The following is a 57,671-nucleotide window of genomic DNA, read 5'->3' as shown; positions in this document are numbered from 1 at the left end:
TCATGTCCATTCATTTTAGTTGGATAAATGCCCCGCTGGTTGCTCTTTTTGTGCCCCTGGAAAAAGGGGTGCAAAAAAGGCACTGAAAAAGCTAAAATGAACATCAATATGTTTTGATTATCAGTTAATTAATATAGTATTTGTAGCCCAATTTAAAAATTGAAAAAGGACACCAAATAAAGCACATTTATATTGATATTATACGGATAAAACAGAATGAAGTAAATTTGGATAGCAACAAAAAAAACTTTAATCATACAATTAAAGGAGTTTTACCGACTTTTAATAGTCTAACTGTCGGGATGGCGGGATTCGAACCCACGACCTCCAGCACCCCATGCTGGCGCGATACCGGGCTACGCTACATCCCGAATATTCATTATTGAATATTGTAATTGCAATTATATAAAATTTAATTTAAAAGCACTAGGGAATTTCTTTTAAGACTTCAATGTATATAATTTTATATACATTAATTACAGAATTGTGTCTTTGCCCGATTTTTATGGTCTTTTCGGCCCAATAATGTCACCCATGTTGAGCGAAAGGGTTTTTCCTTGCAGCTTACCAGTTATGGGCCTAACCCTTATTATTTTAACATGGATAAATAAAGCTATCGGTTTTGTTGCTTTAGTTATGCAGATGCTTGCCACAGTGCGAACAGAACCTGTCTTTTGAACTGTGGATTAAAAAATGGCAGCTAGGACACTTGTGTTTTGCTTCTTCGGTGGCTCTGGCCATTTCCACTGATACGATTCCGGTGGGTACTGCTATAATGCCGTAGCCGATGATCATCAGAATGCTGGCCAGGAATTGACCAAGAGGACTTTGAGGTGATATGTCTCCATACCCAACGGTGGTAATGGTAACGATTGCCCAGTAAATGGACATGGGGATGCTGGTGAAACCACTGCTGTCGCCTTCTATAATATACATTAGGGTGCCAATGATTGTCACCAGGGTAATGACGCTCGCTAAAAAGACAACGATCTTATACATGCTGGACTTTAACGCACTTTTCAAGATGTTTCCTTCATACATGAAACGGGTTAACTTCATGATTCTGAAGACACGCAATAGGCGGAATGCTCTAATGACTACAAGATACTGAGTCCCCATAAAAAGCAGGCTCAGGTAGGTCGGAAGAAAGGCAATGAGGTCAATAAAACCGTAAAAGCTGAAGATGTATTTTAGGGGTTTGTGACTACTGTAAACTCTCAGGGCATACTCAATGGTGAACAGGATAGTGAAAAGCCACTCCAGGGAGTAAATTAAAGTCCCATACTCATTTCTGAAGCTGGCCACGCTTTCCAGGAAAACTGACAGGATGCTAAGTAGGATGACTACCAGTAAAGCCATATCGAATAATTTTCCGGCAGGTGTGTCTGACCTGAAAATGATGATATAGATTTTTTTTCTTAAAATGTCATGGATTCTTTCCGGCATATTCTCTTGCTTTAAATTTTGGTGTTGGAGGAACGTAAATTACCACATTCACTAAGAAATAACCAAGTCTATAGCCCCAATTATCGTATTTTAGTGAGGTGAAGGTCGGATGTGAATGCTACTAAAGGGAGAATCTATTCTTCAATATTGTGTTTTACAAACAGTAAACACGCATCGCTTTGCAAATGAAGGATTTCATTGGCTACACTTCCCATAAATAGTGTGGTGAGTGAGGTTACTCCCTGGACCCCCAAAATCAGCAGGTCTGCTTTTTGTTGTTTAATATAATACATCAGGGCAGAAGCAATATTTTTATCTTCTGCCGGAACTATCTTTAATGGAATAGAGCCCGGATAGAGTTTTAACCATTTTTCTGACTTTCTTTTGATATCAGCTTTGGTGTGTTCTTTAATCTCGGAAGTAGAAAGCCCCGGGAAAAATTGCCAGGATAATTTTGAAATATGTAATGGTTGGAAAGATAGCTGCTGCAATTTGCTGTGTTTTTGAATGAGTTTTCCCCACTGCATCACTACGCTGGTATACTTGGAAAAATCTATGGCGCCAATAATTTCTTTGGGTGCCGGGTTGTAGGTTTCCGGAACAAGAAGCGTTTCGAAAGAAAGCATGCGGATTAGTTTGTGCGCCAAGCCTCCATTGCCTTCCAGGTTTTGCTTATTGCCTAAGATCGCAAGATTAATGTGCTTTCTTTTGGCTGTTTTAATAAAAGGCAATTCCGAGTAATCTTCAAATGTGACTTCAATCTCATGAGGTAATTGATCACCAATAAATGAAGGGATGGTGGTTGCAAGCTTTTTTTTAATCGTATTGGCGATGGTGTTTAACTTTTCCTGATTTTTAAATGATTCAGGGAGTTCAGTTTGTTTGATGTTGTGAAAAAAGGTGACCTGGTTTAATGGTAATAATTGTGATAAAAGTTTGATGTATTGAATCAAAACCTTGTCCATTTCTGAGAGGTCAAGACCTACGAGTATGTTTAGTTTAGGTGTTAAAGACATGTTTTTTCGTTATTGATGAGTTATTTTTGCTCGGCTAAAAGATCTGCTATGGTTTCTTTATAGCTCTTTTCCTGTTTAGAGCGTAGTTTCTTTTTGTTTTTATTGAGCTCTTCCTGTAATCCCTGTTTCAAACTATGGCACATTAATAGTATGATGACTGCAAAAGGAAGTCCGGCGATAATCACTGCAGTTTGTAATGCTTCAAGTCCCCCTCCCCAAAGTAAAACAATGGCAACTATAGCTTGCAGAAATGCCCAAAAAACCCTTTGCAGTGGTGGTGTATAGGCCGCATTCCCTGAGGTAATATTGTCGATCACTAATGAACCTGAATCTGAAGAGGTAATGAAGAAAAAGGCCACAAGAAGTACTGCAAGTGCAGATAGAATGGAGGTAAAAGGAATCTTTTGTAAGAAAACAAATAAAGCGGTAGAAATATTAGAATCTACTGCTTTTATTAGACTTTGGTCTCCTTCTAGTATAAAATGAAGAGCCGTTCCGCCGAAGATGGTCATCCATAGTAAAGTGATAATGGCCGGTACGATTAACACACCAAGAATGAACTCTTTAATGGTCCTTCCTTTTGATATCCGGGCAATGAAGCTTCCCACGAATGGAGACCAGGCGATCCACCATGCCCAGTAAAAAACAGTCCAGGAGTTCTGCCATCCGGATTGCCGGTAACTGTCATTCCAGGTACTTATTTCAATGAAACTTGCAAGATAGGCTCCTGTATTTTGAATGAATCCTTTTAGTAAGTATATGGAAGGACCGAATGCAAATATGAGTAACATCAGCATAAAAGCCATGATCATATTGCCTTGGCTAAGGAGTTTAACTCCTTTATCCAAGCCAGAAACAACGGAGACTGTTGCTATAGAGGTGACGATAATGATGATTAAGGATTGTAATGTGGTTGATATATCCCAGCCAAATAGAAAGTTCAGACCGGCATTCATTTGTTGTACCCCCAGCCCTAAGGAGGTGGATAGGCCAAACAGGGTAGCGATTACGGAAAGTATATCTATGGAATGTCCCCACCAGCCATGTATACGTTCTCCCAGAAAGGGGTAAAACAGCGATCTGAAGGTAAGTGGTAATTTCTTGTTGAAAGAGAAAAAAGCAAGAGCAAGCCCTACTACTGCATAAATGGCCCAGGCATGTAGTCCCCAATGTAAGGCGGTAAACTGCATCGCCTGAATGGCTAACTCGGGATCAGAGCCCACTGGACGTGGAGGTTGTGTAAAGTGCGAAACTGGCTCTGCAATGCTGAAGAACATAATGCCAATGCCCATTCCTGCACTGAATAACATGGCAAACCAGGATAAGTTGCTGAATTCTGGTTCGGCGTCTTCACCCCCAAGCCGAATCTTGCCGAACTTTCCGAAAGCCAGATACAGGCAGAACCCTAGGATAAAGTTTACCGTAAGGATTAAGAACCAACCTAAATTTGCAGTAATTAAAAATTTTGTGTTATTGAACCAGGTTTCCAAAGAGCGTTGAAAGATCACACATAGTACAAGACTGCATAAAATCAATATTATTGAAGTATAGAAGACCGGTTTGTTAATGGTGAATTTATATTTATTGTTATAATGGTTAATCATATTGGTGGTTTATGAAAGCTAAACGAGAAATTGATACCAATTGGTAAGCACTAAGGTCTATGTTGGGTTAAAATTAATCAAAATATTTTGGAATGGCAGATTCATTCCAGAAGCTTAACCTATTCATTTTATAACACCTGTATGTTTTATTTTGGCCTGGTGGTTGGTCAATCGTTATGCACCATATGCTAAAGGGAGTGGTATACCTCAGGTAATGGCGGCAATTAATATTTCAAGTCCGGTGACTGATGCAAAGGTGAATCAATTGTTGAGTTTGAGGGTTGCACTGGTAAAAGGTTTAAATCAAAATTTATTTAATAGCCCAAAAGACGGGCTATTATTAGCGGGATAGGTTTGGTTTAGGCAGCCATTTTTTCGCATGCTCTGGCGCAGGTTTTACACGCTTTTGCATATTCCTGGCAATGTTTGTTCTTATGTTTTTCGCATTCCTTTGCCCAAGAGGTGCATATTTGGGTGCAAATCACACAGAGGCTTTTTGCATATTCGCTATCAAGGCTCATCAACTGGGCTGAGGTATAACAAGATTATCTCCAGTTTATAATGATAACAGATAAATTTGTCTTTTGATTGTTTCGGGAAATTGGACTATCTTTTGCTGTTGTTTTGCATATTTATAACCCGAATTTATTTTGACAGAACCTCAGCAAAAAAAAACAGGAAGACTTTTTCGGATCATTAAATTATCTATTGCCAGGCGATTTGATCTGCATTTGGATAAGGCTGATGAAGATGATGTAGTGCTTTCGATCAAAAAGAATTCAGATTTTGTGGGGGCAAACCTGTGGACACTAATTTTTGCCATTTTGATTGCCTCCATCGGATTAAATGTGAACTCTACTGCTGTTATTATTGGTGCAATGCTGATTTCTCCGTTGATGGGACCAATTATGGGGATAGGACTTGGTGTGGGTACCAATGATTTTGAATTGGTAAAAAAAGGTCTCCGTAATTTGTTAATTGCTACGCTGATCAGTGTAGTTGTTTCTACCGTTTATTTTTGGTTAACCCCCTTACATGATGCCCAGAGCGAGCTGCTGGCAAGGACGACACCTTCTATCTGGGATGTGTTTATCGCTTTCTTTGGTGGCCTGGCAGGAATAGTGGCTGGAACCCGCAAGGAAAAGAGTAACGTGATCCCTGGGGTGGCGATCGCTACAGCTTTGATGCCGCCTTTATGTACGGCAGGATTCGGCCTGGCTTCAGGCAATTTTTATTATTTTCTTGGAGCCATTTATCTTTATTTTATCAATAGTGTATTTATTTGTATCAGTACCTATCTGATCGTTCGGTTTTTAAGATTTGGGAAGAAGCATTTTGAAGATCAGGAAACAGAAAAGAAAGTTAGCCGTTACATTATGATTATCGTTACTATAGCAGTTCTGCCCAGTATTTACCTGGCTTATGGTATCGTGGATAAAAGTATTTTTGAGAATAATGCCAAGCGGTTTATCAGCGAGCAGTTTCAATTTAAAAATACCCAGGTGGTCAACAGGTCAATTAAATACAACGGTTCTAAGGGAAATGAAATAGACTTGCTGCTAATCGGATATGAACTTTCAAATTCCAGGATGGATTCTATCAGGAATAGTTTAGAAGCTTATCGGCTTGAGCATACGAAATTAAATATACGCCAGGGACTGAATGCAAAACAGGAAATTGATTTTTCACAAATCAAAGCCAGCATCCTGGAAGATGTTTTTAAAAAGGACTCCTCTGCTAAGGTCTCCAATCCGCAGGTGTCTTTGTTGGAAAAACCACTGCCGGATATCCGGTCAGAACTCAAGGTCCTTTATCCGGAAATGCGAGATTATACTGCTGCCAATGTTGTGGTAGACAGGCTGGATAAGCCCGGTAAGGATACACTGACTATGGTGGTGGCAGGATTTTCTAAGCCTGTTAAACGAGCAGATCGTGTTAAACTCAATCAGTGGCTAAAAACAAGATTGAAGGTAGATTCGTTAAGGTTGTTGATTCCCTAGGTTATGAATATTAACGAAAGCCTCACCATTACCATTGTACTGGCTGCTGTTTTTTCTTACTTTAATCATCGTTTTATCAAATGGCCGCCTACTATAGGTATTATGGTCATTACACTGGTCTTATCAATTTTGCTGGCTACGCAAAAATTCCAGAATCACTTGAATTGAAGATTTCCGGAGAATCTTTATTTAAGATGGGGTTGCTGTAGTCATATTCATTAGTAGCCCGTACGGGAGATTTTTCTGCGCTGGCGATCGGGGAGTTGTTTTTACATGAGGCAATTGGCGGACTTGTTTTCGGGGCTTTGCTGGGATATGTTGGTTTCTGGGCTTTACGTTCTATTGATGACTATAAGGTAGAGGTTATGATTACCCTTGCAATTGTAATGGGAGGTTATTATCTGGCGGGTCACCTTCATGTTTCCGGTCCGCTGGTTATGGTAGTTGCGGGAATTATTACGGTAATAAATCAAAACAAGGGGGCATGTCCAGTCAGACAAGGGATTATCTGGGTAAATTCTGAGAACTCATTGACGAGATTCTGAATGTAGTACTTTTCTTGCTGATTGGTTTGGAAATGCTGATTATTAAGGTCGATACTGTTGTATTTTTTATAGGCTGCGTGGCTATTCTGTTGGCGCTGCTGGCCAGGTGGCTTTCTGTACTTTTTCCTGTTTTTTTGTTGAAAAGACACATTCGTTTTGAAAAACATGCAATTGCTATTTTAACCTGAGGTGGATTAAGAGGAGGGATTTCAGTTGTACTGGCTTTGTCACTTTCTCCGCAGATGCACAGGGATGAGTTTGTTTTTATAACTTATATTATTGTTGTTTTTTCTATACTGGTGCAAGGTCTGACTATCGGTAAAGTAGCCAAACGTTTGCTCCGCCAAGTGTAGCATGAAATTATATGTCCGGCTGAGCTGAAATTCTTGTTTATTTTATTTTTTGTACTTTTGTTTCAATCCGTCAGATCATTGCCTGGGGCCGTTTGAACATTTGTTCTTTCTAGCATGGCCTTGATGATCTTTTTTCTTACTGGGGTTTCCCCGATATATCAGCATAAAGGAGCTGTGTTTACCATGATGATATTTCCATTTTCCAGGGAATGTTGTCTTAACTTTATTATGAAAAATTCAAACTTCATTCAGCCAAATTCCATTTTTGATTATGTTTTCTGGGGTAATTCCGTTCGCTATTGGATTGTTGCTGCGGGAATATTGATTGGCCTTTTTCTGCTCATTAAATTGTTTAAGTTTTTTGTGGTGAAAAAAGTGAAAGCCTGGGCTTTGACGACCAATACGACCTGGGATAACTATTTAATTGCTATAGTTGAGAGCTCGGTCATTCCACTGCTATATATCAGTTCCTTTTATTTCGCGTTGTCTACACTTAATTTTTCTGATCAGCTCGATAAGGTTATTCATGTGGCTTATCTGGTGGCTATTACTTATTTCGTGCTTAGGATCATTAGTTCAGCTTTCCGAAAATTTGTTTATTCTTTTATACAGCGTGAGGAAAACAGTGAGAGTAAGGAGAAACAGGCCGGTGGACTGATTGTTATAGCCAATGTGATTATCTGGATACTGGGGATCATTTTTTTAATGGATAACCTGGGATACAATGTGACGACCCTGATTGCGGGTTTAGGAGTAGGCGGTATTGCTATTGCGCTTGCCGCTCAGGCAGTTTTAGGTGATTTGTTTAGTTATTTTGTGATCTTTTTTGACCGTCCGTTTGAGATTGGAGATTTTGTGGTGGTGGGTGATAAGAACGGTGTGATTGAATATATTGGGATTAAAACGACCAGAATCCGGACATTGAGTGGGGAACAGTTGATATGCTCAAATACAGATCTTACCAATTCCAGGTTGCATAATTTTAAACGGATGCAAAAGCGGAGGATTGTGTTTTCTTTGGGAGTAACCTACCAGACTACACATGCACAATTGTCTGAAATTCCCGGTTTAATAAAAGAATCCATTGATAAAAGAACAAAACTTCAGTTTGATCGTGCACATTTCTCTGGATATGGCGATTTTAGCCTAAACTTTGAGGTGGTTTATTATGTGCTTGATCCGGATTATACGATATATATGGACAATCAGCAGGCGGTATACCTGGATATTTTTAAAGCTTTTGAACGCGAAGGAATTGAATTTGCTTATCCAACACAAACATTGTTTGTAAGTCCTCAAACCACTTCAGATCCATAACGCATCCAGTCGGATTGGGTCAGATGATCAGTCTTATTGCTCCCGAAAATCTTATCCTCAGGAGATGTCTTAAAATCGTACTCTTTTTTAGGCATTAATTATCATAATGGATTTTGTGTGGGTTTTGTACCTGAAATTATGTTGAGAAATATGGGAACCAAGCATACAAACTAGGAGCCAATATGAATGAGCAAACCACGCATGAGTTATTAAATTCAATTCCCAAAGAGCATCGTCATGTTGCCATAAAACGTGCAAACCTTACAAATGGTGAAATTGGGATGGTTGACATCTAATTCATTATAACATATCTTCTTAATCTCATCTTTTTTATCACTAGTGGTGGTGAACTGAAAATTAAGCATCTCTACTAGAGATAAAACCAGACCTAAGTAAAATTATATTTTTTGAACCCACTTTCTGACAAATCTACGCTAAAGGCTTTTTTTATTATAATTAAATTTTACTTTTTTACACGCTTAAAAATCCTTTGCTCCGGGCGGTCATGACTTGAGATTACTCTATTTCCGTTTTTGTCCCATTGGGCTGGTTTACTTCTTAAGTACAGCTTTCCTTTGATGATCTCCATTTCTATAGAGTCGTTTTGGTTTCTGACTGCCGGTAAGATCAATAGGTTTCCTCTTAGTTGTACTTTAAATGTTTTAGAAGTGGCTATGCCAGTACCAATGTCGGTAAATAAGGCATAATCTTTCTCTGGTTCAAAATGTATCTTAACCGTATTGATATAATGTTTTTCTTTAATCTGCCAGGTTCCTTCAAAGGCTGATCTGATGTTTTTAGGAATTGGAACAGACTGCGCGACAGCTACACGGGCTGACAGCATCATCAAAACTAAAACTATCTGTCTCCTCGTTCTATATCCAATTTTAAAATTGATTTGACCTTTCTTCCTTCTAAGGTAAATTCAAAGAAATGCTTTTTACCATCTTTCAGTAAGCTAAAAAAATCTGCCTGAGATTGCATGGTATCCGTAAAATATTTGAAGTCATCGGATAACCCAACGCTATGTGCTGTTGAGGAAACGCAGCGGATGTCATAAATAGCCTTCTCACGTTCATTTTCGCTATTTTCATCGCTAATCGAAGCGATACCTGTTTCGATGGCTGCACAATGAAATAACAATACATTCCTGTCTTTTATGGTAACATTTGTAGCAAATAGGACACTGTCACTTTCTATCGTTCTTTCACAGACACACGGATCTTGCTGGTTGTTATGATCTGGTTGCGTTTTACTGCCGTTACAGGCGAAGAGCGTAGTCATCGTAATGAATGAAATGATTTTTTTCATGCTACTTGCTTTTAAATAATGTGATTATATTAAAATTTCTCGAACAATCCATCTTTCATATATCTTGGTAACAAAGTAAGTTTTTGTAACTTTTTTAAATTGTTCAGGGCATTCAGGTCTGGATTTTTCCCTTCAATAGCAAGGGTTAGCTGTAAATATTTTAGGAGATTTAATGTTTTTAACGGGTCAATGCTTTTAATTGCTTTTCCTGTGCCGCTCATTTTTCCGTGCTCAATAAATAGCTCTTCCAAGTTGGTTAAATCTGAAATAGGAGTCAGGTCGTAGAGGTTATTGATACCGTATATGTATAGCGTCTTCAAATTTTTCAGCCCTTTTATAAAATCAATATTTTCAACTTTTTTAAGATTAGCTAAAATCAAAACTTCTAATGATTTTAAACAAGAAAGGTTTGGGATTTCGCTCTGTTGGTTAACACTTATCTGCAAGTATTTTAAATTTGGTAATGTCGAAAATATCGAAAGACGTTCGTCATCAATATCATTTAGGCATATTGCTTCTATGTTGCTATTCCCATTTAAAGATGACAGGTTGCTGTATTGAAGTTTAAATTTTTTAAGTGGGGTACTTAGGCTTACAATTTTTGCGTCTGTCGGTAATACCGATAGGTCAAACGGTGCTGTCACCATTCCTTCCAAAACTCCCAAATGAGCATAACTTTCACTTGGTGCTTTATTTTCTAATAAATAGTTATTCCAGTTCATTGTAGCATTTGTTACTTTTTCCATATTTGGTGAAACTTAAATAGGTGTATGTTATAAGCTTATACTTCCATTTGCCATCAAGGTAATTTAAAATAGAAAATCAGCGCCATTAGCTTTAATTGCTTAGCTTGTGTTCAGCAGACAGATTTTTAAAGCCTTTCTGTAAGCTTTCCGTGTGATTTTTAATATGTTTTACGATGTCTATCATCTTTGTTTTTTTAAGAAGAATTAATTAATAGTTTCTAGCAGGGAAACCACCAGTGCATAAAGGATATTTTCCCATCCCTGAAAAATATTTTGATATGTCCGTCAGAAATCCCTTTATGATCCTCTCTTAACTTAATTACCCAAAGTTTTCCTTCTTTGTCCAAGCCAAGCCTTCCGTTTACAGCGGTTGGAAATAATTGTTTGAAATCATTCATCGTAGTATTGGCATCTATCCGGATACCTTTATAGGTGATGAAATTCCCGTTCAGAAACCAAAATTCATCTACAGCCACTTTGTTTTTGCTGGTTTCAAAACGCGAGCCATTTTTGTACAGGTATTTATCATCGGGGGCTTCGGTATCAAAAATGGTGACACAAGGTGTTTCATCTTTCAGCAATTGTATGCTGTCAGGCTTGCCAAATACTTTTTCAAACTCAGCCATGGTAAAAAACCGTTTAAGTTTGCCATTAAATCTTATATCCGCTTCCTGCATCACATCTCTTTGTTCATAACCGGTTCCAGGTTTGGCAATAGCTGATTCAGTGCCACACAATTTATAAAGATCATACCTCTGCAAAAGGGTGGTGTCATATTGTAAAACCAATGGTTTATCGGGGTCATTGGTAATGTCTGTCAACCGCTTTGTTTGCCTATGGAATTCTAACCAGCCTACGGCATTTTCTGTTAGCTTTTTATTAGCCGGATCTTCCGAAATATCATTGAGCACAAATAGTTTAATCCTTGCTTTTTCAGCTGTAAGGTATTCAAGGCGGACTTTTACAAGGGTGTCACTAAAATGTTTCAGCGCAACTGCATTGCTGGATTTTACAATGGCTGACAGGAATTGGTCGCAGGAAATTTCTTGAGCATCCCTGGTCATAGCTGTTTTTGTTGTGTTGGATGGAGTGGCTGATTGTGATTTATGACTAGAAGGGCTCTGGCATGAAAGCAACACCAATACCATAAAAAAGGCTGAAATTTTTGACATATAATAGGAGTTACGATCCTTAACTTCATAGGCTCCGGTAATTTTATCTTTTAGTTCTTTTACATAGTTCATAATAGATTATGTTTTAAATGCCGACTTATTTCCAATTTAATTGTAACAAATCACCAAATATCTCCCCTTCAGGAAGGGAATAAAATTTTCAGGTAAAAATTATCTTTTTTTTCAATTGATGCATGTGCAAATTTTGCCTCTATTTCTACTTTGTACATATTTTAATAAAGTTTTGGATGTGATTTCTCTTAATTGATTTTAAGTATTCCCAACTTCCCGTTATAGAAATAATTTCCATTTTCTGTAATTAAATAACATGAAGATGCAGACTTAAACTTTTTTCCATCAAGTTGGTAATAAAAGATTTCGTGCATCGTACCAAGCCTGCCGGTATTTGCCCATTTATGGATAATACTTTTGTCAAACTCATCCAGTTCGTTTAATTTTTCATCCACTTTTATATCTGAAGTTTTCTTTGCAAACGCTGTATCTGCTGGTTTTTTTGAGGTGTAATCAGGGGCTAAGAACATGACATCATTTATGATCACGTCATTTTTTTCGTTTATGAACACCGATGATTTTGAATCTAACTATCAAAATAGCCTATTGCTGTCTGCAGTTCCTGTTTTTACTGAGCTGGTCTTGATTATTTTGTTTGTCATTGGTTCCTGATTATTTTTCCATTGGGCAAAACCTCGTATGCTTTCGTTTTCTTGACCGGCCGGTTCTCCATCCAGCTGATCTCATCGACTATAATTTTATCCACTGTCAACAGGCTTTCTTTCCAAAATTGTGATTCTGCAATTTCATCATAGGCGATATCAACCTTACCAAGAATATTATAATCCCTATCATAATTAATAAGTGTAGTAATCAACTCATGTTCATTGGGATAATAGCTAATGACCACAGAATTAAATTTAGTGGAGAATGGAACGGTATATCTGGAATAAAATCCCATGGCTCCACGGTATAGGGTATTTAATTTTAAAATATCAACTTCCCGATTTGTCAATTTTCGGGATTCCTTAAAATTATCAAAATTTGTAGAGTCTTTGAAAGGCAGCCCGATGGAATTAATCGAATGGAACAGAGAGTTGGAAGGAACTATTGAGGCTTTAACTTTGGTCGCTTTTAACCTGACAATAGTTGTGTCTTTTTCAATAAAGTTGTATTCAATTGTTTCACCTGCCTGATGCCAGACACTTGGAATGGTGTCGGTTTGATAGCCTTCCTTGATAAATATTAACCTTCCCAGCCAATCGGGACTTCTATCCAATTTAAAATAGCCGTTTTTATCTGTTGAAGTCTGTTTCTCCTTCCTATCTTCTTCAGTTACAATTACACTTTCAAGAGGTTTATTGTTCAGGTCCATGACCCTTCCCTGATAAAAATTATTTACCCTTGGTTTACACGAAAAGAGCAAAAACAAGAAGAGGGTATAATGCAGTTTTTTCATTTAGTTTTTGTCCTTTTTATGGTTCATGAGTGATCTTGACTTACCAGGTCAGGATTGCCGGCATCATAGGTCTTTTGTCCGGTTTTCAGATCAAAGCTTACATCTGTAGTATGACCTCCTTCGAGGAGTAGTATGTCTTCGCTTGGAAAATAGGCTACAAATGTGCAGTCTTCTAATTGATCCTTATTTCCCGAAGACGTTCCGTTGCGGAAATTGATCTTACTGACCCTTAAACGACCGTCCATTTCTTTAAAATCAACTATTCCAGTTAGCTGACTTTGTACGGTTTTAAAATCTGTGATTTTCTCGATAGGCTTGCTCGCTTTTTCTTGTTGTGTGGCCGACTGAAACTGAGCTGCGTTTATTTTTTCTATTGCTATTGTGGCAGGATGGGGAATAGATTTAACAGAAGCTGTGTCCTGAGTGTTAACGGGTCCTTTTACAGATTTGTGATTACTTTGGCTTTTTGTCTTTACTTTCTGCTCACAGGAAATGATGATTACAGATAGTAAAACAATTGCGGGTATTTTTTTCAGAAACGTGATGTTCATTTTATTGAAATTTTATAAGGCTGCTCTTTTTTATATCCATCGTTTATACAATTTGTTACCCCCATTTTTATTTTTCATATCCATCCTTGATCTTTCATTTGCAGGTGATGATTTTTTGCACTGGAACCTGAATTCATCTACAGTTTCGCTGTTTTTGCTGCGATCAAAACGCGAGCCATTTTTTTGCACTGAAATCAATTTGTCTATTGATCATGTTAAAATTAATTGAAATTCATAAAGATTTTTGGGGTATGAGTTAAGCAAATCCAAGCACTGAGATCAAGAGTTAATCTAACACTGAGAGTGGTGATTCAAATTGCTTTTTTTACCTTTAAAAACTATAAAGATTGGGAGGACAAAAAATGATGTTAAATAAAATCCTAAAACTGGAAGAAGAGATTGTACGGGCTATCATAGAAAGTGATGTGATCTTGCTTGATAAACTGTTGCATGAGGATTTGGTGTTTGTCAATCATTTGGGAATGATGGTTTCTAAAAAGGAAGATCTTGCCCCGCACTACAAAGGTGATTTAAAAGTGGCATCGATACAATTATCCGATCGGGATGTCAGATTTTTCGGGGATACTGCGATTGTAACAGTCTCCAAAAATATTAGAGGCAGTTATAGTGGTCAGGAATTTGAAAGTCATGTCAAATTTACCCGTGTCTGGTGGCAGGTTGATGGGCAATGGAAAGTGATCGCTGCAAGTAGCGTACCTTTGCAAATATGAATTAGATTGAACCGTTTTTAAGTATTTCTACTTTTCCTGAATTCATGTCATAAACTGCACCAACGATCATTATTTCTCCTTTCCTTTCCATTTCTTTAAGTATGGGACTTTTACTGCGAATCTCCTTTATAGACAGTTTTACATTTTCGTCACAAACAACTTCTACAAAGGCTGGATTTGAGGAAATGGCATCGCCCTTAAAAGAAGCTTTCGCAGTGGTAACCGCTGGATTGATTTTTTGAAGTAATGTGGTGATGTTGCCGAGTTTAACATTATCAATGGCAGATTTCACTGCTCCACAATATTCGTGGCCCAATACCACTACTAATTTTGCACCAGAAACCTTGCATGCATATTCCAAACTTCCAAGAATATCATCGTTTATGATGTTTCCAGCAACCCTGGCTACAAAAAGATTACCTATCCCACTGTGAAACACATCTTCAACAGGTACTCTTGAGTCCAAGCAGGAAAGTACAACGGCTTTTGGGTATTGTCCAAGTGAAGATTTTCTAACCCTTTCAGCAGTATTACGGATAGTTAAATTGTCTTTAGTAAAATCTAAATTTCCTTTAATCATCCTGTTAAGGACATCTGTTGGAGTAAGTTTTGCTTGTTCCTCCTTTGTTAGAACATCAGCTACTAAGATGTCTTCCCTGGAAATTTGAAGGGTGTCTTTGTTATTTGTTAATTCAGATTTGATTTCTGTGTTTTTTTGTTTGCATGCAACAGAAATTGTTAGAAGGAATGTCAAATAGATGAAAAACCGTTTCATATCAGTTGAGATTAGTAATTAAATTTACATATAATTCATTGATAAGCAGTGAGTTTATTTTTTTAAAGTTGAGGCTGAAGGTGAGCACATTAAAAAGTGCCGAATCTTTAAAGACTCGACACTTTTTTTTCCTGATTTTTCTTTGTTTTATTGCTTAAGCCAAATATCAGATAATTCAAAGCCCAGTCCATCAACCAAGGTTGTCCAATCTTCTTCAAAAATCACATCAGCTTCTTTATTAGGTAAATAGAAGATACCAGATTTATAACCGAGTAGTGCTGATATCCGAGGGTATATGTATACATTTTGTCCTTCTGTCAATAAAGGATTTCCATCTTTATCCAGGACCGTAGCTCTATAAAATGTCGTAATTGGGAGCTCAATATAATTATCGGGAATTTTATCTGTAATTAAATCCGTTGTTACCAGGGGCTGTGCTTCAAACACCATTTCTTCCGAAAATGTTTCTTCATCATAGACCAGGTTTCCTTTATAAATAGCTAACCGTATGGGTTCACCATTTGGCGAAATAATCTTGTTATAGTTCAATATCTTGAACTGATAGGTCCCCTCAATGCGGTCTGTTTCTTCCAGAGGATTTTTGCCAACTACCAATGTGGGGTCAAGCGGACTTTTGGGATACACTCCAAAAACATTCGTTCCTATTCTCAACGCCAGGCGCTGTTGGATCAATATATTATCTTTATCATCATAGGCAATCACATCGGCACTATCTTTTTTGTCTAAAATGAATTGAAAGGTGCTCTTATCCATTGTTGTCGATTTGCCATCGATGGATACTTTCCTGATGTTCAGGTTTTCACCAGAGTAAGACCGAAAAGCTATACGCGCCAATAGCTCCTGTTCTACCACTATTTCTCCTTTCTTACATCCTATGAAACTAAAGCTCATCATAAGTGAGAAGAGGTAAATACAAATATTTTTATAACTTGTCATATCACTTTATTTAAAAATTATAACTTACAGAAAGACCAAAACGTCGCCCTTCTTTTTTACGGTAGGTGATGTTGTCACCCTCTTCTTTACTATATTGAATGGATTTGCCTTCTTTTAAGACATCAAGTTTCGTCTCATCTTGCTCATAATCATTCATATTCATATAATATCTGGTCCAATCATTCAGCAGGTTCGATATATTGAACTTAACCTCCATTTTTTTCTTTAAGAAACGGGCATAAAATTGTGCGTCTAATTGTTTTGGAGCCAATTCATATTCCACTAATGCCAATTTAACATTGGCCAGGTTGGTTCGATATCCACGGTGGTTGTAGCTTGCAGTAGCGCCAAAGCGATCTCCCCAATACCCTATTCCCAGGTTCAGCAACCAAGGGGACTGACCGATCAATGGTCTGTCTTGACGCGGATAGCGCTGCTGTACACGTTCGGCTACTTGAGTTTCCGAATTATTGACCCAATCCCAGGCACTTAATACATTAACTTTTGATTTTAGAAGCGTCCCATTTGCAGATATAAACAGGTCTTTTGCCCAATCCCGATCGGATATAAAACTAAAATTTTTCCGAATTTCCAGTTCCAGCCCCAAATTTCTAGCACTTTCCATATTGGCATAGGTAAACTGGTTGGTCCCATTTCCTGAATGAACCAATTCGATCGGTTTATCCAGGTATTTGTGGTATCCTGTCAATGAAATAATCTCGCCAGGGGAAGGGTACCATTCCAATCGTACATCGATGTTGTCGATCAAAGTAGATTGAACATGTTCTCCGTACACATAACCGTCTATTTCAAAATCATACATCCCGAACATACCCACCTCCCTAAAGTCGGGGCGTATGATTGTTCTCGAGTAACTTCCCCGGATATTAAACTCTGGAGTTAAGCTATAGGTAGCATTTATCGATGGGAGGAATCGCCAGTTATTTTCCTTGACACCAAATCGATGTCTTTGTGTATCGTCGGGATCAGGTTCGTCTTTATAGGATCGTCTATAAAGCTCTTCCTGCTTCGAATATAGACCAAAATACTCGGCCCGAACACCATATACCAGACGAAGATTAGTCCACAGTTTCTGATCGGCCATCAGAAAGAGGGCATGAGAACTCATATCTCCATCATAATATCGTCCTCCAAGTGCATCTGCGTAATAATAGGCCTGGCCATCTCCATTTCCTATATTTTCGGTCTTAAACAGCTGGTCGTAGGGAATCTCGTTCACCGGAGCTTGTTGATTGGTAGTTCCTTCAATCCAGGATCTTGTCCAGGGAACCATTTTATTTACATCCAGCGACCGCTTTTTTGTCCATGCCTGATAGCCAAATTTGAGCAGGGTAGATACCGTTTCTCCTTCTCCAAATTTGCGGGAAAATGCAGTACTCCAATTGTAATCGGTTTCATCGATACGGGTCCACATGCGCCAATCTTTGAAAGAGCCCCCTGTTGAAGCTGCAGAATGGGTCATTAAACCAGGTGTTTGAAAGTAAGGTTTGTCGTCAATGATCGTAGTTAATCTATAAGACAGTTTACGCTCATCGAGAATCTGTTGATTGATCTTATTAACGGTAAACATTCCTTCGGCTTTAATCTTCCAGGGTAATTGATATTCGCCAGTCAACTGGTGTTGTTGCAAAGACATAGCTTCAGGCAATTGATAGACTAGTTTAGTGGCGATTGGATTAGAATCTTCACGGGGTTTCTGGATAGACTCATTATAGTTATCACCGTAAGTTCGGGCATACATATTCTTTAAAGCCACTTTAAAACTTTGCCCCTGCAATCCCATGTTAGCGACTACTCCTGCACTACTGTTAAACCGATAAGATGTGCCCGCCCCATTATCACCAAGGCCTACACTGTCTATATAGTTGCCGTTAGGCGAACGCCTCACATTGTTAAAAGAAACAATATTTTGCTCATTTCTGAAGTTTGCCGATGTCACAAATCCAAAACGGTTTCCATTTTTGAGATCATATACCCTACCGAGTGAGAAACGCATATTTTGATTTGGTGAAGCTTTGTACTTGTATGGACGCATAGCATCGCTATTCAACCTTTTAGACTGGGCAATGGCATCCAGATCATTGTATTTTAGGGCATCTCCAAACTCTGTTGTGTTGAGGGGGGCAGCGTTTAATTCAGGGTCAGTCAGGATATAGCCCGGAGGCGCATCCAGTTGTGATGCCCGGTTTGCCCATTCCCAGGTTTTTATGCCTGCGGGTATTTTTGCGGATTTATCAAAGAAACCGAAATACTCACTCGTATGACGCTCGCCCAAACGATAGAAATCTTTGCCGGTAGTTTGTGAATTACCACCAGTGCCTAATTGGATACTGGTAAAATTCTGTTGTGGAATATCTATGGTATTCACTGATACCTGTCCACCTGAAAACTCGGCAGATACATCTGGTGTTGCCGTTTTATTGACAACGACAGAGCTTACCATTTCGGTAGGAATGATATCAAAGGAAAAATCACGTCTGTTTTGTGAGGTACTTGGAATGACTACTCCATCCAGCATGGCCTGATTGTAACGATCGGACATTCCTCTAACGATCACACTACGGTTGTTTACTGTCGTCAGTCCTGTAACACGTTTTAATACCTGCCCCATGTCGTTGTCAGGGGTACGTGCAATTTGCTCGGCGGAAATGCCATCAGTTACGGAAGCGGCATTTTTTTGTGTGGCATATAGTCCGGCAACGCTTTCTTTTTTGAAGCTTCCGGTTACGGTAACCTGATCGAGCTTATTAGTTGATGGCAGGAGAACAATATTGAGAGGGGTTAGCTGATCTGCTTTCACTTCTACCTGAGTGATCCGCTTCGTCTGAAAAGATATGTAGTTTACTTCGAGGGTGTAAGTGCCGGGTGTAATGTTAAAACTGTAACTGCCGTTAACACTACTTTGCATAGTTTTGTTGATCTGTATGATCTTTAAAGATGCTCCGGGAAGCGGCTCGCCGCGGTCATCCAGTACCTTGCCGCTTATACGGCCATTCTGTTGATAGGGGATGGGTTTAGCCTCGATAACTACAAAATCATTAAAGGGTTTATACCGGAGATTGGTATTACTTAATATGTTTTTCAACGCATCACTAACTGAAATGTCTGTTGAAAGAAATGTTATTTTCTTCGTTTCCTTATCTAACAGTTGCTCATAAAAAGAGAATTTAATCCCACTTTTTGCTTGCAGGATCAGCAGGCTTTCTGTAAGGCTGGCATTTTTCAGATCCAGCTTAACCTTTACTTTGCTTAGGTTCTGGCTGTTCGCTGTAGCTGCTAACAGAACTCCTGAAAGAGTAAGCTGCAAGCTCAGGATGATAAAAGATAGCTTCATCAGGAATAAGAGTTTATTTAGAAAGTCTTTATCGTAGCTTTTTACTACATTTTGCATAGTTTTGTATAATTATCGGGTTATTTCATTTATGAAAAAATCTGTGATTGTGGTGAGGCTTATAGCATCACCATTATTTTCGCTAAGCCGCCAGGCGTCCAAACCAAGGCTTAGTAAACTTTTAGACCGTTCCTGTTTTGGGAACGGTTTTTTTTTGTCAATTTGTTAGATCATATTCCTCCTGTTTAAATGGTGTCTGATTTACTGAATGATTATCGTTTTATCTTTTATGATGTAACCGGCTTTGGTGGTGGCCTTAAGTATTTCCAGTGATTGTGTTATCGGTCTGGTGCCATCCAGCTGAATGTTCATCGTGTACCTTCCAATCTGCTTGTTGCGGAGCTCTATTTTTACATTATACCAGCGTTCAAGGACTTTCAGCATTTCGCTAAGCGAGGTTCCTGCAAATGTGAGCTTACCTTTTTTCCATCCTGTGAGCTCAATGGCAGGAATGTTGGCATTAGTGGTTAGACCTGTAGCAGGATTAAATCCAATTGCCTCACCCGGAAGCAATACAGCAAGAGATTCCGATTTGTCCGAACCAGTAATTTTCCGGTTGACCTGAACTTTTCCGGTTGCTACAGCAACAGCAATTTGCTGTCCCTTAAAAGCCTCAATTTTAAAAGAAGTGCCCAGTACTTTAGTCTGCACATTCCCGGTCTGTACAATAAAAGGCTTTCCTGGATTTTTAGTAATTTCAAAAAAAGCTTCTCCTTGTAAGGAAATCTCCCGTGTACCTCCAGTGAAGCGTTCAGGATAGGAAATACTACTACCCGCACCGAGTGTTACTACCGAACCATCCGAGAGTGTGACGGTTGAACGCTGTCCATTGGGGTTATGACTAGATAGCATCAAAATTGTTTCCGGTCCGACTGCCGCCCTTTTAGCTTGCCAGATTCCATAAGTTGCAACCCCTAAGATCAATACCGTCCACACCGCTGCATACCTATAAAAATTGTTTCGTCTGATTACCGGGGATGGTTTTGAATTATTTTCATCAAGACGTTTGTTTAAACGCTGATAAAAGCTCAGGATATAATCGTCTGTGGCAGGAGTTTCTTTTTTAAACGTTCGCCAGTCCTCGTCCATCACCTGGTTAAACAGCTCCTCTGAGCCAGGCTGCTCCATGAATATTTTCATGCGCTCCTGCTCCTGTGATGTACTGTTCCCCGCTATAAATTTCCGGATGAGTATTTTATCTGTTTCTTGTGCCATTTATAAATGCCTCTCTTATATACACACGCAGAAAAAGAGTGGAAGGGCTAATGGCTATTGATATTTTTTTTAATAAAATATAATGTATTGATTTTCAGTAATGTGTAATTCATGAAAGAATTGACAAAAAAAGAATAAGTGTAGCCTCGGTATAGGTTTTGAGGTTTTCACGGAAGTAACTGAGGGAGGCTTTAAGATGGTTTTTTACTGTATTGACCGAGAGATTCGTTTGTTGTGCAATTTCTGTATTGGTCATTTCCTGCTCTCTACTCATGGTATATACCATACGGCGCTGGGGACTAAGTGCAGCCAATTTGTTCTGATATACTTTTTGTGCTTCTGTATCCATCATATTGTAATCAGCAGAAGAGGTCAGAGGTTCCCTGGATTCGGTCAGATTTTCCAATGGAACATATGAAAGTGCTTTTTTCCTCCAGTGGCTGATGATGGCATTTTTTATCGAACGATATAGATACTGATTTAACTGCTTTATGTTAATCATATCTGAATGCTGCCAAAGTTTCAGCATCATGTCCATAACAAGTTCTTCAGCCAGTTCAGGATCTTTGAGTTGCCTGATGGCAAACTGTAGAAGATCATCAAAATAACGATGGAACAATATATTGAAGGCATCCTGACTTCCTTCTCTGTATTGCATTAAGAGTATGTTGTCCGGTAAATCTTCTACTTTTTGAGCCATTACTTATGCAGTGTTTTACTTGAAACAAAATTATTGTAAATGGTCTACTGCATTATTAAGTAATCATTAAGGTATTATTAATTAAAGTTTATTGCATTCCAATGGGAATAGTATTTCAAAATTTATCTGTAAAAATTAGGTTATAAAGGCTCTTATGTAAATTATTATATTGGAAATAAAAAAGTCTTGGTTCCCAGTTACAATGATCTTAAAGATGCTGTTGAAAACGCAATTGATTCAGTTTTTAGGTGTTTAACTGTATGATAGTCAGGTATGTTGTGTAGTTGTGGGGTGTGGCTTATATGAGTCTCCTATGAGTCTTGTATGAGTATGCAATGACTCTGTATGGGTTTAATCCATTTAAAACCCCTTTTTTATGCATTTTAAACCCTATTTTGCGTTTTTCTTGCTACTATTGGGAAATCAGGAATTTCATGAAAAAAATTTAATCTTCTATTTGGGTCAATGCAACTCCCTCAAATAGAATACCAGCCCATCCATGGGCCATAAATTGCCTGATGTTTTGATGATCAGTAGCTTCGGGTGTATTCAGCACATCCTGATAATGTTCCGCAAATAAAAGTAAGGTGTCAGATGCTGTAAGTCTATTGAGCTGAGCAAAGGTAAATACTTTGGCACTACCCTGATTTTTTGTGGCTTCGTTGTAAGCCTCACCATTTTTAAATGCTGTAGGTATATGTGTGTAATGGCTTTCAATAAATGCCAGTACATCTGCAAATTTAATCTTTTGTTGTTTTAGGTCTTCTAGTAAGGTGCTGATCTGTTCTTGCATTTTATATTGATTGCTTGAACTACAAACTTATTATTATTTAAGAAATTAATACTACTGAAAACTCATAAACTAGCTAAAAGTTATTGTTATTATATTTGTCATGCATAAGCTAAGCGTTACATGTGATGTATGAGTAGTAAAATCAATACCGAAATAGAGCATGAAGGAAAGGAGTCTTTTCACAAAGACCATGAAAGCCTTTTGCGGTATTTTTTTGATTTACACCATAAATCTTTACGTTATTTTGCTAAAGGATTCGTAAGTAATGATGCTGAAGCAGAAGATATTGTAGCTTCCTGCTTTGTTAAATTATGGCAATTTAGGGAACAGTACTCAGACCCAATTAAAATTAAAGCCTTTCTTTATATCAGTTGCCGAAATGCTTGTTTGGATTACCTAAAGAAAAATAAGAGACGTAAAGGCTGGCAGGATGAATATTTAAGGCAGCTTGAAGGTGATGATGAAAGGATACTTCAAAGAGCGGCAGAATCTGCTTACCTGGATATCATTAATAGGGAAATAGAAGAACTACCCGAAAAATGTGCTGAGGTGTTTAAATTGCTTTATTTTGAACATAAAACAACAGATGAAATTGCAAATCAGTTAAATATTTCTGTTAAAACGGTTCGCAATCATAAAGCTAGAGCAGTTAAGCAGCTGCGGTACACATTTGTTGAGAAAGGATTATCTGATGCTATGATGCTTGCCGTTATCTTATTCCTTAATGGTAAATAAATTTTATTTTATTTCTCTGAAAATCAGATTTTTATTTCTGTTTTGTGTTTTTGTTGATCAAAAAAATGATTTTCGACTAGGCGTTTGGAAGAAATGTCGTTTTTATGTTTTATAAGAGCTTAAATAATTAGTATTTAAGTTCGAATCAGTAGAGGTGATTATAAAACATACTGGAATGTTTGAACATGAATTTGATATAGCTTTACTTTTCTCCGCTCATGTTAAAGGAGAACTGGATGCCCTAGGACAGAAACAACTTGACGCATGGCTTAATGCAAGCCAAGGTAATAGAGAATTGTTTGATAGTCTAATGCATCAAGAAGAATTGAAAAAGAAACTGATCAGTTTTAATGAAGGCGATTCAGAAATAATATGGGACAAAACATTGCAAGGCCTGGTAACTTTAAAAGTTCAAGAAGATTATCAAGATAATCGGAATGTATTTGCCGCAAAAAATCAGGCAGTCAAACTTTGGAAGAGAATAAGTATAGCAGTCTCCATTATAATTGCATTGAGTGCAGGAGGATATTTTTTCATTAACGACCTAAATTATTTTGGTTCAGATCAGCAGATTTTATTGACTATTAATGACAATGCTCCTGGACGTAATAAAGCAACATTAACCCTTGCAAATGGAAAGGCAATTACGCTTAGTGATACTAAAACAGGACTTGTAGTTGGAGCAACAGATTTAACCTATAATGATGGTAGTTATATAGATGTTAAAGAGGAAAACCAATTATTAACGGCTTCAACACCTCGTGGAGGTACTTACCAAATTACTTTATCTGATGGTACTCGTGTATGGTTAAATGCAGATAGTAAACTGATCTTTCCATCGAAGTTTAATACTTCAGAACGAAAGGTTCAGTTAATAGGAGAAGCTTATTTTGAAGTAGCTAAAGTAATGATTAAAGATAGCAGAATGCCATTTATAGTTGTTACTGATCAACAGGAAATTTCTGTTTTGGGTACTCATTTTAATCTGAATAGCTATAAGGATGAAGGTGTTGTGAAGACTACATTGCTTGAAGGTAGTGTGAAAGTATCATTACTTTCATCTTCCGGGAAAGCTAGAGAAATGGGCAGCGTTACCCTACGTCCGGGACAGGAGGCTATCTTAAACAAGAATTCTGAATTAAAAATAACAGAAGCTGATGTAGAACAGGCTACAGCATGGAAAAATGGTTTGTTCTATTTTAAAGATGCTGATTTAAAAACTATTTTACGCACATTTTCGCGTTGGTATAACATTGATGTAGTGTATACCGGCTCACTAAGTGATCAGAAATTTTCAGGAAAACTGTATAGAAATGTGAATGCTTATCAAGCATTGGAAGTCCTAAAGTTATTAGGATTGGAGTTCGTTCTGGAAAAAAAGAATCAACAAACACCACAAAAGATCATTATTAAACCTTAAACAAACCAACGAAGTATGATTAAAAATTAACCTGAAATTTTATTGAAGGGAAACGGAAAAATTACGGAGGTGTTACTAGCACCTCCGCATAAAATCTGGGCCGCCCAATTAAAGGGTATTAAAACAATTCAACTAAACCATTTCTTTATTCACCCAAACATTACAAAAGTAATGAAATTAAACTTTATAAGCGGAGCTATGCCTGATGCATGGTTCCTGGAAAAACTATTAAGAGTTATGAAACTTACCACCTTGATGTTAGTTATAGCATTAATGCAGGCGAGTGCTGCAGGGTATAGTCAGAAGGTTTCCTTATCGGAACGGAATGTGCCTATCGAAAATGTCTTTAAGGAAATTGAAAAGCAAACTGGTTATGTATTCCTTTACGAAAATGGGATATATAAGCAGCGTATGAGTATCAATGTGAAAAATGTGAGTATTGAAGAGGTGCTGAGCAGTCATTTTAAAGCACTCCCATTAACATTCAATATTGTCAACGGCAACAATATTGTTGTCAAAAAGAAATCAGAATCACTAACTGATAAGGTACTGCAACTGTTTAATCAGAAAAATCCAGTTAAAGGCAAGGTTACTGATGAAACAGGAAGGGCTGTTCCTGGAGTCACCATTTTAAATAAAACAACAGGTAAGGGGACAATCTCTGAGGGATCTGGGGCTTACAGTATAGATGCTGATAAGGGCGATTTGCTGGTATTTAGCTATATCGGATATCAACAGAAGAAAATCTATGTTGCAGAGCAAACAACGGTTAATGTTTCTCTGGAACCAGAAACCTCAAGTTTGGATCAGGTGGTAGTTGTGGGTTATGGTAGCACAAAGAAAAAGGATCTGACAGGGTCTGTGTCAGTTGTTAATGCTGCTGATTTAAAAGATGCTCCTTTTGCAACTATTGATAATGCGCTGGCTGGAAAAGCTACCGGAGTTCAGGTAACTAAAGCTGATGGTTCACCAGGTGGGGCTGTGCGCATCAGGATACGAGGTTCAAGTTCTTTACTTGGTGGAAATGACCCTCTGTACATTATTGATGGCGTACCGGTTCAGGTATCGAACAGCTTTATCAATCCCGGATTTGATGTTGGCAGTCCTATTGGTAATGAGATCAATGGGATGGGAAGTATGAATGCAGGTTTATCAACGGCATTTACTAATGGACTAAATAGTTTGGGTGGATTAAATGTCGAGGATATCGAATCGATCAGTATCCTTAAGGATGCATCTTCTACCGCAATCTATGGTTCAAAAGCTGCTAATGGTGTGGTTATGATTACCACAAAAAGAGGAAAAAAAGATATGAAACCTCAGATTTCGGCTAATTATTATTCCACAGTTACAACACCAAAATTACCTAAATTATTAAATGCTGATCAGTACAAAATGTTGCTTACAGAATCTGCGCAAAATTTAATGATTGAAGCAGATCCGAATGAAGACTATATCCCGGAAAATATTGACGTTATTTTAAATCATTCAAATACCTTCTTTGGTAATGCGAATACAGACTGGCTGAAGGAGGTTACACGCAATACTGTTTCTCACAATGCCGACCTTTCTGTACAGGGTGGTGGTGCGGCTTCCAAGTATTTCAGTTCTATTTCGTATAATCAAACACCTGGTGTAGTAAAATCAACAAACTATCAGCGTATTGCGGGTAAGTTGAATTTAGAGAATGAGATCGGTAGCAGGTTCCGGTTTATCACCAATTTGAATTTAGGCTATACCGACCAGAATATTGGTGATGGCGCTTATGGGCAAGCATTAAGGGCTCGTCCCGATTTGGCACCATATGATGAAAATGGGATGCCTACCAGTTTTGTTGGGCAGGGTGGTGAAGATTACCAGGGTTTTCAAAACCCTGTAGGATTGTTACAGGCAACGAACAATGCCAAGACTTTTAGTATGTTGGGCTCACTATCGGCACTATACGATATTACAAAAGACTTACAGTTTAAAAGTACGGTATCAATGAATATGCAGACTTATAACCAGCGTATTTATATGCCAAGTTTCATCCAGACAGGTAGCTATTTTGGTACACCTACAGAAAGATCAGGGATTGGAAGCAACTCAAATAGCAGAATGACCAACTGGTTTTTGGAAAATACACTTACCTATACTAAAAATATAGCAGACATTCACGATATCAATATTTTGGCAGGTACATCTTACGAAACCAGAAAAAATAGCTTCTTCAGTGCTACAGCCTCAGGATATCCTAATGATCATTCGCTAAACAACCTTTCTTCTGCTATAACACCTTTGTTTATTACTGGTGATGATCCTTCCGGGCCACAGAGTTATTTGTTGTCATTTTATTTGCGTGCAAATTATACCCTAATGGATAAGTATCTGTTTACTTTCACAGGTAGGACAGATGGTTCTTCAAAGTTTGGCCCAAATAATAAATTTGGATACTTCCCTTCGGCAGCTTTAGGATGGAGAATCTCTAAAGAGAACTTCCTGAAAGATGTAAAATGGATTGATGACCTTAAAATAAGGGGAAGCTATGGACTTACGGGAAGCCAGAATATTGGCGATCAGATGTATCGTACTTTGTATAGCCCTAAGGCATATGCCGGGGCAAATGCTTTAATCCCAACTCAGCTTGGTAATGAAAACATTAAGTGGGAAAGTACAAAGTCTACGGATCTGGGATTAGATGTTTCATTGTTTAACAATAGGCTACAAGTTACGGCTGATTATTACGATAAGAGAACCATTGGTGCATTACTATATTTACCGGTTCCATCAAGTAGTTCTTATGCTTTCTTACTAAGCAATGCTGCAGATCTTAAAAACCAAGGTTTTGAGTTTTCTTTGCAGGGTGACATTATAAGAAGTAAAGATTTTAAGTGGAATGCTTCATTTAACGTTACCTGGAATAAGACCATAGTTACCAGATTGGATCCAAAAGCTAATTTGGGGCAGTCGGGAAGTATGACTGGCCTGGAATGGCAGAATACGAGGATTGCAGAAGGAATGCCTCTAGGAATGATTCTTGGCTATACCCACACCGGGATCATTAAAACACAGGAACAACTGGATGCTTATAAAAAAGAACTAGGTCCGGGTAATACAGTATTTTATCCATTTTTAAATATTGGTGATCCAATGTACAAGTTGGACTATGAAACCTTCAAATCAAGTAAATCTGCAATTGCTGATGCAAAAACTATTATTGCAAATGCTGCACCTAAATATTATGGTGGCTTTACACAAGGTTTTGGTTACAAAAATCTGGATCTTCAATTGTTCTTCACATTTTCTCAAGGGGGCAAATTGTTATGGGGTGATCACATCAGCAGCAGACAGTTTAATGGCACCTCAAATTCGCATGCGCTGATGTTAGACAGATACCATCCAGGAAATACGGAGACTAACCGTGAACGATTGGTGTTGGAAGGTAACATGCCTATGCCATCATCTATTGATGTTTTCAGTTCTTCTTATATAAAATTAAGGACTTTAAATATGAATTATAGGTTTAACCAGACAAGGTGGATGCAACGTGCAGGATTGCAGAATACTTCAGTTTTTCTTTCTGCAACCAACCTGTTCACCATAACTAAATATCCTGGAAATGACCCTGAGACAACTAATGATACATTTAGTGTAGGCGGGGGATATTTTGATGTAAGTAATTATCCAGTGGTACGTACATTGTCACTAGGATTTAAACTTGGGTTTTAACATAAGATATTGAGATGAAATATATACAATTCAAATTATTGCTACTGTTATTGTTAACAAGTACATTTTTTTCATGTGAAAAACAATTGAATGTTTTTCCTACAAATAAGTTAGTAGATGGCAATGTAATCATTGACCTTAAAAGTGCTGAGACAGTATTAAATGGCGTGTATTACACTTTTGCAAATGTAGGCTTAGATTATGCTAGCTTAGAGTCTGTTAAATGGATTTCAGTAAATGAAATTTTGCCATCAGAACTTTCCGGTACTTTGGCTTATTCTTATGGTCAGGATGGATTCATGAATATGGCCTATCGTAATACCAGTCCGGTACTTGTAAGTAAATGGAGGTATGGTTACAATATGGTGAACGCGGCCAATGGTTTTCTAAAGAATGTAGAACCAGTAAACAATATCCCTTCAGAACGGAAATCACAAATGATTGCTGAAGCTAAGTTTCTGCGTGCTTTTGCCAATGCTGATCTGCTCCTTTATTTTGGCCATTATTATGATGTAAATAGCAAGTATGGAATTATATTGAGAGATGAGTTTGTTTCTGCTGATAATGTAAAGTTACCTAGAAGTACCGTTGCGGCTACATATAATTCAATACTTAAAGATTTGGATGAGGCTATTGCTGCTCTGCCACCTTTAAATAGTAAAATCCATTATGCAAATGTTTGGGTAGCAAAAATGCTTAAGGCCAGGGTATTGATTAACAGAGGGGCTCCAGGTGATTATACTCAGGTAGTTAGTTTAACTGAAGATATTATTAATCATAGTCCTTTTAAGCTTGAAGCGAATTTAAAAGACTTATTTCAAGTGAAAGGCTTTGCAAGTGAAGAGGTTATGTTGTCGGTGCAGCCTTTCCCTAACGACAATTGGAAATATTACTTGAATAATACAAGTGTGGATTATTATGTTACTCCTGCTTTAAAAAATTTGTTGGCTAATGATCCAAGAAAGACCTGGATGTATAAAGATGCTGCAAATATAAATGGGATCTTACCTTCTGTAACCAAGTATTATTCTGGACCGGCAATTAAGCCCGTGAAAACTCCCTTGGTATGTAACAGTTATGCTTTCCGATTAACTGAAGCTTACTTAACACAGGCCGAAGCTATTGCTTTATTAGGTGCGGACCTTAGTTTAGCTAAGACGCGTTTAAAGAAAGTATTATTGTCTGCAGGAATAACTGAATTTACTGATGTGGATGGGGTAACCAGCCCAGAGGCTATGCAATTATTAGTAGTGCAGGAAGTGTGCAAAAATTTCCTGCAAGAAAGTGGCTTGGATTGGTTTGCCTTGCGCAGGCTTCCTCTTGCTACCTTAAAAACATTAAGACCTAGTGTTAAGTCTGTTTATTCGCTGACGCTTCCTATTCCTATAGTTGAAATTAATGCGAATGGTTTAATTGACCCTAATCCTGTGGACTAATTTATTTTTTATGATCAATATAAATATTATGTGTAAATCACTTTATATGTTATTTTTTGTTTTGACAACGGCTTTAGGCGCTGTTGCACAAAACACTGCTCCAGAAAAAAAGGTTGTTTTTAAAGGGACAGCTGCAAGCAGATACAATGGTGAATATGTTTATCTATTTTCCAATGCACCAACGACAGTTCGCGACAGTGCCAAAATTGTAAATGGAACTTTTACTTTTTCACGTATTTTTAAGGAACCTGGTATTTATAACTTTTACAGTGGATATGAAAAAAAGACAAAGGGAGATTATACGGTGTTAACGGTTCCTTTTGATCGTCCTTCGAAGATTGAGATAAAGGCAAATTTAGAGCGTTTCGACAATTCAGACGTGAAAGGGAGTAAAGACTTCTTTATTTTTAATGCTTTTGTAAAGGCTACTGAACCTGTTTATGAAAAGTTGATAAATGACCTGTCTGCTAAATACGGAAAGGCTTATCTCTATGATATGAAACGTGATACTACGCAGCAAAAGTTTAAAGATATGATTTCTGAGTACAACAAGGGAAAAGCTGCTTATAACTTGTTATTGAAAGAACAAGCCATTAAGACTGTAAATGAGTATCCAAACTCTTTTTCGGCCATATTGATCCTTCAGAATTATGCGGATAACCTGGATCTGGAAGTATTGGAAAGATTGTCTAAGAAGGTTTCTCCGGCGGTAATGGATAACTTTTTTGGGCGTAATCTACTGAGTCAGTTAAATGGGCGTAAGCAATCTGCAGTTGGTAATTTTGTAGAAGATTTTACTTTAAATGATCCCAAAGATCAACCGTTGAAATTTTCTTCATTAAGGAAAAAATATGTACTGATTGATTTCTGGGGTAGCTGGTGTGGCCCTTGTCACATTGCGTTTAAGGATTTGAGATTGTTGTATGCCAAGTATCGCGATAAGGAGTTTGAAATTTTAGGTATCGCTACAGAAAATAGTAAGCAAGCCTGGATTAAGGATCTTGAAAAAGAAAAGTTACCTTGGTTACAGGTGATTGATTTGCAGGGTAACAAAAGTGTATCTCTTAACCAGTTTGCTATTGCGAAATATCCGACCACTGTTTTGGTTGATCCTAATGGAAAAATTATTGGTAGGGATTTAAGTGTGAAGGCACTTGAGGCTATCTTGGATAAATTGTAGTTTTCATCCTATTGGTTATATTGTATTTTTGGGGGTAATACTATTGCCCCCAAAAGTATTTGCGATAAAATAAGAAATCAATGTTAAAGGAACTTGACTCTTACTATCTGAACAAAGATGAACCTAACAGAAGCTGTTTGTTAGCGTTACGCAGTATTATACTTGAACAGGACACAAATATTACTGAAACACAGAAGTGGGGGATGCCTTGTTTCTGCTACAAGAAAAAAATGTTTTGTTATTTATGGACTGATAAAAAAACAGATCATCCATATATTCTAATGGTAGAAGGAAAATACCTTGATTATCCAGAATTGGAAAAAGGAGACCGTTCCAGAATGAAGATTTTTAGGGTTAATCCAAACAGAGACTTGCCTGTAATGACTATTGAAAGCATTTTGCAAAAAGCATTGGACTTATATAGGAAGGGGATTATAGTAATTAAGGGATAACTCCTGCTTTCTAAAGCGAAAATTTCTGGCATTAATCATTTATTAGACATTTATTAATGTTGCTTTTTAAGTTTGAGCCATCATGAATAACCAAATTAACCAAATGAAAAGATTAACGTTAGGAGCAGATATAGGTGGTTCTCACATAACTGCTGCCCTGATAGACCTTGAAGAAAAGACGGAAGTAAAAAATACCTGGTCTAGAAATAGAATTCAATCGGACGGGAGTGCGGAAGATATTATCAATGCCTGGGCACAAACACTTGAAAAATCGGCTCAAGGCTGTGATCTTAAAAACTTAACTATCAATATCGCAATGCCAGGTCCTATGGATTACAGAAATGGAATATGTAAGATCAAGGATCAAGGGAAGTATAAAGCACTTTATGGATTAAATATTAAACAATTGCTAGCGAATCGCCTGGGCATATTGCCATCTCGTATCAACTTTATGAATGATGCAGCGTGTTTTTTAAAGGGGGAAGTTTTTAGTGGCACAATGGCAGGTTATGATCATGCAATAGGTTTAACACTAGGTACAGGTCTGGGAACTTCATATTTCGCTAATGGTAAAGTTAAGGATGCTGGTTTGTGGAATATGCCATTTTTAAATGGAATTGCAGAGGACTACATCTCAACAAGATGGTTTGTTTCGCGATTTGCTGAACTGAGTGGAAGCTCGATTAAAGATGTTAAAGATCTAATTGAAAACCATAAAGAATCTATCCATTTCAAAACAATTTTCTCAGAATTTAGTGTCAATCTGGCCACTGTGATCCATAAATTCATTCGTAAAAAAATGCCCATAGTAGCTGTCCTTGGTGGAAATATTGCAAATGCTGAAGCGTATTTTATTGAGGATACGAGAAAGCATCTTGCAAAAATTATGGGATATAGTTTCCCGGTTAAAAAGTCTGTCCTAGGTGAGAAGGCGGCATTAATAGGTGCAGGTTCAGTCTACTGTAATTAGGCCCTACTTAATTTTACATATCTGTGTTAATGTATGCATATATGTATTATATTCGTATCCCTGATTATGAAAGCCAAATATTTATTATCAATTCTCTCTGTTTTTTTTATCCTTTGCTGTAACAAAAGCTTTTCGCAAACTTACGGCCTGGGCTTTTATAGCCATGAGGTTATTCAGGATCAGCGAACAGGTTTGGATTTAAGTCCAGGGAAAACACTTTGCTTTAATTCCAGTTTTGAACTGTCTTTTGACCTCACTTTTATGCCGGGGAAAGAAGATTATTTTGGATATATACTAAGATTCGTAAATAGTAATAATGGGAATATTGATCTGATCTATGATAAGAGTCCTGAGATAGAAAATCATTTTAAACTAATCATAGGAGATAAATTTTCAAAAATTACTTTTAACATCCCTTCTGATGTTCTATTTCGTGCATGGAATACGGTTAAATTCAAATTTGATTATGAAAAGCAACTGCTTCATTTATCCTATGGGAAGTTTTCTTCGGTAGCTAATTTGTCTCTTAAGAAAGGTGATTGCTTCAAAATCCTATTCGGTGCCAACGAATACAAGGGCTTTAAAACGACTGACGTACCACCAATGAAAATCAGAAATGTGAAAATTTCTGAAGAGGGAAGCCTTAAATATTCCTGGCTATTAGATGATTATGAGGGGGTAGTGGCAACTGAACAGATAGATAGCAAAAATGCATCTGTGGTTAATCCGCTGTGGATAAAGGAACTTCATCATGAATGGCAATTGCTTCAAAACATTACTGTTAAAGGACCTGCAAGTGTGGCATTTGATGCGAAGAATGAAATTTTAAACATCATTGGAATAGATTCTTTATACAAGTATTATGTGAAGTCCGAGAAACTGGGGCGTGTTAATTATTTGTCTGGTAGTCAGAACCTTTTAAGGGGAAACCAGTCTTTGTTTGATGATAAAAACGATCGGTTACTCAATTTTTACATTGATCAGAAAATAGTAAGTACTTTCGATACTGTTCAAAAAAAGTGGAGTAAGAATTTTAGTACTAACACACCGATTACTGACTTTTGGCAGTATAATAAGTTTTATTCTAGTGTAGATTCATCTTTGTACTTCTTTGGTGGATATGGGCACTTCTTTTATAAGAACCAAATTCAGCGATTTCACTTCCCTACGGGAACCTGGGAGACCATACAACTGACTGGTGATCGTTTTATTCCGAGATATCTGGCCGCACTTGGAAAAACCAAGGATGGAGCCTATATCCTTGGAGGATACGGCAGTTCTACAGGCCAGCAAATGTTAAATCCAAGGAACTTGTATGACTTGCTTTACTTTGATGTGAAGACAAAGTCTATGAAGAAAATTTATGAGCTTAATGTAGAGGGGGAGCATTTTGCCTTTGCTAATTCTTTAGTAATTAATAAGAAGGCTGATACGTATTATGCTTTAACTTTTCCAAAGCATAAATTTAAATCGCATTTGCAGCTCATACAGGGTTCATTCTTAAAACCAGAGTATAAATTCGTTGGTAGTCCGATTCCTTACCGCTTTCATGATATCAATTCATTTGCTGACCTCTTCTATTGTACAGTAAGTAAAAGGTTTATTGCTGTTACTTTGTTCAGAGATGAAAATGATCGTACAAATATTCAGATCTATTCACTATACGGGCCTCCAATAGATACGGTTGTAAAGCAGCCTGTAAAGGCTAATAATAATGTTTATATTATTATTTCAATAATTATACTACTAGCATTCATAGCTGCATGGTTCTTTTATAAAAGAAGAAAGAAAAGCCTTGCAGTAGCAGGCATTCCTATAAACAGTACTAAAGAATCTGTACCTACCGTTTCAGCTCCGCCCGTTTCAACTGAATCTAATTCCATTGTTTCTGAGACTGCTAAACCTATTGTTGTAAAGAAAATAGTGGATGAATATAAGTCTTCTGTTTTTTTGTTTGGCGACATGCAGGTGTTCGATAAACAAGGAAAGGAGATTACCAAACTATTTACTCCATTGATCAAAGAGCTTTTTCTTGTGATCCTATTATATACGATAAGGTGGGAGCGAGGTATTAGCTCAGAGAAATTAAAGGAATTGTTGTGGTTTGATAAATCCGAAGATAGTGCAAGGAATAACCGTTCTGTTAACATCGCAAAATTGAAAAGTATTCTGGAGAAAATAGATCATTGTATGGTTTCAAAAGATACAGGATACTGGAAAATCAACTGTGATTTCGATAGTGTTTATGTCGACTATCAGCAGTATCATGAGATCGTAAAGGATAAAAAGAAACTGAATAAAGAAAAGGTATCTGAATTAGCTGAGATTATTAAACGTGGTTCCTTTTTACCAAATACCAGTTATGAATGGATGGATCAGTTTAAGGCAGAAGTATCAAATGAAATCATTGATACCTATCTTCATTTTGCGCAATCAATTGCCATTTCGGATGACCCTGAATTATTAATTGAATTAGCTGGCTATATCTTTTATTTCGATTCGATTAACGAAGAGGCAATGGCTATACAATGTAAAGCACTTGCTCATCTGGGCAAGCATTCTCAAGCTAAAAATGCCTACGAAAATTTCTGCAAGGAGTACAAGCTATTGTACGGGGATGACTTCGATAAAAGTTTTAATGATGTTTTAATAGGCTAGCTTAGCTTTCAAACAAAGATGTTTTAGCTAAATAATTCTTGTTTTTTTCTATTATTATTGAATTAATTGGCTTAATACATCAAAAAAAGCTTTTTATTAATGATTTATTATGTAATAATTAATCGTTGGTACGTAATCTTGGTAAAACTAAGAGATAAACCAAAATAAGAATCGGAACCTAACCAAGTAGAATTATTAAGTATGAACTTTATTTATTGTACTGCAATTGCAACATTAATCTTTGCAAACTGCAGTTTTGCTCAAACAACGAAAAAGAAGAATATTCCAGTTAAGAAAGTCACTTCTGTAGTTACCTCTGCAGAGGATATTCAAAATGGGAAAGCTCTTATACAGAAGTCTGATTGTATGGCCTGCCATAAGACTGATGTAAAGCTGGTTGGCCCCGGTTTCGTTCAAATCGCAAAAAAGTATCCGGCAATCGAAGCCAACTATACTTTATTGGCAGATAAAATCATAAACGGAGGAACAGGAGTATGGGGACAGATTCCAATGGCAGCTCATTCAACATTATCTAAACCTGATGCAAAAAAGATGGTGAAATATATACTATCTCTAAAATAAGAATAACCACACACATGAAACAAAGTAAGAAGCTTGTATTGAGTATTTTGACATTGTCAATGCTTATTTATACATGTAAGGTATCTAAGCAAGTCGTAAAGCGTGATGCAAATGGGAATATTATTGTAAATACAAATCCATCACCGGCTTATTTAACTCCTCAGGAGAGCTTAAAAACAATGCAGTTACCAAAAGGGTATCGCTTAGAGTTAGTAGCAAGTGAACCAATGATTCACGAACCTGTGGCCATAACATGGGATGGTAACGGTAGAATGTATGTTGCAGAGATGAATACTTATATGCAAGATGCTGATGGGACAGGTGAAATGAAAGCTGTAAGTACGGTTAAGATGCTTGAAGATACCAATGGTGACGGTAAAATGGACAAGTCTACAGTGTTTATTGACAAATTGCTTTTACCAAGAATGATCCTTGCTCTTGATGATAGAATTTTGGTGAATGAGACCAACTCAAATCATATTTATAGTTATCGCGATACAAATGGAGATGGTAAAGCTGATGAAAAGAAAATGGTTTATAGGAATGATGTAGTCAGCACCAGCAATTTAGAGCATCAGAAAAGTGGATTGATATGGAACCTGGACAATAAAATTTATGTAACTGTAGAAAATAAGCGCTATTACTATGAAGATGGTATGCTTAAAGAAGAGTATCTACATGAAGGGCCAGGAGGACAATGGGGACTGACCAGCGATAATTATGGAAGATTATTCTTTTCTGCAGCAGGTGCAGAGGTTCCAGCACTTAATTTCCAGCAAAACCCTTCTTATGGAAGGTTTGATTTTAATGATCAATATGATAATGAGTTTAAAGCGGTATGGCCAATTATTTCTACCCCCGATGTTCAAGGTGGTCCAAGAAGGTTAAGGGCTGATAGTACACTTAATCATTTCACTGCATGTACTGGACAATCTGTATTTAGAGGTACAACATTACCTGCTGATGTTCAGGGAGACCTTTTTATTTGCGAACCTGTCGGCCGTTTGATCAGACGTGCTAAAGTGACCAATACAGATGGAAAAATAACCTTAACTAATGCTTACAATAAGGAAGAATTTATCGCATCGACAGATATGAATTTTAGACCTGTTAATAGTGTAACAGGGCCAGATGGATGTTTGTATATCGTAGATATGTATCGTGGAATAATACAGGAGGGTAATTGGACTAAAAAAGGAAGTTATCTGCGCGATCAGATTGATGAAAAGAAATTTGATAAGAATATTGGCCGTGGTCGAATTTACAGGGTGGTATATGATGGTATAAAACCCGATAAAAATAAACCAAAGATGTTAGATCAGACTTCTGATAAGTTAGTTCCTTATCTGGCTCATGCCAATGGTTGGTGGAGAGATAATGCACAAAAATTGATTGTTGTGCGTGGAGATAAATCAGTAGCTCCGGCATTAAAAGCAATGGCACTAAATAAGGGGACCACACAGCTTGGTCGTATACATGCTTTATGGACATTGCAAGGATTAAAAGCCTTAGATAATGAAACACTTCTTCAAGCATTTCGTGATCAGGATGCCGAAGTTCGTAAAACAGCTGTTTGGATAGCAGATGATGCAGTTAAAAAGGGAAATGACCAATTGATCAGCGCAATGGACTTCCTTAAAGATGATCCAAGTGCCGACGTTCGTTTTCAATTGGCATTGACCATGAGATTTAGTAAGGCTGAGAAAGCACAGGGAATGATCAATTACATGATTCAAAAGTACCCTAAAAACAAAATGCTGGTCGAATCGCAGAAAAACTTTGAACATAAAAATAATGAGCGTGCTTTGGCAGCAAAAAAAGCTGCGACACTTAAAGAAGAAGATCAAAAATTTCTACTTAAGGGAGCCGCGATTTATAAACAACTCTGTGCAATTTGTCATGGTGCCGATGGAAAAGGTGTAACCATAGGAGGAAGTGATATGCCAGCACCACCTTTGGCAGGTGTAAAAGATGTTAATGGAGATCCGGAAAAACTTATAAAAATCCTTCTTCACGGATTGAGCGGGCCAATTGATGGAAAAACCTATGCAGATGCAATGCCTGCCCTGGGTGCTAATGATGACGAATATATTGCTTCTGTAATTAGCTATATCAGAAATGATATGGGGAACAAAGGATCCATCGTAAAACCTGCAGATGTGAAAAAGGTGAGAGATGAGCATAAGGGCAGAGATAAAAATTGGACCACTCAAGAATTGCTGAACACAAAAAAATAAACTAATAAACATATAGTATATACAATGATGGCCGCTGAAAAGAGGCCAAATGGGAGCGTATTACATAAAAAATAGTCAATACAATAAACATTAAGCCGACAATATGATAACAAATACTTTTCTATTCAATATTAGAAAATCGTTGATTCCAATTCTGATTCTAGCTTCCAGTGGATTGGCTAATGCACAGGAACAATCAAATATGGGAGCGGGTAATTTAAAGTACATTGATCCTTTGATTGGAAATGTAGGACATCTTTTACAACCCACACGTCCAACTGTGCAATTACCTAATCAAATGATCAGAATGTTTCCTCAAAGAAAGGATTATATGGATGATCAGATCTCAAGTTTTCCCTTAAATGTTGTTTCACACCGTCTGGGTCAAGTATTTGCATTGAAACCTTCCACACAGAATTTGGAAGCTGCAAGTTGGAAGAAGAGAATGACTTACGATTACGATCTTGAGGTTAACCGACCATGGTTTTATAGCACCAATTTAATTGAAGATGAAGTTAAAGTTGCTTTTACACCTGGAAAAAAGACTGGATATTATAAGTTTCAATTCCCTGTAAAGGGTAATAAAGCATTACTCCTCGAAAACTATAATCAGGGTTTAAATGAGTTTAACTTTATTTCAGCTACAGAAATTACTGGTGTAGAAATATATCATGGGAATATTAAAGTATTTATGTACGGTGTTTTTAGTGATGGAGCTACAGTTGGCACCATACAAGACAACAAACTTTCTACAAATCGAAAAGTTACTGGAAAAGATGCCAGAGCATGGATCCGTTTTCCTGAGAATACTACAGGTAGTGTTGAATTTAAATATGCCATATCTTATGTGAGCGCAGAGCAAGCCAGGAAGAATTATCAAAATGAATTGAAAAACACAAGTTTTGTTCAGCAGGTAACGATTGCTGAAGCTGCCTGGGCAAAAGTTATGAATCAGATTAAAACTACTGGTGCAACAGAGGCCCAGCGCCGATCATTTTATACAGCCTTGTACCGCTGTTATGAACGTATGGTTGATATTACTGAAGACGGCCAGTATTTTAGTGGTTTTGATAACAAAATACACAAAACAAACCGTCCGTTTTATGTGGACGATTGGGCTTGGGATACCTATCTGGCACATCATCCATTACGTATAATTCTGGATCCTGCACAAGAAGAGGATATGTTACAATCATATGTGAAGATGTATGAGCAAAGTGGGTGGATGCCGACTTTTCCAGTACTTTTTGGAGATCATGCTTGTATGAATGGTTTTCATTCTACCGTGAGTTTTTTAGATGCACATAGGAAAGGCTTAAAGAATTTCGACTTGGCAAAGGCTTATGAAGGCTCAGCTAAGAATGCCAACGAGGCAACAATGATTCCCTGGAGAAATGGTCCGAAAACTGAATTAGATGATATTTACCATAGTAAAGGCTTTTTTCCTGCATTACATAAAGGAGAAAAAGAATATGTAGAAACAGTAGATAAATTTGAAAAACGTCAGGCAGTAGCAGTTACCTTAGGTCATAGCTATGATGATTGGGCATTGGGAGAACTTGCGAAGGATTTGGGTAAAGATCAGGATTATAAAAAGTTCAATCAGAGAGGCTATAACTATAAGAATTTATGGAGCAATGAGGCACAATTATTTATGCCGAAAGATAGGAATGGTGATTGGATTAAAATTGATCCGAAGTTTGATGGTGGCATGGGTGGCAGAGATTACTACGACGAAAATAATGGCTGGACTTATATGTGGCAGGTGCAGCATGATGTTTCTGGTTTGATGAACTTGATGGGCGGCTCAAAGGCTTTTGAAAATAGGCTTGATCAGCTTTTCCGTGAATCCTTAGGCAGAAGTCAGTATGAATTTCAGGGTACTTTCCCAGATGCAACAGGTTTAGTTGGACAATTCTCAATGGGAAATGAGCCAAGTTTCCATATCCCATACTTATATAACTATACTTCTTCTCCATGGAAAACTCAAAGACGCATCCGCTTCTTATTGGATACCTGGTTTAAAGATAATGTATTTGGCATTCCAGGAGATGAAGATGGGGGAGGTATGACGGCTTTTGTAGTTTTCTCTGCTATGGGATTTTATCCGGTAACTCCAGGGATACCCGTTTATACAATTGGTAGTCCTGTATTTGAGAAAGTAGCTATTGATTTACCAAATGGTAAAACCTTCCAGGTTGTTGCAAATAAAAGCTCTGTTCAAAATAAATACATTCAAAGTGCAAAGTTTAATGGTAAGGTTTTAGACACTCCCTGGTTTACTCATCAGGAATTAATTGCAGGAGGTAAGCTTGAGCTGGAAATGGGGCCGATACCAAATAAAACCTGGGGAACAGGGAAGAATTTAAATATATCTAAGTAAAGAAGATGAATAGAAAAATATATTTACTAGCGTTCTGTTTGAGTATAACCCTTTTGGGTTATGCTCAAAATAAACATGCAAAGCAATCCAGATTTCCAAGTTATAAAGGGTTGGTGATGACTGGTTATCAAGGCTGGTTTAATGCCAAAGGAGATGGGGGCGATAGAGGCTGGAATCATTATGGTCAAATTGATCAGAAAAATGCTGGTATAGAAATCTGGCCAGAAATGGCTGAATATAAAGTCACTTATAAAACACCATTTAAGTTAGCCAATGGTGATCATGCACACTTGTTCAGCTCTTATGATGATTCGTCTGTACAGCTTCATTTTAAATGGATGAAAGATTATGGAATAGACGGGGCATTTGTACAGCGTTTTATTGCTAATCTTAAATACAAACAAGGTGTTAATCACAATAATAAAGTACTTGCAACAGCATTTGATGCCGCAGAAAAAAATAAGCGTGCAATAGCGATTATGTATGATTTTTCTGGAATGAAAGATGGTGATGAAAAGATTGTAATTGATGATTTCAAGAAATTGGTAGATGATTTGAAAATTACCAATCGGGGGAATAAGCAAAGCTATTTGTATCATAATGGGAAACCATTGGTTGCATTATGGGGGGTAGGTTTTAATGACAACAGAAAGTATTCTTTAAAAAATGTACAAACGATCATAAACTTTCTGCAAAATGACCCTGTTTATGGTGGTTGTTCAATTTTATTAGGGGTTCCTACACAATGGAGAGAGTTAACCGGGGACACAATGAATGATCCTGAATTGCTTGAAATGTTTAAAAAGGCAGATATTATTCATCCTTGGTTTGTTGGTCGTTTTACAGAGGCACGACTTCCTAAAATGATGGAGAGAATCAAAGGTGATATTGCCTGGTGCAAAACCAATAAAGTAGATTATGTACCTGTTTTATATCCTGGCTTTAGCTGGCACAATATGAAACCTGAATCTCCATTAGATCAGATCCCTAGAAATAAAGGACAGTTTTTCTGGAAACAATTGTCTGGCGCTATACAAAATGGTGCTGAAATGATTTATTTGGCCATGTTTGATGAAGTTGATGAGGGGACCGCAATCTTTAAAATCAGTAAAAACCCTCCGGTAGGTGATGTGGAATTTGTTAAACCAGAGGAAGATATCCCCTCCGATTACTATTTATATCTGAGTGGCTATGCGGCTAAGATGCTTAGAAAAGAAATCCCTTTTCAAACCAAAATTCCAGCTCCTATCCTAAAAAAATAGTATATATTACTTTCTCAGCTAAACGCACATGATAACCAATTATAACTAAGAAATGAACCAAATTGCAACTAAAGCCAAATTTACAGACAAGAAGTTTATGATCACTCTTGTCTTTGTTACCTCACTTTTTATGTTCTGGGGCATAGCCATTACAATGGCTGATGTACTAAACAAACATTTTCAACATACAATGAGCCTTACAAAATCACAGTCGGCATTTGTACAGTTTGCAGTGTTTGGTGCCTATGCAGTAATGGGGATACCTGCTGGATTGTTTATGAAACGTTTTGGTTATAAAAAAGGGGTATTGCTGGGCTTATCGCTTTTTGCAGCTGGGGCATTTCTCTTTGTACCTGCAGCCAATATTTCATCATTTGCATTTTTTGGTATTGCATTGTTTATTGTAGGTTGTGGCTTGTCAACATTGGAAACAGTGGCACATCCATTTGTAGCTTCTCTAGGTGATCAGCGTACCAGCGACCAGCGCATTAACTTCGCTCAATCATTCAATGCCGTAGGCGCTATGCTGGGGCCAGCAATAGGAAGTTATTTTTTACTCCGGAATAATGTAGAAGGCAGTACAGATCTTACTTCTGTAAAAATGTTATATGTGGTAATTGGGGTAGTTATTGTATTAGTTGCTATTTCCTTTTCTTTTGTAAAAGTGCCGCCTACTATAGACCCTCATGCCGTTGCTGAAATGGATCTGGATGCGGTAAATATTGATACTGCACCTGATAAAAAATTATTTGATCATAAGCATTTTGTGTGGGCAGTAGCAGCGCAATTTTTTAATGTTGCAGCTCAGGCAGGAACTTGGGCATTCTTTATCAATTATGGCCATGAAAAAATGGGTTTTACTGATGCTGAAGCTGGTAATTATATGGTGCTATTTATGGGGATGATGCTGGCAGGACGTTTTATAGGTACATTTTTAATGCGTGTAATTGCTCCTAATAAGTTATTGGCCTTATTTGCTCTAGGGAATATTCTGATGTGTATTATTGTAGCACAGGGCTTTGGTCTGGTATCATTCATCGCCTTGCTCATGATCAATTTCTTTTTTAGCATTATGTTCCCGACTATTTTTAGTTTGGGCTTGAAAAATCTTGGCTCGCGTACACAACAAGCTTCTTCATTTTTATCTATGGGGGTAGTTGGAGGTGCATTTTTTCCATTCATTATGGGTGCTGTTGCAGATAGTGCTGGTATTGCAAATGCTTATTATACACCAATCATCTGCTATCTGGTTATTTTTATGTTTGCTTATAAGTATTATAAAGTAAAGCACTAGCATTAAAAAAATAAGCTCAATATTATTTAGGCTGCCTATTTTAAATCATTAAAATAGGCAGTTTTTTTTGCTGTTATTTATTCACGGGAGTTTTAAAATCATTCGTTCCAGGAAATTCTTCCTGAATCTTTATTCCTGTTTGAATTAACCTTTTTTTATGCTTTTATTAAGCGGCAGAATGGATTTTAGTAAATTGTATTTACCATTTAGACCATAAAAAATGTTAGTTCGTAAAAAAGAATTATTTGAAAGTGTAGCTGAGCTACTTAAAGCCGAGGGATTTAATATTGTGAACCGTGATGAAACGCGACCTTGGGGAGGTTTTTTCGTGATTGATGAGAATCAGGCACAAGAGTTTGCTAATACATATTTTGATCAATTGAATGTGGATGATTTGAAGATTTCGGGGAAGCTAAGTCCAAAAATTCTAATTGTTGCACCTCAAACCAGGCTTTCATGGCAATATCATCACCGTCGTGCAGAAATCTGGAGTGTGGTGACGGGAACTGTTGGGGTGATTACCAGTGAAACAGACGAGGAAGGAGATTTACAGCAACTTAGTGCTAAAGAGACCATCAGATTAAAGCAAGGGGAGCGTCATCGTTTAATTGGCTTAGATGACTGGGGCATTGTTTCAGAGATATGGCAGCATACTGATCTTGAAAATCCATCGGATGAAAGTGATATCATCAGAGTTCAGGATGATTTTGGTAGAACCAATGAGTAATCTTAGGGAGTAAAGAAAAGACTAGACCAATAAACTAAACTATAAATGATGAAAAAATTAATTATTCCTTTCTTAGGGATTCTTTTAACTATCCTGAGTTATAGCCTGGCACTTAAAGCACAGAAATCCTCCTCTGTAAAGCCTCAAAAGATCAGGATGATCGCAACTTATGATGCTCCTGCTAAACTATGGGAAAGTGAGGCTTTACCTATTGGAAACGGGTATATGGGCGCTATGATTTTTGGTGGCGTTTATCATGATGTCATTCAGACGAATGAACATACACTTTGGTCTGGGGGACCTGGTGAAAACCCCAGTTATAACGGTGGTCATCTAAGAACACCTCAGCAAAACAAAGAGAATCTTCAGAAAGCAAGGACCGCGTTGCAAAAGAAGATGAATGATTTTACCAAAAATGATAAGGCTTACCTGGATGCAAATGGAAAATTGATTACCAAAGACTATGGAGATGAAAGAAAAGATGGTGTAAGGTCTCTCATTGAAGCACTTATGGGGTCTAAAGATAATTTCGGGTCCTATCAGACATTGGGGAATGTAGAAATTAATTACAATTCGATGGAATTTTTAGCTCCTTTTACAGCGTATAAGCGAGTACTTGATATAGATAATGCCATGCACACTATAAGCTACAAAGAGGATGGTGTAAATTATATACGTGAGTACTTCATGAGCTATCCCGACAATGTGATGGTGATGAGGTTGAAAGCATCGCAGAACGGTAAAATATCCAGAACATTTACGATCACAAGTCCACAAAAGAAAAAAACGATTACAGTGTCTGGCAATACACTTACAATGACTGGACAACCAGCTGCGCAGAAAGAAAATGGTTTGAAGTTCGCTCAACAGTTAAAAGTGTTGAACACAGGAGGGAAATTATCCACTAAAGATGGAAATAAAATAGTAGTAGAAGATGCAAACGAAGTGATCATATTGATGTCTGCCGCTACCAATTACCATCAGTCTATGGATAACTCTTTTAATTATTTTTCGGAGACTGACCCCTTGCTTGCTGTCAAGCAAAGATTGGCTATAGCTGAAAAGAAATCATACGATCAGTTACTGTTAACTCATCAGAAAGACTATAAAGGGCTGTATGATAAAATGAGTCTGAACCTCGGAAATGTAAAAAGCGTACCGGAAAAAACCACAGATAAACTGTTGACCGATTTATATAAGAGTAATATTGCAGCTGAGAATTTGTATACTGAAATGTTGTATTATCAATTCGGTCGTTATTTGTTAATATCCAGTTCAAGAAAAAATTCTTTACCAGCCAATTTACAAGGTGTCTGGGCTGATAAATTAGCTAATCCATGGAATGCCGATTATCATACAAATATCAATGTACAGATGAATTACTGGCCTACACAAACGACTAATCTAAGTGAATGTCACGCGCCAATAGTTGATTATATTAATAGTCTGGTTCCGCGTGGAGAAGTGACTGCAAAGCACTATTACGGAACTGATGTACGTGGATGGGCAACACATCACGAAAACAACATTTGGGGGAACACAGCTCCGGCAGCATATTACTCAGCTTTTCATTTTCCGGCAGGAGCTGGATGGATGTGTCAGGATATATGGGAGTATTACCAGTTTAATGATGATAAAAAGTTTCTGGAGAAAAATTATAATACCTTGCTTGGAGCGGCTTTATTTTGGGTTGATAATTTATGGACAGATGAACGAGATGGGAAACTGGTTGCCAACCCATCTTACTCACCGGAGCATGGGGAGTATTCTTTGGGTGCCTCTTGCGATCAGGCAATTATAACAGAGATGTTTGATATAGTGATTAAAGCGAGTCAGGTATTAGGAAAAAATACGAAAGAAGTTACGGAAATTAAAAATGCCAAAAGTAAATTGTCTGGCCCCCAGATTGGCTTGGGCGGTCAGTTTATGGAATGGAAGGATGAAGTAACCAAAGATGTAACTGGTGACGGTAAACATAGGCATGTGAATCAATTATTTTGGCTGCACCCGGGATCTCAGATTGTGGCAGGTAGAAGTACACAGGAAGATAAATATGTAGATGCGATGAAGAAAACTCTGGAAACGCGTGGTGATGGTGGCACTGGATGGAGCAAAGCATGGAAAATTAACTTTTGGGCAAGATTGAGAGACGGTAACCGTGCACATAAATTACTTATGGAAGCATTGGTTCTTACTTATCCGGGCAATCCCGCTAATACTGGAGGTGTTTATCAAAATCTTTTTGATACACATCCGCCTTTTCAGATTGATGGGAATTTTGGTGCTACTGCTGGTATTGCCGAAATGTTACTTCAGAGTCAAGGTGGTTATATTGAACTGCTACCGGCTTTGCCTGATGCGTGGAAGGAAGGTTCATTTAATGGATTAAAGGCAAGAGGTAATTTTGAAATCAATGTAAAATGGAATAATGCAGGCCTTACTTCTGCTGAAGTAATATCAAACTCAGGAAAAGAATGTATGATTAAATACCCAAATGCTAAATCTTGGATTATTACAAATAGTAAAGGAGCTCTTGTAGCTAAAAAAGTGATTGATCAGAATAAAATATCATTTGCTACAACTCCTCGAACAGTTTTTTACATCAAAAAAATATGAAATAGTAACCAATTATAATTCATTCATTTAAAAGGTTCTGAGTTATAAAAAGCAAAGGGTTTGTAGTACATACTACAAACCCTTTGCTTTTTACTTAGTTATTTACTTATGGACAAGTAGTAAATGCATATCCTGGGTTTTGAGGACATATATTAGCAAAATTCCAATTTGCTTTTTTAGGATGATTCAGTACATCTGCCGGTAATGGTCCTGAAAAATTGTTTGTTTTTAATTCCAATGAAATAAGATTAGTCATTTTTCCTATAACATTGGGAGGAATAGGGCCAATGAAGTTAGAAGTATGCATTTGAAGCGATGTTAAGGCAGTTAAATTTGCAAATTCTAAAGGAATCGTACCTGTTAAACCTGTTCTGCTTAGTGTTAAAGCCGTTAGTCTTTTAAGGTTACCCATTGATGGAGGAATTGTACCAGTTAACTGCATATTGTTGTTATTTAAATCAAGTTGGGTTAATTCGCTTAGATAGCCTATAGCTAAAGGTATTGGACCTTTAAGATTCCTGGCATTTAAGCCTATCCTGGTTACCCGGTCAACCCCATTTACTTTTGCTACTGTCACACCATTCCATTTTGTTGCTGCATTAGCTTCTGTTAATGGTGCTGTAATGTCCCATTTAGTACCAGACCATGCATCACCACCCATACTTTCATACATTGCAATCAACACTTGCCTGTCTAGTTCTGTTCCAATTGCAATACCAGTTTGTTTTACATCAATCACAACCCTGGTTCCTCCATAAGTAATTGTAATTGTACCTGCCAGTTCAACAAAGTTGTTTTTTGCTGCGGTAACAGTCAACTTACCTCCATCTCTTTCAACGGTAAACCAGGTCGTATTTTTGCTGATTTCGTAGGTCCATACTTGATTGGTTTCAATAGTAATAACCTGGGTGCTTCCTTCTCTGGCTAAGAGGAGGTTTTTCTTATCAATTTCAAATTCGATTGTTCCTTTTTGAGTAACTGTAATTGCTTTATTGAAAACAGGTGAATCTGTATTCACGATGACTACACCAGTACGTTCACCTGTTTCAGGATTGGCTGTAGCAATCAATTTTACTTCATTTCCATTGACTTCCCAACTTAACCAACTTGCATCTGAGCTTAATGACCAACTCATATTACTGTTGATGTTAACAATGCCGTTATCACCAGGGTTTTTAAATTTCAGTGCATTATTATCCAAAATAATGGTAGGGGTATTACCATGTTGTTTAATTACAATGATCTTACTGAGGTTCTTATCAGCACTAACTACTTTTATTTTAGCTACTCTTTCATACAAACTGGAGTTTTCTTCCATGCTAAAGGTCACTTTTCCCTCAGTTTTTGTAGCACTAAGCCAGGTCTGTGTGGTTAAGTCTTCAATAACCCAGTCGCTATTGTCTGATACGGAAACAGCAAAACTTCCTGTTTTATCTGTATTTAAATATTCATAAACGTCACGCTCTATGTTTAGTGTTGGCTTAACGGGTATTTCATTTTTATCTTTTGAACAATTGGTCAAAACAATCATCAGGATTGTCAAGCCGAATAGTAATGTTCTTTTCATAATGTATGATCATTAAACGAGTTAATTTAAATAGAATTAATTGGTTTAAAGTTTATTGAACTTTAAACTCTTCACGAACGATATCCAGATATTTTGTGCCATATCCTTGTCCATAATCAGCCACCGTTGGCTCTATTTGAGAATCCCAATTCCAATTGTTCATAGATTCAATCAATACCATCCGATTACTTCCTAAGTTCATTTTTGCGACATTACAACGTTCCCTGAAATCATTTTCGTTTTTACGAACTGAGGGAATAGTGTAATCAGGACTGGTGTTATTAATGTATGTAGTGAAAGAAGGAGATACCGAAGGAATAAAGTCAATACCAAAGTTTTTAGATGTATATTCTTTATTCAACTTGTAATTTTCATTGATGAGACGATTTAATAAATACGTTCTATCCCAGCCAGTAACACCACTTCCAACATTACACATATTGTCCATTGATATGGCGTCAGCTTTACCTCGCATAAAGAAATATTCAAAGCGCGCAGATGGCGTCCATTGAGGTTGACGGGCAATAATGTATACATCCTTACCTGTTTGTTCTTTTATAACATTACGTATATCATCATATAATTTCTTACTATCTGAACTATACAATCTGTCTGCACCTAAGAAAACAAGTACAGGGCGACCCTGAAAATGATAATAGGTCTCGTCTTTAAAATAAAGTGAAACCCGTTTCATATAGCTTAGTAATCGCTCAACACGGGTCAGTACTGTTGATATTCCGTTGATGGTGTAAGTTGTTGTAGGGGCATTCTCAATAAGTACATTATTTGATAAACCACCACCAAAATTATTAACGTCAACTGAAATGGCATATTTCAAATCACCCATATTTACAGATGGGAGCAGGAAGTTGTGTTCGGCCAACATATTTACAGTTAACGAATCGTCTCTATTAAGGTTGTTAGGGAACAAGGTATTATTGATCTCTTTAAGCGCAGGACTAATTAAAAAATCAATTTTTGCCATTTTTGCCCATTCAACTATTCTGGCCATATTTTTTGCGCCAGCTTCAGTAGCCTTTAAATCATAACGATCTAATTCGGGTTTTACGTAAGGACCTATTTTTCCATTGCTCACATTGTAGCTTTCGGTAATGCGTGTCCATTTTACCGCATCAGTAACAAGCGGATTGGATGGCTCGTATAGGTAAGCACCAACAGGTATATTTGAAGTAACCGGAACCTTTGGTATTTCGTAATTCAACGGATAATCCTCAATGGATGGCCCTGTATCTTTTTTGCAGGAAGTAGCGGTAGTTATTGCCATTAACCCGACTAACGACATTTTAATATATCTTTTCATCTTGATGATTTATATATAGATAATCTTATTATTCAATTTTATTATGGTATGTAGGTAAGCAGACGCTGTCTGAACTTGTAATCAAAGGCTTTAATTAAGGCCTGGTTATCGTCTGTTTCACCAGTCATACTTTTTGCAGTAGCAACAACTTCTTCATATGTTTTACCATACTTGTTATTGAAGTACTCTACGTTTGGCGTGATTTTTTTATTTCCTCCATACAATTGCTGCGCAAAAATTAAATCAGGATTCAATTTAGCAAAGCCTAGAGTTGTATAAACATTATCGCCCCATCTGTCGCCCCTGTAATAAGGACTGATAGCTTTCAGGTTCTCAATTCCTTTATAGTAAGCCTCCTTGTTTTTACTTTGTTCAACAATCGGGTAAATAAACCGTTCAGTCCAGTAGTTATATTGCGGATTGTATCCTTCAACATCACTGGCAGCACCATTGGCGAAAAAAGGAGGGAAGCGCAATACGCGTGTTCTTCGTTCCAGATTCCAACCCTCCAGACAGTTTAAATAATCAGCAATATACCTTTGCTTATAAATTTGTTCCAGATGATTTTCCTTGCCTCCTTTACCACGGATATTTGCACGGTATAACAGTCTTCTATCTGCAAATCCTTTTCCATCTGTATTCCATTTTATACCATTTTGAGCAAGATAAGTTTCAACTCCTGATTGGCCATATTGTGCAAATGAGGCACGTATACCTGCTTCATAATGCTGTGCAGCTTTTACTTCCGAGCCAAAAAGCATTTCGGCTTCAGCTCTGAGGAAGTAGCTGTCGGCCCAGTTTAATAATATGGTGGATGTATTTTCTTTTAAAAACTCTGTATGTACAAATGAGAAATTATAAGGACTGCTTTTACTACCTAATGGATCGCTGTAGCGATTAGTTGTTCCAGGTATAAACTCCCATTCCCATCCCGCTGCCAAACTGTTGCCCTCTGGAAGCGGTACATAGGGCATCGAATAATCAACTAGAATGTCGTCAATTCTTGATCCGTTTAAGCCATCGGCCTGGTGAGCAGCAAAAGTTGGACATTCAGTGCTTGTACAGAAATTAGCGTGTTTTCTGGTCAGCGTATCCGTGTATAACATTGGTTTTACAGGTATTGGTGACAATACGTTTGCTTTATGGACAAAAGAGCTCAAACGAGGATCGTTGTATGAAAATAAGTATATTCCAAAATATTCTCCCAGGGCAGGGTAAGTTGAATCGTTAAAGGTAGTAGCAGTTTTGATTAATCTGGTGAAATAGTAAGAGGCACTCAAGGCTTCATCCGAACCCCATTGCAGTTTTACCATATCATCTAATGAAGAAATTAATTTAGTTTCATCAACCATTGCTTCCGTAGCATGTGTTCTGGCAAGATCCATAGATAGATTTTGCGCATGAAGGGCAATATTTAAGCGTAATGTATTGGTGAATTTTTGCCATTTTAGTATGTCTGATTTTCCAAAGTTACTACCACCAAAAACAGGGTCACGCGTCAAAATATCACTTGGATACGAGGTTGATACACCGTATAATGCACCAGCATCTTTCAAATCTTTCAATATTTGGGTATATATTTCCAGTTCTGTGTCGTAGGCATATTCCCTCGGACTATGATCACTATCTGCCAAAGCCTTACTCATAGGAATACTTCCATACATCGAAGTCATCATATAGAATACATAAGATTTCCAGGTTTTTACCATGGCCAAACGGTTGGCATAGTCTGGCTTTCCTTCATATTCTTTTTCCATTCTCAACAGGTCCCTGAGAATGCCCACGTAAAATTGATTGAAATAATTATCATCCATTACTTGTGATGGATTGGTAGCAAAACCAACCACGGCATAACGGGAGAAATTCATTAGTTTGTTAAAACTTAAATCCTGGATCAACCTCATGGTACGGGAAACCGTACCAGAAAAAATGTCGTTGACATCTACATTATAGATTTTGTTGTTATTGGTATTGATTTCTTCAAAGTTCTTCTTACAGCTTAAGGAAGCAGTACAAAAAGTAATGATCGTCAATATATAAGCTATTTTTTTCATCGTAGTATTTTTAGAATGATAGTTTAAGGTCAAATCCCCAGGTTGACATTGGTAAGTTGAAGCCACGTTCAAAACCTTGAGCATTGCCCGTTGTTGATGTTGCTTGCGGATCTAATCCTTTAGGTGTATTCTGATATAAAATAGCCAGGTTACGACCTACCAGAGCAACTCTTGCGTTTTTTATTGGCGTTTTTTTGAACCAGGAATTCTTCAGACTGTATCCAATAGTAACTTCTCTTAACTTCATATAAGTTGCATCATAGATATATCTGGCAGCACTTGAAGCATTGTTATGTGTCCAATGGTCCATCGGACTTACCCAAGCCATTGACGGCTTGTCAGCCCAAAAACCTGACGAAGGATCGTAAACGGTATTCCCCAGTTGAACACCTTTTGGACGCCATCCATCTGGATAGGCTACGTAATTTTGCAAGTAATCTGCATTGGCTTTTACTGTATTTCCTGGCTGAAGAAAACCTCTTCTTTCATCACTGTTTTCTCCCAGAATTAATTCAGACACAAGCGCGTCGTACCGACCATCTAATGATTGTACTGTATTGCCATCAATGCCGCCTCTAAATGCAGTGTAAGACCATACTTTTCCACCCGATTGGAAGTCAATCATAAAGCCTAAATCAACCGGACCGATTCTAAATGAGTTTTGCCATCCGCCAAACCAATCAGGTTGGATAGACCCTAGATATTGATCAGGTAAAAACTTAGGTTTTCCATCAGTACCTACATAAATGGCACCATCGCTATTTCTTCTGTAATCATTACCATAAAAAACACCATAGGGCTTACCTACTTCTGCATAAAGCTTGATGTTATCAGCACTGGCCATTTCATATCTGCTAATACCTTCTACCAGTGAAACAACTTTTGATCTGTTTTTAGCCCAATTGAATGTAGTGTTCCAATTGAATAATTTTGTTTTAACCGGATTGACAGTTAAACTCACCTCAATACCTTCATTATGTATTTCACCAGCATTCAAGATCTCTCTGCGGTATCCACTGGCTGATATGGCATCAGCTTCAACAATTTGATTTTTAGTGCTTTTGTTATAATAAGTAACGTCTGTATTCACACGTCCATTCCATAGTCTGATCTCTGTACCAAATTCCCAGGATTGTGTCTGTTCCGGTTTAAGTCTTTTATTTTTTAGTATATCTTCGCCTATGAAGAAGGGAATGCCATTAAATGAACCTGTTTCTCCTCTATAGTATCCGCTGTAAAGACGGTCAAATCCAGTATCATTACCCACCTGAGCAAAAGAGGCACGGAGCTTTAAATGAGAAAGTACTTTCTTATCTATTTTTAAAGCATCTGTTAATACGACACTTGTACCTAGTGAATAATAGAAATACGAAGCATTATCTATAGGTAAAGCACTCGACCACTCGTTACGAGCTGTAGCTTCTAAAAATGCCCAGTTTTTGTATCCTAAATTACCCATCGCAAAAATTGCCTGCTTATTTTTACGCTCTGGCTCTTGTAGCGTACCAATTAGACCCCTGGCATTGGCTACACTAGCCAGATCTGGAGCAATCAGCATTGAAGCTCTGGCAGATACTCTTTCTCCTTTTATATCTTGTACCGAAGCACCAAAGTTTGAATTTAGATTAAAATCTTTATTCAGTTTTTTGTTGAAAGACAATAAGGCGTCAAAGTTATTGTTGGTCATTAAACGACTCCAGTTAAAATATTCGCCATCAATATCAAAGGGAGAGTGGAGATTCGAGAAATCCCATCCTTTAGATTGCTGAATATCTGTGGATGCACGAACCCTGAATCTAAACAAGCTGTTTAGTCTAATGTTTGCTGTAAGGCTGGCATTTAACAGGTTCTTGATATCCTTATTGGAAGTTTCATTTAACAGCCAGAAGGGATTATTAAACCCGTTAAAATTAAATGGCCTTTTGTCGTTTTGTTTCCATGGGACCAATTCTTCATAAGAGGCATCTCTGGGTAAGTTTGCAATGACATACAAAGGATTTCTGTTCGATGCATTACGAAAACCTCTGTTGTCCATATTCTCAAAAGTATACCTGATGTTGGCATCAATATCTAAGTAATTGGTAATCTTGGCAGTGCTTCTAAGAGTAAAGTTGTGCCTGTCAAATAAATTGAAATTCTCTAGAATGTCATTAGCCTTTTGTCCAGTGTAAGAAAACCTGATGCTCATAGCATCTGTCAGTTTGTCGATAGCAAAACTATTGGTGATGGTATTAGAAGTCTTAAACATGCTCTCGATGGTCTGTGGACGAGGTATGTACTGTTTTACTTCTCCGTTTCTACCAACAACATCAAACCCTAGCATGGGCATACCCCATGAACGTTGATCCTGATTACCCATATTAGGATTCCAGATACCGTAAGGAAGATTAGGGTCGAAAGACACGCCGTTTCCGGAATTGCCGTAATAGTTCATCCCTTCTCTTTTAAATTGGTTACCCTGACCGGCACCATATATGTTTTGAAGGGTAGGGAAGTTATAAAGGTTTCCAACCATCACATTAAATCCGTAGTTGATACCCAAACCTTGTTTTCTGCCTGCTTTTTTGGTTGTAATTAATATTGCACCATTTGCAGCATCGGAACCATAAAGCGCAGCAGCATTTGCACCTTTTAAGATTTCAATATTTTCAATTTCATCAGGATTAATACTGTTTACAGGGCTACCAAAATCAAGGTCCCCACTCTCTCCTGAATTGTTCAATACTGGTATCCCATCTATTACAAATAAAGGTTGGTTGTTGCCAGTAAGTGAATTGTTTCCTCTTAATACTACCCTGGTTGAGGCGCCTGGTCCGCCACCGGAGATAATTTGCATACCTGCAGCTTTACCAGAAAGCATATCTAAAAGACTACTTCCTCTTGCTTCCGTCATGGAGGAAACATCAATACTTTGACGGGCATAAGCTAAGGATTTTGCTTCTTGTTTAATGCCCATAGCTGTAACAACTACTTCGGTCAGACTTTTTGAATCTTCTTCCAGGATGATCTTTAACTCAGCATCTGATTTGATATTGATCTGCTGGGTAAGGAAACCAAGGTAGCTGATTCTTAAATTTGAATTAAGAGGGGCACTGATTTTAAATTTTCCATTCTGGTCAGTTAATGTCACTTTTGAATTTGTTGCTCCTATTATATTTACTGAAGCACCTATTATGGGTAGATTGGTCTTGTCCAGGACGGTACCCTTAATATTAATTTGTTTTTCCTGACCATAAGTTACTCCGAATTGAAATGTCAGGAGTAAGGTCAGATAATATATGTGAAATAAGTAATGTTTTCTCATCATACACGGTTTAGGTTAGTGAATTTATTATTTGGTTAATTAATAAGATTATCACATTGGCATGTTTTAATCTTATATAAATTACGCGGTGACCAATTAATAAAACACTAATAAAGGATTAATTTATTGGGTTTAATTTGGTTAAATGCAAGATTAATATTTTATTCTTGATTTATTTTGTCTGACTAAGGTTTCAGCTTAAAAAAGCCTGTTGCTTTCCACAACAGGCTTTCGCACGTTAAGTGTACAACATATCGTAAGACTAGTAATCCTGTACCTTTGATAGGAGAACTGATTCTGAAATTCGCTTAGATTTTGATCTCATGTATATCACCAATCCTGTAAATGCAATAACCAATACTATTGGGATAATTAATGTGACTTGCAACACCTCTGGGCCTGCTAGATTTTTGGCATTCGCAAGTGCTAATGCATCAGCAGAGTTTTCAGGTGCTACTAAGTATTTTTCCAGATTGGCGTCAGCAGGTAAATGTTTTACAATCAGGTTATCATAAAAACCGCCCATGAAAATAGTATAAATGGATACGGCAAACATACCTGCACCACCCACCAGATTTAATCCCAATGCCCCTGATTGAGGTATGTTCTCGGCTATAAAGCCAATCATGGTAGGCCAGAAATAACAAACACCAATACCGAAAATAACAGCCGCTAAGAAAATTGAACTGCCACTGAAAGTACTCAGCATATACAAGCCGGCAGTTGCAAAAATTGCGGAGAAAAGTAATACACCCTGAGGAGCCAGACGCTTGACCACAGGTTCGGCAAAGGCACGGCCAATAACCATAATACCTGTAGTTAAAGTAAGTAGCAAAATGGCATTATCCGTTACATTTTTTAGCAAAAGGCCTATCCACTGACCGGTAAACAATTCGGTAATGGCAGTTCCAAACATGCAAATAAACATAAAAATAAATAGGGGCGAGAGTACTGCTTTGTACATGTCTGCATTTGAGTATCCTGATGATACCCTTTCGGTAACCGGGAATTGTAGTTTTGAAAATAGATACCCGTAAATTACCGTCGGAATTAACATCATAGCAACTTGAATTTTCCATCCCAGTCCGATTTGTACAAAAAGGGTGACCAGGAGTGTCCCGATAACAATACCTCCAGGGAACCACAAATGGAAGTAGTTTAAGCGAGTAGTTTTATTTTCAGGATATAAAGTAGCGACTAATGGATTGCAAGCGGCTTCTACCGTACCATTGGCTATGCCAATGAGTAAAGTAGAAAAAAATAAGGTCCAGTATCCCTGTGCAAAGATGGTTAAGACAATACCTGCCAAATGGAAAATAAAAGCCATAACCAGTAGCCGCTTCATTCCAATAATATCGACAATAAAACCACCTATAACAATGGCTAACGGAAAACCCCAAAATGCGGTAGCAGTTATAGTCCCGAGTTGACTTGCACTTAATTGGAAATCAATCCCCAGCTGGTTCATCATTCCTGCACGTATGCCGAATGAAAGTGAGGTCACTAATAATGCCAGGCAACTAGCCCAGAATAATTTGGTAGTATGAATTTGAGTCATAAGTTTGGTTTTAAATGATGGTTACTTTTTTCTACCCATGGCGTATTTAATCCCACCTAGTAAATGTTCCAGAAATAGCGGTTCCGAAAAGGATTCTTCTGTATGACCAAGGCCTGTATAGAAGGAACGACCACCATCATATTTATGGTACCAGGCTATTGGATGATTGTCGCCCATTTTGTTTTTACCTGCGTCATAGCTTTTCTCATCCATAAAGATCAGAACACTTAAACCTTTTGCTACATTTCTGAAATTATACCACTCGTCTTTTCTTTTCCACTGTTCCGGTAAGTGTTTGGTTGAAATATGTTTGCGGTCTACAACATTTAATGTTGCATTTTGCTGATTTGGGTGGCCTGCAAAATATGCACCTACCAGATTTCCAAACCAGGGCCAGTTGTACTCACAATCTGTGGCACTATGTACTCCTGCAAATCCACCACCAGCTTGTATATATTTTTCAAAAGCAGCTTGCTGCTCATCGTTTAGTACGTCGCCAGTTGTGCTTAAAAATATAACAGCAGCATATTTTTTTAAGTTTTGGAGATTAAAATAAGTTGAATTTGTAGTCGTATCGACATCAAATTTATTTTCAGAACCTAGTTTTTGGATAGCTGCAATACCCTGCTTAATTGAATTGTGATGAAATCCGAGAGTTTTGCTAAACACCAGGACTCTTTGTTTTCTTGCATATGCTGGGGTATAAGCAATAATTACAACAAGGACTATCGACAGAATTGTCAGGTGGATTGTTTTTTTCATACATTAATTAATTTGGTTTTAGCTTCTAATGTATAATCAGGTAATTAAAAAAGCCTTAATAATTAGTTAACAGCTATCGGTTTTTAGTTTTTTCTAGATTTTTAGGAGTCTGATATTATTATTAATCTTTTATTATGTTTTTGTTAAGTAGGAAAATGATTTTAGTATCAAACTAAATCAAATATAAACGATATGAAACCATCATGATTTATTCAAACCACACTTGGGATGGATAAATCTGATAGCTTCATCACAAATGAAAAACAAATTATAAACGGATGAAAAAAACGATTACTACAGTATTGCTGTTAGCAGCATGTTCTTATGCCAATGCCCAGAAGGTTCAGATATTAGATCGTTGCGAATCACTGGATGATAAACAGCATCAGTGGTTCAGTGATGGAAGTCCAACAAAATTAAATTCAGATCACAAGGAAGGAAGCTATTCTATTAGTTCAAACGGTTACAAACCTGAACGACTAAGAAAAATCTATGGCCAATCTTTTGATACCGGTGTAACGCAGGATAATGGTTACATTTCATTTTGGTTTTTTATTGAAAAACCAGAATTACTTAAAGGTAGCGGACAGGTAGCCATATCAAGTGCGGCGAATTCAAATGTTGACGCCTATGGGTATGCTTTTGGTGGTCTTAAAGTAGGCTCTAACAAGCTTGTAGCAGGCTGGAATAACGTAATTATTTCTTTAAAGGAATTTAAAGATGTTAAGGGTGCCCCAAATTTAGCAGCTATTAACTATTTTAGGATCGTTTTGTATAATCTACAGGATGATACAACTATTCAGGAAGTGAAAATAGATAATATTCGATTTAGTTCTGATAAAACTCAATTGGAGATTGCAGCTAAATAACTAATACTTAAAAATGATCAAAAAAATTTATTTGTTGTGTGCTTTGTTACTCATTCAAAATAGCCTGCATGCACAGGATGTAAGTCGGTTAACTGGAACTGTACGTGATAGTAATGGGATTTCTGTTGGTAACGCTACGATTCATATACTCAATACAAATTATAGTATTTCTACCAATTCAAAAGGTGATTTTACATTTGTAAATGTACCTTTTGGAAAGTATAGTATTCAGATTAGTGCTTCTGGCTATGCTTCCTCAATTAAGAATATCATTGTTAACAACAATGTTGCTCTTGTTGATTTAAAACTTGTTGCTTCTAATAAACAATTGGATGAGGTGGTTGTTACTGCTCAAAAAAGTGCTGAAAATATAGCCAATGTGCCGCTTAGCATAACCACAATTTCAGCAAATCAGATTGAGGCATACGGTATCAGAAACATTAGAGATATTCGCACGATTA

Annotated in this window: 44 protein-coding genes, 1 tRNA gene and 3 pseudogenes (1 of these 48 running past the window's edge); 24 read left to right on the top strand and 24 right to left on the bottom strand. The window is 37.4% G+C overall.

Translation table 11 applies throughout. The annotated features are described in order from the left end of the window. Positions 1–297: 297 nt before the first annotated feature. The 4 genes from ABDJ41_RS09365 to ABDJ41_RS09350 form a co-directional block, all read right to left on the bottom strand. Positions 298–371 (bottom strand) — tRNA-Pro (locus ABDJ41_RS09365). Between the two features lie 259 nt (positions 372–630). Continuing rightward, the gene (locus ABDJ41_RS09360; RefSeq protein WP_349785699.1) at positions 631–1,446 is read right to left on the bottom strand and encodes an ion transporter; all 816 of its coding nucleotides are present in this window, start codon (positions 1,444–1,446) and stop codon (positions 631–633) included. 134 nt (positions 1,447–1,580) lie between these two features. After that, the gene (locus tag ABDJ41_RS09355) at positions 1,581–2,462 is read right to left on the bottom strand and encodes a universal stress protein (RefSeq protein WP_349785698.1); all 882 of its coding nucleotides are present in this window, start codon (positions 2,460–2,462) and stop codon (positions 1,581–1,583) included. 20 nt (positions 2,463–2,482) lie between these two features. Next, positions 2,483–4,066, bottom strand: a complete 1,584-nt coding sequence (locus tag ABDJ41_RS09350; protein WP_349785696.1) for a BCCT family transporter — start codon at positions 4,064–4,066, stop codon at positions 2,483–2,485. 151 nt (positions 4,067–4,217) lie between these two features. On the opposite strand from ABDJ41_RS09350, the gene ABDJ41_RS09345 reads away from it, so the two are divergent. After that, the gene (locus ABDJ41_RS09345; protein ID WP_349785695.1) at positions 4,218–4,418 is read left to right on the top strand and encodes a chloride channel protein; all 201 of its coding nucleotides are present in this window, start codon (positions 4,218–4,220) and stop codon (positions 4,416–4,418) included. Positions 4,419–4,425: 7 nt separating this feature from the next. Here ABDJ41_RS09345 and ABDJ41_RS22985 read toward each other — a convergent pair. Further along, positions 4,426–4,596: pseudogene (locus ABDJ41_RS22985) on the bottom strand (four-helix bundle copper-binding protein); the annotation flags it as partial. 120 nt (positions 4,597–4,716) lie between these two features. On the opposite strand from ABDJ41_RS22985, the gene ABDJ41_RS09340 reads away from it, so the two are divergent. From ABDJ41_RS09340 to ABDJ41_RS09325, 4 genes and pseudogenes are all read left to right on the top strand, one after another. Beyond that, positions 4,717–6,066 carry a TIGR00341 family protein gene (locus ABDJ41_RS09340; RefSeq protein ID WP_349785694.1) on the top strand — a complete coding sequence of 450 codons (1,350 nt, stop codon included), beginning with the start codon at positions 4,717–4,719 and terminating at the stop codon, positions 6,064–6,066. 3 nt (positions 6,067–6,069) lie between these two features. Continuing rightward, positions 6,070–6,234 carry a hypothetical protein gene (locus ABDJ41_RS09335; RefSeq protein ID WP_349785693.1) on the top strand — a complete coding sequence of 55 codons (165 nt, stop codon included), beginning with the start codon at positions 6,070–6,072 and terminating at the stop codon, positions 6,232–6,234. 68 nt (positions 6,235–6,302) lie between these two features. Continuing rightward, a pseudogene (locus ABDJ41_RS09330) lies at positions 6,303–6,611 on the top strand (cation:proton antiporter domain-containing protein); the annotation flags it as partial. A gap of 581 nt (positions 6,612–7,192) precedes the next feature. Continuing rightward, positions 7,193–8,281, top strand: a complete 1,089-nt coding sequence (locus ABDJ41_RS09325) for a mechanosensitive ion channel family protein (RefSeq protein WP_349785692.1) — start codon at positions 7,193–7,195, stop codon at positions 8,279–8,281. A 463-nt stretch (positions 8,282–8,744) separates the two neighbouring features. Here ABDJ41_RS09325 and ABDJ41_RS09320 read toward each other — a convergent pair whose 3' ends face one another. The 7 genes from ABDJ41_RS09320 to ABDJ41_RS09290 all read right to left on the bottom strand — a co-directional run bounded on the left by ABDJ41_RS09320 (position 8,745) and on the right by ABDJ41_RS09290 (position 13,532). Then, positions 8,745–9,128 carry a hypothetical protein gene (locus tag ABDJ41_RS09320; protein ID WP_349785691.1) on the bottom strand — a complete coding sequence of 128 codons (384 nt, stop codon included), beginning with the start codon at positions 9,126–9,128 and terminating at the stop codon, positions 8,745–8,747. Positions 9,129–9,139: 11 nt separating this feature from the next. Next, positions 9,140–9,592 carry a hypothetical protein gene (locus ABDJ41_RS09315; RefSeq protein ID WP_349785690.1) on the bottom strand — a complete coding sequence of 151 codons (453 nt, stop codon included), beginning with the start codon at positions 9,590–9,592 and terminating at the stop codon, positions 9,140–9,142. 29 nt (positions 9,593–9,621) lie between these two features. Further along, positions 9,622–10,338, bottom strand: a complete 717-nt coding sequence (locus ABDJ41_RS09310; RefSeq protein WP_349785688.1) for a leucine-rich repeat domain-containing protein — start codon at positions 10,336–10,338, stop codon at positions 9,622–9,624. 218 nt (positions 10,339–10,556) lie between these two features. Next, the gene (locus tag ABDJ41_RS09305) at positions 10,557–11,582 is read right to left on the bottom strand and encodes a hypothetical protein (protein WP_349785687.1); all 1,026 of its coding nucleotides are present in this window, start codon (positions 11,580–11,582) and stop codon (positions 10,557–10,559) included. A gap of 188 nt (positions 11,583–11,770) precedes the next feature. Then, positions 11,771–12,094 (bottom strand): hypothetical protein, encoded by a 324-nt coding sequence (locus ABDJ41_RS09300; RefSeq protein WP_349785686.1) that lies wholly within the window; start codon positions 12,092–12,094, stop codon positions 11,771–11,773. 86 nt (positions 12,095–12,180) lie between these two features. Beyond that, positions 12,181–12,981, bottom strand: coding sequence for a carboxypeptidase-like regulatory domain-containing protein (locus tag ABDJ41_RS09295; RefSeq protein ID WP_349785685.1), 801 nt, complete (start codon positions 12,979–12,981; stop codon positions 12,181–12,183). 23 nt (positions 12,982–13,004) lie between these two features. Next, complete coding sequence (locus ABDJ41_RS09290; RefSeq protein ID WP_349785683.1) at positions 13,005–13,532, bottom strand: hypothetical protein; 528 nt, start codon at positions 13,530–13,532, stop codon at positions 13,005–13,007. 347 nt (positions 13,533–13,879) lie between these two features. Between ABDJ41_RS09290 and ABDJ41_RS09285 the strand changes: the two genes are divergently transcribed. Continuing rightward, positions 13,880–14,263, top strand: a complete 384-nt coding sequence (locus ABDJ41_RS09285; RefSeq protein ID WP_349785682.1) for a nuclear transport factor 2 family protein — start codon at positions 13,880–13,882, stop codon at positions 14,261–14,263. A gap of 1 nt (position 14,264) precedes the next feature. On the opposite strand, the gene ABDJ41_RS09280 is transcribed toward ABDJ41_RS09285, so the two are convergent. The 5 genes from ABDJ41_RS09280 to ABDJ41_RS09260 all read right to left on the bottom strand — a co-directional run bounded on the left by ABDJ41_RS09280 (position 14,265) and on the right by ABDJ41_RS09260 (position 21,322). Further along, a complete protein-coding gene (locus ABDJ41_RS09280) occupies positions 14,265–15,038 on the bottom strand; it encodes a carbonic anhydrase family protein (protein ID WP_349785681.1) in 774 nt (257 codons plus the stop codon). Positions 15,039–15,185: 147 nt separating this feature from the next. Further along, positions 15,186–15,995 (bottom strand): hypothetical protein, encoded by an 810-nt coding sequence (locus ABDJ41_RS09275; protein WP_349785679.1) that lies wholly within the window; start codon positions 15,993–15,995, stop codon positions 15,186–15,188. A 10-nt stretch (positions 15,996–16,005) separates the two neighbouring features. Further along, positions 16,006–19,407, bottom strand: coding sequence for a TonB-dependent receptor domain-containing protein (locus tag ABDJ41_RS09270; RefSeq protein ID WP_349785677.1), 3,402 nt, complete (start codon positions 19,405–19,407; stop codon positions 16,006–16,008). 201 nt (positions 19,408–19,608) lie between these two features. Further along, a complete protein-coding gene (locus ABDJ41_RS09265) occupies positions 19,609–20,622 on the bottom strand; it encodes a FecR family protein (protein ID WP_349785675.1) in 1,014 nt (337 codons plus the stop codon). 109 nt (positions 20,623–20,731) lie between these two features. Next, entirely contained in the window at positions 20,732–21,322 is a 591-nt protein-coding gene (locus ABDJ41_RS09260; RefSeq protein WP_349785674.1) for an RNA polymerase sigma-70 factor, read from the bottom strand. A 156-nt stretch (positions 21,323–21,478) separates the two neighbouring features. Here ABDJ41_RS09260 and ABDJ41_RS09255 point away from each other — a divergent pair. After that, positions 21,479–21,586: pseudogene (locus ABDJ41_RS09255) on the top strand (hypothetical protein); the annotation flags it as partial. Positions 21,587–21,767: 181 nt separating this feature from the next. Here the strand turns inward: ABDJ41_RS09255 and ABDJ41_RS09250 are convergent. Then, the gene (locus tag ABDJ41_RS09250; RefSeq protein WP_349785673.1) at positions 21,768–22,115 is read right to left on the bottom strand and encodes a HopJ type III effector protein; all 348 of its coding nucleotides are present in this window, start codon (positions 22,113–22,115) and stop codon (positions 21,768–21,770) included. A 129-nt stretch (positions 22,116–22,244) separates the two neighbouring features. Here ABDJ41_RS09250 and ABDJ41_RS09245 point away from each other — a divergent pair, with 129 nt between their 5' ends. The 15 genes from ABDJ41_RS09245 (at position 22,245) to ABDJ41_RS09175 (ending at position 45,775) form a co-directional block, all read left to right on the top strand. Further along, positions 22,245–22,850 carry an RNA polymerase sigma factor gene (locus ABDJ41_RS09245; RefSeq protein WP_349785672.1) on the top strand — a complete coding sequence of 202 codons (606 nt, stop codon included), beginning with the start codon at positions 22,245–22,247 and terminating at the stop codon, positions 22,848–22,850. 175 nt (positions 22,851–23,025) lie between these two features. Continuing rightward, complete coding sequence (locus ABDJ41_RS09240) at positions 23,026–24,270, top strand: FecR family protein (RefSeq protein WP_349785670.1); 1,245 nt, start codon at positions 23,026–23,028, stop codon at positions 24,268–24,270. A 171-nt stretch (positions 24,271–24,441) separates the two neighbouring features. Then, positions 24,442–27,978 (top strand): SusC/RagA family TonB-linked outer membrane protein, encoded by a 3,537-nt coding sequence (locus ABDJ41_RS09235; RefSeq protein WP_349785668.1) that lies wholly within the window; start codon positions 24,442–24,444, stop codon positions 27,976–27,978. A gap of 14 nt (positions 27,979–27,992) precedes the next feature. Beyond that, positions 27,993–29,414 (top strand): RagB/SusD family nutrient uptake outer membrane protein, encoded by a 1,422-nt coding sequence (locus ABDJ41_RS09230; RefSeq protein WP_349785667.1) that lies wholly within the window; start codon positions 27,993–27,995, stop codon positions 29,412–29,414. 46 nt (positions 29,415–29,460) lie between these two features. After that, positions 29,461–30,594, top strand: a complete 1,134-nt coding sequence (locus ABDJ41_RS09225) for a redoxin domain-containing protein (RefSeq protein ID WP_349785666.1) — start codon at positions 29,461–29,463, stop codon at positions 30,592–30,594. A gap of 80 nt (positions 30,595–30,674) precedes the next feature. Continuing rightward, entirely contained in the window at positions 30,675–31,046 is a 372-nt protein-coding gene (locus tag ABDJ41_RS09220) for a DUF1801 domain-containing protein (protein WP_349785665.1), read from the top strand. A gap of 103 nt (positions 31,047–31,149) precedes the next feature. Next, positions 31,150–32,016: an ROK family protein gene (locus ABDJ41_RS09215; RefSeq protein WP_349785664.1), complete on the top strand. Its 867-nt coding sequence runs from the start codon at positions 31,150–31,152 to the stop codon at positions 32,014–32,016. 66 nt (positions 32,017–32,082) lie between these two features. Continuing rightward, the gene (locus ABDJ41_RS09210; RefSeq protein ID WP_349785663.1) at positions 32,083–34,674 is read left to right on the top strand and encodes a galactose oxidase; all 2,592 of its coding nucleotides are present in this window, start codon (positions 32,083–32,085) and stop codon (positions 34,672–34,674) included. A gap of 201 nt (positions 34,675–34,875) precedes the next feature. Beyond that, positions 34,876–35,256 (top strand): c-type cytochrome, encoded by a 381-nt coding sequence (locus tag ABDJ41_RS09205; RefSeq protein ID WP_349785662.1) that lies wholly within the window; start codon positions 34,876–34,878, stop codon positions 35,254–35,256. 14 nt (positions 35,257–35,270) lie between these two features. Continuing rightward, positions 35,271–37,493 (top strand): DUF7133 domain-containing protein, encoded by a 2,223-nt coding sequence (locus ABDJ41_RS09200; RefSeq protein ID WP_349785660.1) that lies wholly within the window; start codon positions 35,271–35,273, stop codon positions 37,491–37,493. A gap of 103 nt (positions 37,494–37,596) precedes the next feature. Beyond that, complete coding sequence (locus ABDJ41_RS09195; protein ID WP_349785659.1) at positions 37,597–39,876, top strand: GH92 family glycosyl hydrolase; 2,280 nt, start codon at positions 37,597–37,599, stop codon at positions 39,874–39,876. A 5-nt stretch (positions 39,877–39,881) separates the two neighbouring features. Continuing rightward, complete coding sequence (locus ABDJ41_RS09190) at positions 39,882–41,138, top strand: glycoside hydrolase family 99 protein (RefSeq protein ID WP_349785658.1); 1,257 nt, start codon at positions 39,882–39,884, stop codon at positions 41,136–41,138. Between the two features lie 52 nt (positions 41,139–41,190). Continuing rightward, complete coding sequence (gene fucP / locus ABDJ41_RS09185) at positions 41,191–42,432, top strand: L-fucose:H+ symporter permease (protein WP_349785657.1); 1,242 nt, start codon at positions 41,191–41,193, stop codon at positions 42,430–42,432. A 220-nt stretch (positions 42,433–42,652) separates the two neighbouring features. Beyond that, entirely contained in the window at positions 42,653–43,159 is a 507-nt protein-coding gene (locus ABDJ41_RS09180; protein WP_349785656.1) for a cupin domain-containing protein, read from the top strand. A 45-nt stretch (positions 43,160–43,204) separates the two neighbouring features. Beyond that, entirely contained in the window at positions 43,205–45,775 is a 2,571-nt protein-coding gene (locus ABDJ41_RS09175) for a glycoside hydrolase family 95 protein (protein ID WP_349785655.1), read from the top strand. Positions 45,776–45,881: 106 nt separating this feature from the next. Here the strand turns inward: ABDJ41_RS09175 and ABDJ41_RS09170 are convergent, their stop codons facing one another. The 6 genes from ABDJ41_RS09170 to ABDJ41_RS09145 form a co-directional block, all read right to left on the bottom strand. After that, complete coding sequence (locus ABDJ41_RS09170; RefSeq protein ID WP_349785654.1) at positions 45,882–47,342, bottom strand: BACON domain-containing protein; 1,461 nt, start codon at positions 47,340–47,342, stop codon at positions 45,882–45,884. A gap of 52 nt (positions 47,343–47,394) precedes the next feature. Further along, positions 47,395–48,663 carry a glycoside hydrolase family 71/99 protein gene (locus ABDJ41_RS09165; protein ID WP_349785653.1) on the bottom strand — a complete coding sequence of 423 codons (1,269 nt, stop codon included), beginning with the start codon at positions 48,661–48,663 and terminating at the stop codon, positions 47,395–47,397. A gap of 41 nt (positions 48,664–48,704) precedes the next feature. Continuing rightward, positions 48,705–50,717, bottom strand: a complete 2,013-nt coding sequence (locus ABDJ41_RS09160) for a SusD/RagB family nutrient-binding outer membrane lipoprotein (RefSeq protein ID WP_349785652.1) — start codon at positions 50,715–50,717, stop codon at positions 48,705–48,707. Between the two features lie 10 nt (positions 50,718–50,727). Next, positions 50,728–54,024 carry a SusC/RagA family TonB-linked outer membrane protein gene (locus tag ABDJ41_RS09155; RefSeq protein WP_349785651.1) on the bottom strand — a complete coding sequence of 1,099 codons (3,297 nt, stop codon included), beginning with the start codon at positions 54,022–54,024 and terminating at the stop codon, positions 50,728–50,730. A 259-nt stretch (positions 54,025–54,283) separates the two neighbouring features. Further along, positions 54,284–55,579 (bottom strand): MFS transporter, encoded by a 1,296-nt coding sequence (locus tag ABDJ41_RS09150; RefSeq protein WP_349785650.1) that lies wholly within the window; start codon positions 55,577–55,579, stop codon positions 54,284–54,286. 21 nt (positions 55,580–55,600) lie between these two features. After that, positions 55,601–56,341 (bottom strand): ThuA domain-containing protein, encoded by a 741-nt coding sequence (locus ABDJ41_RS09145; protein ID WP_349785649.1) that lies wholly within the window; start codon positions 56,339–56,341, stop codon positions 55,601–55,603. A 278-nt stretch (positions 56,342–56,619) separates the two neighbouring features. Here ABDJ41_RS09145 and ABDJ41_RS09140 point away from each other — a divergent pair, with 278 nt between their 5' ends. Together ABDJ41_RS09140 and ABDJ41_RS09135 are read left to right on the top strand one after the other, a co-directional pair. Then, complete coding sequence (locus ABDJ41_RS09140) at positions 56,620–57,210, top strand: hypothetical protein (RefSeq protein WP_349785648.1); 591 nt, start codon at positions 56,620–56,622, stop codon at positions 57,208–57,210. A 13-nt stretch (positions 57,211–57,223) separates the two neighbouring features. Continuing rightward, positions 57,224–57,671 carry the start of a TonB-dependent receptor gene (locus tag ABDJ41_RS09135; protein ID WP_349785647.1) on the top strand. Its footprint extends 1,910 nt past the window's final position, so only the first 448 of its 2,358 coding nucleotides appear in the window; its start codon is at positions 57,224–57,226; its stop codon lies off the right edge, out of view.

The sequence above is a fragment of the Pedobacter sp. ASV1-7 genome (assembly GCF_040203335.1).
GTDB lineage: Bacteria > Bacteroidota > Bacteroidia > Sphingobacteriales > Sphingobacteriaceae > Pedobacter.
This window is presented reverse-complemented; position numbering and strand designations above follow the sequence as displayed.

Excerpts from the sequence above, each read along its gene's own strand:
- ABDJ41_RS09305 (WP_349785687.1), bottom strand. The coding sequence starts at position 11,582 with ATGAACTATGTAAAAGAACTAAAAGATAAAATTACCGGAGCCTATGAA.
- ABDJ41_RS09290 (WP_349785683.1), bottom strand. The coding sequence starts at position 13,532 with ATGAACATCACGTTTCTGAAAAAAATACCCGCAATTGTTTTACTATCT.
- ABDJ41_RS09225 (WP_349785666.1), top strand. The coding sequence starts at position 29,461 with ATGTTATTTTTTGTTTTGACAACGGCTTTAGGCGCTGTTGCACAAAAC.
- ABDJ41_RS09315 (WP_349785690.1), bottom strand. The coding sequence starts at position 9,592 with ATGAAAAAAATCATTTCATTCATTACGATGACTACGCTCTTCGCCTGT.
- ABDJ41_RS09245 (WP_349785672.1), top strand. The coding sequence starts at position 22,245 with ATGAGTAGTAAAATCAATACCGAAATAGAGCATGAAGGAAAGGAGTCT.
- ABDJ41_RS09295 (WP_349785685.1), bottom strand. The coding sequence starts at position 12,981 with ATGAAAAAACTGCATTATACCCTCTTCTTGTTTTTGCTCTTTTCGTGT.
- ABDJ41_RS09165 (WP_349785653.1), bottom strand. The coding sequence starts at position 48,663 with ATGAAAAGATATATTAAAATGTCGTTAGTCGGGTTAATGGCAATAACT.
- ABDJ41_RS09155 (WP_349785651.1), bottom strand. The coding sequence starts at position 54,024 with ATGATGAGAAAACATTACTTATTTCACATATATTATCTGACCTTACTC.
- ABDJ41_RS09350 (WP_349785696.1), bottom strand. The coding sequence starts at position 4,066 with ATGATTAACCATTATAACAATAAATATAAATTCACCATTAACAAACCG.
- ABDJ41_RS09175 (WP_349785655.1), top strand. The coding sequence starts at position 43,205 with ATGATGAAAAAATTAATTATTCCTTTCTTAGGGATTCTTTTAACTATC.
- ABDJ41_RS09240 (WP_349785670.1), top strand. The coding sequence starts at position 23,026 with ATGTTTGAACATGAATTTGATATAGCTTTACTTTTCTCCGCTCATGTT.
- ABDJ41_RS09260 (WP_349785674.1), bottom strand. The coding sequence starts at position 21,322 with ATGGCTCAAAAAGTAGAAGATTTACCGGACAACATACTCTTAATGCAA.
- ABDJ41_RS09215 (WP_349785664.1), top strand. The coding sequence starts at position 31,150 with ATGAAAAGATTAACGTTAGGAGCAGATATAGGTGGTTCTCACATAACT.
- ABDJ41_RS09270 (WP_349785677.1), bottom strand. The coding sequence starts at position 19,407 with ATGCAAAATGTAGTAAAAAGCTACGATAAAGACTTTCTAAATAAACTC.
- ABDJ41_RS09320 (WP_349785691.1), bottom strand. The coding sequence starts at position 9,128 with ATGATGCTGTCAGCCCGTGTAGCTGTCGCGCAGTCTGTTCCAATTCCT.
- ABDJ41_RS09360 (WP_349785699.1), bottom strand. The coding sequence starts at position 1,446 with ATGCCGGAAAGAATCCATGACATTTTAAGAAAAAAAATCTATATCATC.
- ABDJ41_RS09265 (WP_349785675.1), bottom strand. The coding sequence starts at position 20,622 with ATGGCACAAGAAACAGATAAAATACTCATCCGGAAATTTATAGCGGGG.
- ABDJ41_RS09195 (WP_349785659.1), top strand. The coding sequence starts at position 37,597 with ATGATAACAAATACTTTTCTATTCAATATTAGAAAATCGTTGATTCCA.
- ABDJ41_RS09220 (WP_349785665.1), top strand. The coding sequence starts at position 30,675 with ATGTTAAAGGAACTTGACTCTTACTATCTGAACAAAGATGAACCTAAC.
- ABDJ41_RS09310 (WP_349785688.1), bottom strand. The coding sequence starts at position 10,338 with ATGGAAAAAGTAACAAATGCTACAATGAACTGGAATAACTATTTATTA.
- ABDJ41_RS09150 (WP_349785650.1), bottom strand. The coding sequence starts at position 55,579 with ATGACTCAAATTCATACTACCAAATTATTCTGGGCTAGTTGCCTGGCA.
- ABDJ41_RS09190 (WP_349785658.1), top strand. The coding sequence starts at position 39,882 with ATGAATAGAAAAATATATTTACTAGCGTTCTGTTTGAGTATAACCCTT.
- ABDJ41_RS09355 (WP_349785698.1), bottom strand. The coding sequence starts at position 2,462 with ATGTCTTTAACACCTAAACTAAACATACTCGTAGGTCTTGACCTCTCA.
- ABDJ41_RS09280 (WP_349785681.1), bottom strand. The coding sequence starts at position 15,038 with ATGAAACGGTTTTTCATCTATTTGACATTCCTTCTAACAATTTCTGTT.
- fucP (WP_349785657.1), top strand. The coding sequence starts at position 41,191 with ATGAACCAAATTGCAACTAAAGCCAAATTTACAGACAAGAAGTTTATG.
- ABDJ41_RS09145 (WP_349785649.1), bottom strand. The coding sequence starts at position 56,341 with ATGAAAAAAACAATCCACCTGACAATTCTGTCGATAGTCCTTGTTGTA.
- ABDJ41_RS09170 (WP_349785654.1), bottom strand. The coding sequence starts at position 47,342 with ATGAAAAGAACATTACTATTCGGCTTGACAATCCTGATGATTGTTTTG.
- ABDJ41_RS09325 (WP_349785692.1), top strand. The coding sequence starts at position 7,193 with ATGAAAAATTCAAACTTCATTCAGCCAAATTCCATTTTTGATTATGTT.
- ABDJ41_RS09210 (WP_349785663.1), top strand. The coding sequence starts at position 32,083 with ATGAAAGCCAAATATTTATTATCAATTCTCTCTGTTTTTTTTATCCTT.
- ABDJ41_RS09230 (WP_349785667.1), top strand. The coding sequence starts at position 27,993 with ATGAAATATATACAATTCAAATTATTGCTACTGTTATTGTTAACAAGT.
- ABDJ41_RS09275 (WP_349785679.1), bottom strand. The coding sequence starts at position 15,995 with ATGACAAGTTATAAAAATATTTGTATTTACCTCTTCTCACTTATGATG.
- ABDJ41_RS09205 (WP_349785662.1), top strand. The coding sequence starts at position 34,876 with ATGAACTTTATTTATTGTACTGCAATTGCAACATTAATCTTTGCAAAC.
- ABDJ41_RS09250 (WP_349785673.1), bottom strand. The coding sequence starts at position 22,115 with ATGCAAGAACAGATCAGCACCTTACTAGAAGACCTAAAACAACAAAAG.
- ABDJ41_RS09180 (WP_349785656.1), top strand. The coding sequence starts at position 42,653 with ATGTTAGTTCGTAAAAAAGAATTATTTGAAAGTGTAGCTGAGCTACTT.
- ABDJ41_RS09140 (WP_349785648.1), top strand. The coding sequence starts at position 56,620 with ATGAAAAAAACGATTACTACAGTATTGCTGTTAGCAGCATGTTCTTAT.
- ABDJ41_RS09160 (WP_349785652.1), bottom strand. The coding sequence starts at position 50,717 with ATGAAAAAAATAGCTTATATATTGACGATCATTACTTTTTGTACTGCT.
- ABDJ41_RS09335 (WP_349785693.1), top strand. The coding sequence starts at position 6,070 with ATGAATATTAACGAAAGCCTCACCATTACCATTGTACTGGCTGCTGTT.
- ABDJ41_RS09235 (WP_349785668.1), top strand. The coding sequence starts at position 24,442 with ATGAAATTAAACTTTATAAGCGGAGCTATGCCTGATGCATGGTTCCTG.
- ABDJ41_RS09200 (WP_349785660.1), top strand. The coding sequence starts at position 35,271 with ATGAAACAAAGTAAGAAGCTTGTATTGAGTATTTTGACATTGTCAATG.